At 60.0% G+C, this 57671-nt stretch carries 55 protein-coding genes and 1 tRNA gene (1 of these 56 cut by a window edge); 50 read left to right on the forward strand and 6 right to left on the reverse strand.

The window, feature by feature from the left end:
* Positions 1-33: 33 nt before the first annotated feature.
* The 15 genes from DW112_RS05170 (at position 34) to ffh (ending at position 15195) form a co-directional block, all read left to right on the forward strand.
* A tRNA-Asn gene (locus DW112_RS05170) sits at positions 34-108 on the forward strand.
* A gap of 161 nt (positions 109-269) precedes the next feature.
* On the forward strand, positions 270-659 hold the full coding sequence (locus DW112_RS05175) for an Asp23/Gls24 family envelope stress response protein (RefSeq protein ID WP_187361832.1): 390 nt from the start codon (positions 270-272) through the stop codon (positions 657-659).
* A 27-nt stretch (positions 660-686) separates the two neighbouring features.
* On the forward strand, positions 687-2348 hold the full coding sequence (locus DW112_RS05180) for a DAK2 domain-containing protein (RefSeq protein WP_118328480.1): 1662 nt from the start codon (positions 687-689) through the stop codon (positions 2346-2348).
* 10 nt (positions 2349-2358) lie between these two features.
* Positions 2359-4536 (forward strand): ATP-dependent DNA helicase RecG, encoded by a 2178-nt coding sequence (locus DW112_RS05185; RefSeq protein ID WP_118328481.1) that lies wholly within the window; start codon positions 2359-2361, stop codon positions 4534-4536.
* Positions 4533-5189 (forward strand): 16S rRNA (guanine(966)-N(2))-methyltransferase RsmD, encoded by a 657-nt coding sequence (rsmD, locus tag DW112_RS05190; RefSeq protein WP_118328482.1) that lies wholly within the window; start codon positions 4533-4535, stop codon positions 5187-5189. The genes DW112_RS05185 and rsmD overlap by 4 nt, the downstream gene beginning before the upstream one ends.
* Positions 5182-5679 carry a pantetheine-phosphate adenylyltransferase gene (gene coaD / locus DW112_RS05195; RefSeq protein WP_117842503.1) on the forward strand — a complete coding sequence of 166 codons (498 nt, stop codon included), beginning with the start codon at positions 5182-5184 and terminating at the stop codon, positions 5677-5679. The genes rsmD and coaD overlap by 8 nt, the downstream gene beginning before the upstream one ends.
* Before the next feature lie 68 nt (positions 5680-5747).
* Positions 5748-6245 carry an ATPase gene (locus DW112_RS05200; RefSeq protein ID WP_040358176.1) on the forward strand — a complete coding sequence of 166 codons (498 nt, stop codon included), beginning with the start codon at positions 5748-5750 and terminating at the stop codon, positions 6243-6245.
* Positions 6245-6799, forward strand: coding sequence for a DUF177 domain-containing protein (locus DW112_RS05205; RefSeq protein ID WP_118328483.1), 555 nt, complete (start codon positions 6245-6247; stop codon positions 6797-6799). The genes DW112_RS05200 and DW112_RS05205 overlap by 1 nt, the downstream gene beginning before the upstream one ends.
* 64 nt (positions 6800-6863) lie before the next feature.
* Positions 6864-7043 carry a 50S ribosomal protein L32 gene (rpmF, locus tag DW112_RS05210; protein WP_022094017.1) on the forward strand — a complete coding sequence of 60 codons (180 nt, stop codon included), beginning with the start codon at positions 6864-6866 and terminating at the stop codon, positions 7041-7043.
* 87 nt (positions 7044-7130) lie between these two features.
* Entirely contained in the window at positions 7131-8150 is a 1020-nt protein-coding gene (gene plsX / locus DW112_RS05215; RefSeq protein WP_118328484.1) for a phosphate acyltransferase PlsX, read from the forward strand.
* A 114-nt stretch (positions 8151-8264) separates the two neighbouring features.
* Positions 8265-8507 (forward strand): acyl carrier protein, encoded by a 243-nt coding sequence (locus tag DW112_RS05220; RefSeq protein WP_118328485.1) that lies wholly within the window; start codon positions 8265-8267, stop codon positions 8505-8507.
* A 3-nt stretch (positions 8508-8510) separates the two neighbouring features.
* Positions 8511-9236, forward strand: coding sequence for a ribonuclease III (rnc, locus tag DW112_RS05225; RefSeq protein ID WP_118328486.1), 726 nt, complete (start codon positions 8511-8513; stop codon positions 9234-9236).
* Positions 9237-9246: 10 nt separating this feature from the next.
* The gene (smc, locus tag DW112_RS05230; protein ID WP_118328487.1) at positions 9247-12783 is read left to right on the forward strand and encodes a chromosome segregation protein SMC; all 3537 of its coding nucleotides are present in this window, start codon (positions 9247-9249) and stop codon (positions 12781-12783) included.
* Positions 12783-13700 carry a signal recognition particle-docking protein FtsY gene (gene ftsY / locus DW112_RS05235; RefSeq protein ID WP_118328488.1) on the forward strand — a complete coding sequence of 306 codons (918 nt, stop codon included), beginning with the start codon at positions 12783-12785 and terminating at the stop codon, positions 13698-13700. Before smc ends, ftsY begins: the two co-directional genes overlap by 1 nt.
* Positions 13701-13710: 10 nt before the next feature.
* Entirely contained in the window at positions 13711-15195 is a 1485-nt protein-coding gene (ffh, locus tag DW112_RS05240; protein ID WP_118328489.1) for a signal recognition particle protein, read from the forward strand.
* Positions 15196-15315: 120 nt separating this feature from the next.
* Here ffh and DW112_RS05245 read toward each other — a convergent pair whose 3' ends face one another.
* On the reverse strand, positions 15316-16080 hold the full coding sequence (locus tag DW112_RS05245; protein WP_118328490.1) for a NifB/NifX family molybdenum-iron cluster-binding protein: 765 nt from the start codon (positions 16078-16080) through the stop codon (positions 15316-15318).
* Positions 16081-16246: 166 nt separating this feature from the next.
* On the opposite strand from DW112_RS05245, the gene thyA reads away from it, so the two are divergent.
* From thyA to DW112_RS05265, 4 genes are all read left to right on the forward strand, one after another.
* The gene (gene thyA, locus DW112_RS05250; protein ID WP_118328491.1) at positions 16247-17095 is read left to right on the forward strand and encodes a thymidylate synthase; all 849 of its coding nucleotides are present in this window, start codon (positions 16247-16249) and stop codon (positions 17093-17095) included.
* 9 nt (positions 17096-17104) lie between these two features.
* Positions 17105-17623 (forward strand): dihydrofolate reductase, encoded by a 519-nt coding sequence (locus DW112_RS05255; RefSeq protein ID WP_118328492.1) that lies wholly within the window; start codon positions 17105-17107, stop codon positions 17621-17623.
* A 109-nt stretch (positions 17624-17732) separates the two neighbouring features.
* Positions 17733-18647, forward strand: coding sequence for an RNA methyltransferase (locus DW112_RS05260; RefSeq protein ID WP_118328493.1), 915 nt, complete (start codon positions 17733-17735; stop codon positions 18645-18647).
* Positions 18648-18770: 123 nt separating this feature from the next.
* Positions 18771-20120, forward strand: coding sequence for an MATE family efflux transporter (locus DW112_RS05265; protein WP_118328494.1), 1350 nt, complete (start codon positions 18771-18773; stop codon positions 20118-20120).
* Between the two features lie 22 nt (positions 20121-20142).
* Here DW112_RS05265 and DW112_RS05270 read toward each other — a convergent pair whose 3' ends face one another.
* On the reverse strand, positions 20143-20628 hold the full coding sequence (locus DW112_RS05270; RefSeq protein ID WP_118328495.1) for a cob(I)yrinic acid a,c-diamide adenosyltransferase: 486 nt from the start codon (positions 20626-20628) through the stop codon (positions 20143-20145).
* A gap of 92 nt (positions 20629-20720) precedes the next feature.
* On the opposite strand from DW112_RS05270, the gene ftsH reads away from it, so the two are divergent.
* The 3 genes from ftsH (at position 20721) to DW112_RS05290 (ending at position 23588) form a co-directional block, all read left to right on the forward strand.
* Complete coding sequence (ftsH, locus tag DW112_RS05275) at positions 20721-22613, forward strand: ATP-dependent zinc metalloprotease FtsH (protein ID WP_195363938.1); 1893 nt, start codon at positions 20721-20723, stop codon at positions 22611-22613.
* A gap of 78 nt (positions 22614-22691) precedes the next feature.
* Positions 22692-23153 carry a DUF523 domain-containing protein gene (locus tag DW112_RS05280; RefSeq protein WP_118328496.1) on the forward strand — a complete coding sequence of 154 codons (462 nt, stop codon included), beginning with the start codon at positions 22692-22694 and terminating at the stop codon, positions 23151-23153.
* A gap of 246 nt (positions 23154-23399) precedes the next feature.
* Positions 23400-23588, forward strand: coding sequence for an IS3 family transposase (locus tag DW112_RS05290; RefSeq protein ID WP_099431656.1), 189 nt, complete (start codon positions 23400-23402; stop codon positions 23586-23588).
* A 115-nt stretch (positions 23589-23703) separates the two neighbouring features.
* On the opposite strand, the gene DW112_RS05295 is transcribed toward DW112_RS05290, so the two are convergent.
* Together DW112_RS05295 and DW112_RS05305 are read right to left on the reverse strand one after the other, a co-directional pair.
* Entirely contained in the window at positions 23704-24306 is a 603-nt protein-coding gene (locus DW112_RS05295; RefSeq protein WP_117776283.1) for a Type 1 glutamine amidotransferase-like domain-containing protein, read from the reverse strand.
* A 514-nt stretch (positions 24307-24820) separates the two neighbouring features.
* The gene (locus DW112_RS05305) at positions 24821-25903 is read right to left on the reverse strand and encodes an iron-containing alcohol dehydrogenase family protein (RefSeq protein WP_118328498.1); all 1083 of its coding nucleotides are present in this window, start codon (positions 25901-25903) and stop codon (positions 24821-24823) included.
* Between the two features lie 509 nt (positions 25904-26412).
* Between DW112_RS05305 and ileS the strand changes: the two genes are divergently transcribed.
* The 11 genes from ileS to DW112_RS05360 all read left to right on the forward strand — a co-directional run bounded on the left by ileS (position 26413) and on the right by DW112_RS05360 (position 38854).
* Complete coding sequence (gene ileS / locus DW112_RS05310) at positions 26413-29190, forward strand: isoleucine--tRNA ligase (protein ID WP_369831566.1); 2778 nt, start codon at positions 26413-26415, stop codon at positions 29188-29190.
* A gap of 292 nt (positions 29191-29482) precedes the next feature.
* Positions 29483-30010 (forward strand): signal peptidase II, encoded by a 528-nt coding sequence (gene lspA, locus DW112_RS05315; protein WP_233524891.1) that lies wholly within the window; start codon positions 29483-29485, stop codon positions 30008-30010.
* Positions 30010-31023, forward strand: coding sequence for an RluA family pseudouridine synthase (locus DW112_RS05320; RefSeq protein WP_118328499.1), 1014 nt, complete (start codon positions 30010-30012; stop codon positions 31021-31023). Before lspA ends, DW112_RS05320 begins: the two co-directional genes overlap by 1 nt.
* An 82-nt stretch (positions 31024-31105) precedes the next feature.
* Complete coding sequence (locus DW112_RS05325) at positions 31106-32401, forward strand: glycosyltransferase family 2 protein (protein WP_117786779.1); 1296 nt, start codon at positions 31106-31108, stop codon at positions 32399-32401.
* Between the two features lie 81 nt (positions 32402-32482).
* Positions 32483-32905, forward strand: a complete 423-nt coding sequence (locus DW112_RS05330; protein ID WP_118065349.1) for a prepilin peptidase — start codon at positions 32483-32485, stop codon at positions 32903-32905.
* A 31-nt stretch (positions 32906-32936) separates the two neighbouring features.
* Positions 32937-34184: a deoxyguanosinetriphosphate triphosphohydrolase family protein gene (locus DW112_RS05335; RefSeq protein WP_117757600.1), complete on the forward strand. Its 1248-nt coding sequence runs from the start codon at positions 32937-32939 to the stop codon at positions 34182-34184.
* A 60-nt stretch (positions 34185-34244) separates the two neighbouring features.
* Complete coding sequence (locus tag DW112_RS05340; RefSeq protein WP_199585325.1) at positions 34245-35594, forward strand: replication-associated recombination protein A; 1350 nt, start codon at positions 34245-34247, stop codon at positions 35592-35594.
* 100 nt (positions 35595-35694) lie between these two features.
* Positions 35695-36282 carry a hypothetical protein gene (locus DW112_RS05345; protein WP_117639347.1) on the forward strand — a complete coding sequence of 196 codons (588 nt, stop codon included), beginning with the start codon at positions 35695-35697 and terminating at the stop codon, positions 36280-36282.
* Positions 36275-36652, forward strand: a complete 378-nt coding sequence (locus DW112_RS05350; RefSeq protein ID WP_117736300.1) for an ATP-binding protein — start codon at positions 36275-36277, stop codon at positions 36650-36652. The genes DW112_RS05345 and DW112_RS05350 overlap by 8 nt, the downstream gene beginning before the upstream one ends.
* A 1-nt stretch (position 36653) precedes the next feature.
* Positions 36654-37445: an RNA polymerase sigma factor SigF gene (locus DW112_RS05355; protein WP_117635146.1), complete on the forward strand. Its 792-nt coding sequence runs from the start codon at positions 36654-36656 to the stop codon at positions 37443-37445.
* Positions 37442-38854, forward strand: coding sequence for an AI-2E family transporter (locus tag DW112_RS05360; protein ID WP_118065355.1), 1413 nt, complete (start codon positions 37442-37444; stop codon positions 38852-38854). The genes DW112_RS05355 and DW112_RS05360 overlap by 4 nt, the downstream gene beginning before the upstream one ends.
* A 6-nt stretch (positions 38855-38860) precedes the next feature.
* On the opposite strand, the gene DW112_RS05365 is transcribed toward DW112_RS05360, so the two are convergent.
* Positions 38861-39100 carry a hypothetical protein gene (locus DW112_RS05365; RefSeq protein ID WP_089571736.1) on the reverse strand — a complete coding sequence of 80 codons (240 nt, stop codon included), beginning with the start codon at positions 39098-39100 and terminating at the stop codon, positions 38861-38863.
* A gap of 197 nt (positions 39101-39297) precedes the next feature.
* On the opposite strand from DW112_RS05365, the gene alaS reads away from it, so the two are divergent.
* From alaS to DW112_RS05435, 14 genes are all read left to right on the forward strand, one after another.
* The gene (gene alaS, locus DW112_RS05370) at positions 39298-41955 is read left to right on the forward strand and encodes an alanine--tRNA ligase (RefSeq protein WP_118065357.1); all 2658 of its coding nucleotides are present in this window, start codon (positions 39298-39300) and stop codon (positions 41953-41955) included.
* 17 nt (positions 41956-41972) lie between these two features.
* Positions 41973-42401 carry a Holliday junction resolvase RuvX gene (gene ruvX, locus DW112_RS05375; RefSeq protein ID WP_089571740.1) on the forward strand — a complete coding sequence of 143 codons (429 nt, stop codon included), beginning with the start codon at positions 41973-41975 and terminating at the stop codon, positions 42399-42401.
* Positions 42394-43749, forward strand: coding sequence for an endolytic transglycosylase MltG (gene mltG / locus DW112_RS05380; protein WP_233539075.1), 1356 nt, complete (start codon positions 42394-42396; stop codon positions 43747-43749). The genes ruvX and mltG overlap by 8 nt, the downstream gene beginning before the upstream one ends.
* 1 nt (position 43750) lies before the next feature.
* Entirely contained in the window at positions 43751-44248 is a 498-nt protein-coding gene (locus DW112_RS05385) for a YqeG family HAD IIIA-type phosphatase (protein WP_118065361.1), read from the forward strand.
* A gap of 8 nt (positions 44249-44256) precedes the next feature.
* A complete protein-coding gene (locus DW112_RS05390; RefSeq protein ID WP_117806183.1) occupies positions 44257-44790 on the forward strand; it encodes a shikimate kinase in 534 nt (177 codons plus the stop codon).
* Entirely contained in the window at positions 44787-45896 is a 1110-nt protein-coding gene (locus tag DW112_RS05395; RefSeq protein ID WP_118065365.1) for a hypothetical protein, read from the forward strand. The genes DW112_RS05390 and DW112_RS05395 overlap by 4 nt, the downstream gene beginning before the upstream one ends.
* 132 nt (positions 45897-46028) lie before the next feature.
* On the forward strand, positions 46029-47159 hold the full coding sequence (locus DW112_RS05400) for a Xaa-Pro peptidase family protein (protein WP_118065367.1): 1131 nt from the start codon (positions 46029-46031) through the stop codon (positions 47157-47159).
* A gap of 158 nt (positions 47160-47317) precedes the next feature.
* Positions 47318-47881: an elongation factor P gene (gene efp, locus DW112_RS05405; RefSeq protein ID WP_117806186.1), complete on the forward strand. Its 564-nt coding sequence runs from the start codon at positions 47318-47320 to the stop codon at positions 47879-47881.
* A 24-nt stretch (positions 47882-47905) separates the two neighbouring features.
* Complete coding sequence (locus DW112_RS05410) at positions 47906-48268, forward strand: Asp23/Gls24 family envelope stress response protein (RefSeq protein ID WP_006233982.1); 363 nt, start codon at positions 47906-47908, stop codon at positions 48266-48268.
* A 3-nt stretch (positions 48269-48271) separates the two neighbouring features.
* Positions 48272-48859, forward strand: a complete 588-nt coding sequence (gene nusB, locus DW112_RS05415) for a transcription antitermination factor NusB (RefSeq protein WP_117806187.1) — start codon at positions 48272-48274, stop codon at positions 48857-48859.
* 2 nt (positions 48860-48861) lie between these two features.
* Positions 48862-49101: an exodeoxyribonuclease VII small subunit gene (locus DW112_RS05420; protein WP_006233978.1), complete on the forward strand. Its 240-nt coding sequence runs from the start codon at positions 48862-48864 to the stop codon at positions 49099-49101.
* A 34-nt stretch (positions 49102-49135) separates the two neighbouring features.
* A complete protein-coding gene (locus DW112_RS05425; RefSeq protein ID WP_233540790.1) occupies positions 49136-49939 on the forward strand; it encodes a TlyA family RNA methyltransferase in 804 nt (267 codons plus the stop codon).
* On the forward strand, positions 49936-50796 hold the full coding sequence (locus tag DW112_RS05430; protein WP_118065371.1) for an NAD(+)/NADH kinase: 861 nt from the start codon (positions 49936-49938) through the stop codon (positions 50794-50796). The genes DW112_RS05425 and DW112_RS05430 overlap by 4 nt, the downstream gene beginning before the upstream one ends.
* Positions 50786-52414 carry a DNA repair protein RecN gene (locus DW112_RS05435; protein ID WP_118065373.1) on the forward strand — a complete coding sequence of 543 codons (1629 nt, stop codon included), beginning with the start codon at positions 50786-50788 and terminating at the stop codon, positions 52412-52414. The genes DW112_RS05430 and DW112_RS05435 overlap by 11 nt, the downstream gene beginning before the upstream one ends.
* A gap of 221 nt (positions 52415-52635) precedes the next feature.
* Here the strand turns inward: DW112_RS05435 and DW112_RS05440 are convergent, their stop codons facing one another.
* On the reverse strand, positions 52636-53493 hold the full coding sequence (locus DW112_RS05440; RefSeq protein ID WP_117637710.1) for a MurR/RpiR family transcriptional regulator: 858 nt from the start codon (positions 53491-53493) through the stop codon (positions 52636-52638).
* A gap of 273 nt (positions 53494-53766) precedes the next feature.
* Here DW112_RS05440 and DW112_RS05445 point away from each other — a divergent pair, with 273 nt between their 5' ends.
* From DW112_RS05445 to ptsP, 3 genes are all read left to right on the forward strand, one after another.
* Entirely contained in the window at positions 53767-55770 is a 2004-nt protein-coding gene (locus tag DW112_RS05445; protein WP_118328501.1) for a fructose-specific PTS transporter subunit EIIC, read from the forward strand.
* A gap of 506 nt (positions 55771-56276) precedes the next feature.
* A complete protein-coding gene (locus DW112_RS05450) occupies positions 56277-56540 on the forward strand; it encodes an HPr family phosphocarrier protein (protein WP_022094575.1) in 264 nt (87 codons plus the stop codon).
* 133 nt (positions 56541-56673) lie between these two features.
* Positions 56674-57671, forward strand: the 5' portion of a protein-coding gene (gene ptsP, locus DW112_RS05455) for a phosphoenolpyruvate--protein phosphotransferase (RefSeq protein WP_117779183.1). The gene runs 706 nt beyond the window's last position; the window shows 998 of its 1704 coding nt (coding positions 1-998); its start codon is at positions 56674-56676; the stop codon falls past the right edge of the window.

Consider the following 57671-nt stretch of genomic DNA (forward strand, 5'->3'; position numbering starts at 1 on the left):
AATTTCTCAGCCCATTCCGCTGGGCTTTTAAATTCCTCGGTAGCTCAATGGTAGAGCACGCGGCTGTTAACCGCGCTGTTGTAGGTTCGAGTCCTACCCGGGGAGCCAGGTTGTAAAACCCGTCGCTTATGCGGCGGGTTTTTTCATGCCGCGACCACTTGACTCGAACGTTGCCATATCAACATTTCGTGTCGAGGATGTAATCCCGCGACCCACCACCTCAACATGGCGCGGTCGTTGTAGAATATTGCAATGATTGCTCCCACGACATGGTGCCGCGAGCACCAGATAAGGAGATTCTTGTGTCTGAGACCATTAACGGCAGCCTGAGCGTCTCGAACGACGTTATTGCCGATATTGCCGGTTATGCTGCGATGACGTGCTATGGCGTCGTCGGTATGGCTGAGCAGCTCCAAGGCGCCGAGAGCGTGCGCCTGCTTGCCGGTCAGCGCCTCCGCAAGGGCGTGCTTGTCTCCGCCGACGAGAACGGCCTTACGGTCGATCTTCACGTCGTGCTCGAGAACGGCGTCAACATGAAGTCCGTCTGCCACAATCTTTCGAGCTCCGTTGCCTTCACCCTGCAGGAGATCGCCCAGATCGATCCCGCCAGCCTTAAGATCGGCATCCATATCGACGCGCTCAAGAGCCGTCTGAACTAGCATCCGAAAACGGAGATTCAAATACCCATGATTGCAAAGACCATTCGCACCTGTTTTCCGATCGCTGCGGCTGCCGTTTCCGACAAGGCCGAGGAGATCAACAAGCTCAACGTCTTTCCCGTGCCCGACGGCGACACCGGCACCAACATGTCGCTCACGCTCGCCTCGGTGACCAAGGAGCTTTCTGCCCTTCCCGCCGATGCCGACATGGAGGCCATTGCCGGCGCCATCACCCACGGCTCCCTGATGGGCGCCCGCGGCAACTCCGGCGTCATCACTTCGCAGATCCTGCGCGGCGTGGCCGAGGGTCTTGTCTCTGCCGACGAGCCCATTACGTCCGCCAACATTGCCTATGCGTTCCGCCGAGCCGTCAAGGTCGCCTTCCAGGCCGTCCGTAAGCCCATCGAGGGCACGATCCTCACGGTGCTGCGCGATGTCTCGACCAAGGCCGACGAGTGCGAAAAGAAGAAGTTCTCGGCCGAGGATGCGCTCGACGCTATCGTCGTCGAGGCCTACCAGTCCGTCGCCCGCACGCCCGACCTGCTGCCCGTTCTGAAGGAGAACGGCGTGGTCGACTCCGGCGCCTTCGGCTTTGCTATTTTCCTTGAGAACTTTCTTGCCGCTGCGCTTGGCCGCAGCACCGTTGTCGAGGATTTCTCCGCCACGTTTGATTCCGCTGGCTCTGCCCGCGACGCGGCCCTTGGTCGTGTTGAGATCGAGGCCAACGACGACTGGGAGGGCTCGGAGTTCCGCTACTGCAACGAGTTCCTCTTTAAGGCCGACGCTCCTTTTGACGAGGACGAGTGCCTCAAGTTCCTGGGCTCCATGGGTGACTGTGAGTTGCTCGTGGGCGCCTACCCCGACTACAAGATCCACGTGCACTCCAACACCCCCAACCTGGTGCTCGAGCACATGCTGCAGCTTGGTCAGATCTATGAGGTCTTTATCCATAACATGGAGATGGAGGCCCACGACCGTACCGCCAAGATCCACGAGGATCAGGAGAAGGCCGCCGAGCCCGCGAAGGCCCTGGGCTTTGTCGCCGTTGCCGCCGGTTCGGGCGAGGCCGATATCCTCAAGTCCCTCGGCGTTGACGTGATCGTGTCGGGTGGTCAGACCATGAACCCCTCGACCGCCGACTTGCTGGGCGCGGTAGACCAGGTCAACGCGACCTCGGTCATCATTCTGCCCAACAACGGCAACATCCGCATGGCCGCCGAGGCCGCTGCCTCTGCCTGCACCGACAAGAAGGTCGCCGTCGTTCCCACCAAGACCGTTCCGCAGGCCTTCTCCGCGCTGTTCGCGGTCCTGCCCGATTCCGAGCTCGAGGATGCCGTCGCCGCTATGGTCGACGCCATCAGCGAGGTCCGCGATGGCGAGGTCACCCGCGCCGTGCGCGACTCCAGTGCCTCCGACGGTTCGCCAATTCACTCCGGTGACGTCATGGGCATCATTGCCGGCTCCATCGACGTGGTCGGCTCCGACGTGAAGCAGGTCACGCTCGATTGCATCAACCGTATGCAGGAGGAAGAGGAGGGCGACGCGCTGACGATTCTGGCCGGCGAGGAACTGTCCGATGAGGCCTTCCAGGAGATCGTCGACGCTATCGAGGAGGCTCAGCCCGATCTGGAGATCGACGCCCATCGTGGCGAGCAGCCGCTCTATCCCGTGATCTTCTCGATCGAGTAGGCAACTGCCCATGTCCGAACTGTGCTCCGTGCCGCGCGTCTCGGAGCGCTTTGCCCAGAGCAATGCGCTCGACGAGGATATCGCGCGACTCAAATATGTTTCGGGTAAACGTGAGGAGGCCCTTCGCCGTCTGGGAATTCGGACGGTGGGGGACCTCCTTCTCCATATCCCTCATCGATACCTGGACTTTACGCGCTCCTGGTCCATCGAGATGGCGCCCATCGGTACCGTGTGTACCATCATCGCCACGGTCGATCGTATCGTCCAAAAGCAGCCGCGTCCGCGCATGCAGGTGACCGAGGTCTCACTCGTTGACGAGACGGGCGTGCTGCAGGTCGCCTTTTTCTGCCAGCCCTGGATTGCCCAGCAGCTTAAGCAGGGCGACCGCCTAGCCGTAATGGGTAAGGTCGAGTTTGCCTACGGCTTTAAGCAGATGGCCTCGCCGCACTTTGAAAAGCTTGAGGAAGGGCGCGCCGCGGGCACTATCCTGCCGGTCCATTACGTGAGTGACGGCGTGAGTCAGGCATGGATGCGCCGTATCGTAAGTGGCGCGCTCGAGGTCGTCGGCAATCCCTTTGATCCCATTCCGGCACGCTTACGCGTTAAACGTCGCCTGATGAGCCATGCCCGTGCCCTTCGATCGATCCACTTTCCCTCGAGCATGGCTGAGCGCGATATCGCGCGCGCACGGCTTGCCTACGAGGAGTGCCTCTACCTGCAGCTGGCGCTGCGCCTGCGCAACGACGGCGGCTTGGTCGAAGTCGCTCCCTACGCCCACGCCGCGGGTGAGCACCTGGCCGCGCTCAAGCAGGCCCTGCCGTTTTCGCTGAGCGACGAGCAGGAGGCCGCGTTCCAAGACATCCTGCGCGATATGTGCGATGGCGGGCGCGTGATGAACCGCCTGCTGCTGGGCGATGTCGGTACCGGTAAGACCGCCGTTGCCGCCTGCGCGCTGGCTGTGGCTGCCGATAGCGGCACACAGGCCTGCGTTATGGCGCCCACGGGCGTGCTGGCGCGTCAATATGCCGATAAGACCGGCCCTCTGCTCTCGCAGGCCGGCATGTCTTGGGCGCTTCTGACGGGTGCCACGCCGGCCGCAGAGCGCGAGCGCATCCATGCACAGCTGGAATCGGGAGAGCTCGACGTCCTCTTTGGAACCCACGCGGTCCTTTCGGATAACGTGGCGTTTAAGTATCTGTCGCTCGTAGTCATCGATGAGCAGCACCGGTTTGGCGTCGGCCAACGCAATGCCTTGCGCGCGAAGGGCCCCGGTGCCGATCTGCTCGTTATGACGGCAACGCCCATCCCGCGTACGCTGGCGCTTTCGGTCTACGGCGATCTGGACACGAGTATCATCCGCCATCGGCCCGTCCCTGGCGCTGGCGTGACGACACGCGTGCTTACCGAGTCGAGTCGCGACCTTGCCTATGGCGCCATCCGCGAGGCGCATGAAAAGGGTCAGCAGGCCTACGTGATTTGCCCGCTCGTGGAGCCGAGTGACTCGGCCGATGATCTGGAGGACGTGCCCGGTATCGCCCGCGACGACGAGGGCCGCGTGACGGTCCCCGTGCCGCTGCACGATACGGCGACCGAGCTCGATCGCCTGCGTCTGTCGTTGCCGGGTCTTGCCATCGAGCGCCTTCACGGCCGCATGCCAGCGGGGGAGAAGTACCAGGTTATCGATGCCTTTAAGCGCGGCGAGATCGACGTGCTCGTCTCGACTACGGTGGTCGAGGTGGGCGTCGACGTGCCTAACGCCACCGTCATGGTCATCGAGAACGGGGAGCGCTTTGGTTTGGCTGCTCTGCACCAGCTGCGCGGTCGCGTGGGCCGTGGCAGTGTGTCGGGCACGTGCCTGGTCATGACGCACTCCAAGGGCAACGGCGGCGCGTCGGCGGCGCAAGACCGCCTGCAATCGCTCGAGAAGACCTCGGACGGCTTTACGCTCGCCCAGATGGACCTTCGTCTGCGCCACGAGGGCGAAATCCTGGGGTACCGCCAGCATGGCGGTGTGACTCTGCGCTTTGTCGACCTGGATGCCGACGAGGAGCTGATCGAGTGGGCCCATTTGGACGCGGTCGAGCTCTTGCGGTATGCTTGCAACCTTGACTCCGTGGCGACGCGCCCCCTGCGCGATGCGGTCGCCATGCGATATCGACACATTTTTAAGGAGGTCAGCGGAGGATGAGAATCATCGGCGGCGAATGGCGCGGTCGTAAGATCGAGGAGCCCCGTGGTCGCGATGTCACCCGCCCCACGACCGATCGCGTGCGCGAGGCATGCGCATCTATGGTCATGTCGGCATTTGACTTCGATCTGGACGAGGTCCGCGTGCTGGACGCCTTTGGCGGCTCCGGTGCCTTAGGGTTAGAGATGCTCTCACGTGGTGCCCGCTCGCTCACGACGTTCGAGATCGATCGGAATGCCGCGCGGCTCATTACCAAGAATATCGAGTCGCTCTGCCGTGACCGTGCGCGTTGGCGCGTGATAGCGGGCGACATGCTGGCGAGTGCCTCGCGCGGTCGTGTGCCGGGCGGCCCCTTTGATCTGGTCCTGCTCGACCCGCCCTATGCTTTTGGTGCCGAGCCGGTCGAGGAGCTGCTGCAGAACCTGGCTCAGCAGGGTCTGCTTGCACCTGGCGCTTATGCCCTGTTTGAGCATGCCGCCGCCGATGCGGGCGCGCATCCGGCAGGCTTTGAGATCGTGCGCGAGAAGCGCTACGGCATTACCTCGGTCGACCTGCTTCGTTGGGTTGGCGATGACGATGGTGAGGAAGATTGCGCCGGCACCGATGCTCACAACAACGATGCCACGACGGTTCAGGAGAACGCCCATGAGTGACACCATCAACCGCGTGATCGTCCCGGGCACCTTCGATCCCATCACGTTTGGCCATATCGACGTCATCCGCCGCGCCCGCCGCATCTTTCCCAGCGTGATCGTCGCTGTTGCCGAGTCGCAGGGTAAAAACGGTGTGGGTACCACGTTTATGCTCGATGAGCGCGTGGCGCTGGCCCGCGAGGCGCTCGGTGATATCGACGGCGTCGACGTCCTGCCCTTTACCGGCCTCTTGGTCGACTTCGCTCGCGAGCAGGGGGCGGGGGCCGTTGTCAAGGGCCTGCGCGCCATGACCGACTTTGAGTACGAGCTGCAGCAGGCAGATCTCAACTATCGCTTGGATAACGAGCTGGAGTCCATCTTTGTCATGAGTGCGCCGCAGTACGGCTATATCTCGAGCTCGGTCGTTCGCCAGATCGCCTCACTCGGCAGCGATGTATCGACGTTTGTCCCGCCCAACGTGGTCGAAGCGCTCAGACATCGCTTTTCGTGACGTTTTTTATTGCCTGGTGGCATGTGGTAAACTAGCACGATGATATGTTACCTATGAAAGGAGACCGGATGCCGGGCGAGAATTTTCCTGGCGATAGGATCGTCAGCTTGGTCGATGAGCTCGAAGGGCTGATCGAGGAAGCCAAGCCGCCTTTCGGCAAGAACGCTCAGTTCAAGGTCATCGACGCCGACGTGTTCTTCAACATCCTCGACGAGATCCGCATGAGCTATCCCGAGGAGTGGCAGAAGTCCCGCCGTATCCTTAAGGAGCGCGAGGAGCTTATGGCTTCCGCCGCCGCTCAGGCCGATTCCATCATCGCCGACGCTCAGCAGCAGGCCCTCACCATTGCCGGTGAGCAGGAGATCGTCCGCTTGGCACAGCAGCAGGCCGACGACATCCGCGATCGTGCCCAGCAGTACGAGCGCGAGACGCGTTATGCTGCCGAGGACTACGCAGAGCAGGTCTTTACGCACCTGGAGGAGAATCTCAAGAGCCTGACCGGCACCGTTACCCGTTGCCGTCAGCAGCTCAACGAGGGTGCCGCCCAACAGAATGGTCAGTGGTAATGGCTGAGTTCCCGAGCGTTACCGTCGATCTTTCCGAACAGCTCGAGTTTCCCGGAGATTCGTATCCGCTGACCGGCAAGGTCGATGTCGCCACCTATACGGTGGGCGAGAAGGAGTACCAGCTACAGGACGGCATCGACTACGACGTTGTCTTTACCAATGCCGGTACCGGTGTCTTGCTCACGGGCATGGTCCGCGCGCACGCCACCGGCGAGTGCGACCGTTGTCTGGAGCCCGCTTCGTTTGATATCGCCGGCGAGATCGAGGAGTTCTACCTCTTTGAGGAGCCCGAGGATCCCGAGGCCTACGAGGACGGCTACGAGCTCCTGGGTGAGGACCGCATCGTCGATCTGGGTGAGCCCATCAACGATGCCGTTGTCATGGACACGCCGTTTGTGGTGCTCTGCAAGCCCGATTGCCGCGGTCTGTGTCCCACTTGCGGTTGCAATCTCAACGTCGAGCAATGCGATTGCGCCACCCAGGCAGAGGCAGAATGGGCCGCTGACACGGAAAATCCATTTGCAGCATTGAAGAATCTCAAGCTCGATGAGTAAAACTGTGGTAGTATCGCTACTTGCGCGTAATCGCCACACTGGATAGTTCATAAGGAAGGTCACTATGCCCGTACCTAAACAAAAGCAGGGTCGTATCCGCACTCACACCCGTCGTTCCGCCAACATGAAGATCTCGGCTGCGGCTCAGTCCACGTGCCCCCGTTGCGGCGCTGTCAAGCTTCCGCACCACGTGTGCCCCAGCTGCGGTTTCTACAAGGACCGCGAGGTTATCGTTACCGAGTAACGGTATACTCTGGATGCGATGCCGTTCCAAATGGAACCACAATGGCCGGCTCAATGAGTCGGCCATTTTTGTATAAGGAGCATGTATATGAGTAACGTTCGCGTTTGTGTAGACGTTGTGGGCGGAGACGAGAAACCTCAGGTTGTTCTCGATGGTATCGAGGCTGCGCTTGCCGCCGATCCCGATATCGAGGTCTTGGCAGCTGGCCCCGCTGAAATCGTCAATCCCTTTGCTGCTTCCCATGCACGTGTTGAGGCCCTTGAGGCACCCGACGTTATCGCCATGGATGACGATCCCATTCGCGCCGTGATGACCAAGCGTAAATCGTCGATCGTGCTGTCGTGCCGCGCCATCAAGAAGGGAAATGCGGACGCATTCTTCTCCGCCGGCTCGACCGGTGCCATGACTGCTGCCGCCACCGCCTATGTGACGCCGTTTAGATATATGGCCGAAGGCAAGAAGCAGCCGGTACGTCCCTGTCTGACCAATGCGCTACCCAATCGCGCCGGCGGTCTGACGGTGCTGTGCGATATGGGCGCCAACCCCGATGTTGATGTGGACGATATGGTGCGCTTTGCGCAGATGGGCAGCGCCTATGCCCGCGTCGTCCTGGGCATCGAGCATCCTCGCGTAGGTCTGCTCGCCAATGGCACCGAGGACGAGAAGGGCTCCAACTTTACCAAGGCCTGCTTCCCGGTCATGAAAGCCGCCGTTCCCGGCTTTGTTGGCAACTGCGAGGGAACGGACATCACTTCAGGTAACTTCGATGTCGTCGTTGCCGACGGCATGTCGGGCAACATCGCGCTCAAGGCCACCGAGGGCGCTGCCAAGTTTTTGCTGCAGGAGCTCAAGGGTGCCTTTATGACTTCTCTTGGCACTAAGATCGCTGCGCTGCTCATAAAGAAGCAGATGCGCCAGATTAAGGCCAAGCTTTCGGGCGACGCCAAGGGTGGGGCGATTCTGCTGGGCCTGCGCGGCGTCGTTTTGATCGGCCACGGTGCCACGTCGGTCGAGGCCGTCAAGAACGGTACGCTTGCCGCGGCCCAGGCCGTACGTGCCGGGCTCGTCCAGGACGTTGCCGACTCCATGGACGGTATCGTTTTATAAGAGCCCCGTGTCGTGGCTCAATCGGTACCGCGTGGGGTAGAATCGGAGCCGTATTGCAATGCGGCTCCGACTGCCGCGTTGTGTTGTGTTCCATGAACTACGAGAGGAAGCGCTATGGACCGCTCCGAAATCTTCGATAAGATCGCCGAAGTCGCCGCTGACGTTTTGGGTGTCGATGTTGCTGATATTAGTGACGAGACCACCTTTGACGACCTCGATGCCGACTCGCTCGAGCGCCTGCAGCTGGTGACGGCCATTGAGGATGAGTTCAACCTCGAGATCGATGACGAGACTCTGCTGTCGCTCAACTCTGTCGCCGACGCCGTCGACGCAATCGAAAACGCCAAGGAGGCCTAAGTCTTGGCTTTGTCTCAACGACTTGCGCGCGCCCAGGAAATCCTGGGCCATGAGTTCAATAACAAGGTGCTGCTGCGCGCAGCCCTCACGCATCCCTCGGCCGTCGAGGGCCAGCCGGTCTCTGCCAGCTATGAGCGCCTTGAGTTTTTGGGAGATTCCATTTTGGGCGCCGTGGTGGCTCGTTCGCTCTTTGAGTCCTATCCCGAGTTTGACGAGGGCAAGCTCACGCGTCTGAAGGTCTCCCTTGTCTCGGGCGCCACGCTGTCCGAGGTGTCGCACGAGCTGGGTATCGACGACATCATCATCTTTGGCGCCTCCGAGACCGGCACGGGCGCGCGCGGCCTGCATTCGGCGCTCGAGAACGTCTACGAGTCGCTCGTGGGCGCCCTGTACCTGGATGCCGGCTGGGACGTTGCGGCGGAGTTCATCCACCGCACGCTCAAGCCGCACCTGGCTTCCGAGCGTGCCGAGCACCCCGCGAACCCCAAGTCGTTTTTGCAGGAGTGCGTGCAGGCCGACGGCCATGAGCCTCCGGCATATAAGCTGGTTGGTTCCGAGGGCCCGGCGCATGCGCCTACCTTTACCGCCGTGGTGCTCGTCGACGGCATCCGCCAGGGCCGCGGCACTGGTGCTTCCAAGAAGGAGGCCGAGGGGGCCGCTGCGCTCGAGGCGCTCGACCGCATGGGCTACACCACCAACGGCGTGATCCTCAACAAGAAGCTCGTTTAAGCGAGGAACCGTGTATCTCAAGTCCCTCACGCTCAAAGGGTTCAAGTCGTTTGCCGACCGCGCCCATATGTCATTTGAGCCGGGCCTGACCGTTATCGTCGGTCCCAACGGCTCGGGAAAATCGAATATCTCCGACTCGATTCTATGGGTCCTGGGCGAGCAGAGTGCCAAGCAGCTGCGTGGCCAGGCCATGGAGGACGTTATCTTCTCGGGCTCGTCGGCGCGCAAGCCGGTGGGTGTTGCCGAGGTCACGCTGGTGCTCGATAACTCTGATCATATGCTGCCCGTCGACTTTGACGAGGTCGCCATCACCCGTCGCATGTATCGCTCGGGCGAAAGCGAGTACCTTATCAACTCGAGCCCGTGTCGTCTGATGGACATTCAGGACATCCTGCACGATTCGGGCTTGGGCAAGGATACACATTCCATCATCAGTCAGGGCAAGCTCGATGCCATTTTGCAGAGCCGCCCCGAGGAGCGCCGTGCCCTGATCGAGGAGGCCGCCGGCATCTCCAAGCACAAGCGCCGCAAGGAGCGTGCGCTCAAAAAGATCAAATCGATGGACGAGCACCTGACCCGTGCCCGCGATATCAATAAAGAGATCGCCCGTCAGCTGCGGCCGCTGGAGCGTCAGGTCGATCGCGCGCGCAAGTACAAAGAGCTGTCCTCGCGCGCGAACGAGCTTACGCAGATGCTGGCCGTCGACGAACTGCGTTCGCTGCAGTCGCAGTGGAACGACCTGGAGAGCCGCTCCAAGGAGGGCGCGGCCGAGCTTGAGCTTGCGCAGTACCGCTTGGGCGAAAAGGAGCGCGAACTCGAGAAGCTCCAGGTCATGCTCGAGGAAAAGGGCCTGTTTGTGGGCGATCTGGGCGAGCAGCGCCGCCATATGCAAGATGTGGTCGGCCGCATTAACTCCGATATGCGCCTGCTTGAGGAAAAGGGTCACAACATGGTGTCGCGCCTGTCCGACATGCGCGGCCAGATCTCGAGCTCCGAGCATCAGCGTCGTCGCGTGGTCGAGGAGCTCGAGGATGCGCGTGCCCAGCTTGAGGAAGTGACCGGTGCGCACGGGCAGGCCCAGGACGACGTTGACGCCGCCGGACCTGCCGCCGCCCAGCTCCACGAGCGTCGCGTTGCGCTCGACAATCAGGTTTCGCAGCTTACGCGCGAGCAGCGCGAAGTGCAGCGTGTGGCCGATAACGCCGCGTTCGAGCTCGCCAAGGTGAAGGACTCGCTGAGCAACGCCGAGGTTGAGGACAACATGTACGCCTCGCGCCTGGAGCAGATCGACGAGCAGCTCGAGGAGGTCACGGCCTCGCTCGAGAGCCGTCGCGACCGCGCTGAGGAGCTTGACGGTGCGCTTGAGGCGGCTCGCCAGGCCCAGGTCGATGCGCGCGAGGCCACCGAGGTCGCCCGTGCGGCGTTGAAGGACCTGCGTAATCGCGAGAGCGAGGCGCGCAACAAACTGTCCGAGGTTCGCTCTGAGCTCGCGAGCCAAAAGAAGCTCGATGCCCGCATGGCTGACAGCTCGCCGCTGGTGAGCCGTCTGATGGGCGCGTTGGGCGATGATGTCTCAGGCCGTCTGGGCGATGTGCTCGAGGCCCCTCGTGAGCTCGAGGGCCTGGTCGAGCAGCTGCTTGCTGGCGATATCGATGCCTTGCTGTTTGATGACGCCGCCACGCTTGAGCGTGCCGGTCGTGCAGCCCTTGACCAGAAGAAGGCCTCGGGCGAGGCGCTGCTGGTGGCACGCGGTGTGAGCGGGTCTGCCGCTGCCGAGGGCGCTGCCGGTTCCCGTCTGGTCGACCGCCTGTCCGTGCGCGCCGGATATGGACCGGTTGTTGAGGCGCTGCTCGGTGGGTATTACGTGGTTGATGACCTTGCCGCTGCCTTGGCCGCTCCGATCGTTGAGGGCGTGACCTACGTGACGCCCGATGGTGCCCGCGTGAGCTGTGGCGGTCTGGTGCGCGTGGGGCTCGATGCCGGCGAGGCTTCGGGTGCCTTGGAGCGCAAGCGTCGTATTCGCGAGCTGGAGGGCCTGGAGCCCGATCTGGCCGCAGTGTTTGAGCATGTGTCGGATCAGGTCGTCGAGGCCAATGCGGCCGTCGAGGAGGCGCGTGCCGCCGAGGGCGATGCCGCCGGCGAGATTGCCCGTCTTGAGGGCGAACGTCGCTCGCTGCTTTCCGAAATCGGCCGCCTTGAGCAAAGCGCCAACAATGCCGAGGTCGAGCGCGTGCGAATCTCCAAGCGCCGCGAGCAGGCTGCCGAGGCGGTTCGCGCCGCTCGCCCGCGCGTTGACGAGCTCACTCGTTTGCGTGACGAGGCTCGTGCGCAGGCAAGCGACCTGGGTCTTCAGATTGCCGAAGCCAACGACGAGCTCGATCGCGTGCGCCGTGACGATTCCGAGGCTGCCGGCAAGCTCGCCGACGCTAAGGTCCGTTTGGCCCAGACGAGCGAGCGTCTGCGTTCGCTGAAGGGCCGCGTGCCCGATCTGGAGCATCGCCTTGAGGGCATCGACCGTCGCATTCGCGGAACACGCCAGGCTTCGCGCTCACTCGAGCTGCTGCGCCTGCGCGTCGACCCCATGCACGAGCGCTATTCGGCCCTGCTGGAGCGCGCGTCGGATTGGGCCGCGCGTCTGCGTGACCAGGCAACGCTTGAGGAGGCGGATTCGGCCTCGCTCAAGAAGACCATTGAAGACGCCAAGGCCGAGGTCTCCCGCGCCAAGGAACGGGTCGATGCCGCCACGGCGACGCAAAACGAGTTCAAGGTCGCACGCGGCAAGCTCGAGGTGCAGGTAGAGGCGGCCATCAAGGCCATTACCGCCGATGGCACCACGGTGCTCGAGGAAGCGCTCATGCTTCCTGCTCCCACCGACCGCGATGCCGCCGAGCGTGAGCTTAACCAGCTCGTGCGCCAGATCAACAACCTGGGCCCTGTGAACCAGGTTGCCATGGAGGAGTACGAGCAGCTCAAGCGCCGCGCCGATTATATCGAGGAGCAGCTGGCCGATCTGGAGAGCGCGCGCAAGGCGCTCACCAAGATCACCGTGGCCATCGACCGCAAGATGCGTAAGGCCTTCCTGGTGACCTTCGAGAAGGTCGATGCGAACTTCCGCGAGATCTTTGCCATGCTGTTCCCGGGTGGCCAGGCACATCTGGAGATGACCGATCCCGAGCATCCGGCCGAGACAGGCATCGAGGTCGTGGCGCAGCCGCGTGGCAAGCGCATCACCAAGATGATGCTCATGTCGGGCGGCGAGAAGAGCCTGACGGCGCTTGCCCTGCTCTTTGCCGTGTATCGCACGCGTACGGTGCCGTTCTATGTGCTGGACGAGGTCGAGGCGGCACTCGACGACGCCAACCTGTCCAAGCTCATCGGCGCGCTCGACGTGTTGCGTTCCGATACGCAGCTCTTGGTTATCTCGCATCAGCGCCGTACTATGGAGGACGCTGACGTCCTCTACGGCGTCTCGATGCAAGCCGACGGCGTCAGTCGCGTCGTCTCGCAAAAACTCGATCGCGAAACCGGAAAGGTCGTGAATGCATAATGGGATTCTTCGATGCTCTCTCGCGCGGACTTGAGCGCAGCCGCGAGGCCCTCAACGAGGTCTTTTATTTTGGCGGCGAGGTCGACGAGGATTTTTGGGAGGACCTAGAGGACACTCTCGTCATGGGTGACATGGGTGCCGAGGTCGCGATCAAGGTGTCCGATGACCTGCGCGAGACGGCCGCCAAGAAAAACCTCAAGACCGCCCCGCAACTCCGTCGCGCCCTGGCCGAGCAGCTCGAGCAGCATTTTGTTCCCGTTGAGCGCGATCCGTTCGCCGACACGCCGAGCTGCGTGCTGTTTGTGGGCATTAACGGTGCCGGCAAGACCACGACGGTCGGCAAGATCGCGAGTGCCATGGCTGCCCGCGGTAAAAATGTCGTGATCGGCTCGGCCGATACCTTTCGCGCCGCCGCCATCGAGCAGCTCGATGTGTGGGGCCAGCGCGCCGGTGTTCCCGTCATCAAGCGCGACCGCGGCTCCGACCCGGCAAGCGTTTGCTACGACGTGCTCGACGAGGCCGATAAGCGCGGCAGCGACCTGGTGCTTATCGATACCGCCGGCCGCCTGCACACGAGCCCCGAGCTCATGCGCGAGCTTGCCAAGGTGGTCAACGTGACGCGCAAGCGCGCCGCCAATATGGCCGCCGGTCCCATGCCCGTCTCGGTCGTCCTCGTGATCGATGCCGCGACAGGCCAAAACGGCCTGAACCAGGCGCTCGAGTTTAATGAGGCGCTGGGTCTGGACGGTATTATCATGACAAAGCTTGACGGCACGGCAAAGGGCGGTATCGCCATGGCCGTGGCCGAGAAGCTCAAGCTTCCGATCCTGCGCGTGGGCGTGGGCGAGCAGGTCGATGACCTGCAGGAGTTCAATGCCAAAGATTTCTGCCGCGCCCTGGTGGGCGAGTCCAACTAAGGAGTAACCAGTGTTTGATTCCCTGAGCGATCGCCTCAACGACACATTTGACCGCCTGCGCGGCAAGGGTAAGCTGACCGAGGCCGATATCACCTCGGCCATGCGCGACATTCGCATGGCGCTGCTCGAGGCCGACGTCAACTTTAAGGTCGTCAAGGAGTTTGTCGCCAAGACCAAGGAGCGCTGCATGACCGCCGAGGTCATGGAGTCGCTGTCGCCGGCACAAAACGTCGTCAAGATCGTGCTCGACGAGCTCACCGAGATGCTCGGCTCCACCGAGAGCAAGCTCGTCTTTAGCAACCGCATTCCCAATGTCATCATGCTCGTGGGCCTGCAGGGCTCCGGTAAGACCACGGCGGCCGTAAAGCTGGCCTACCTGCTCAAGAAACAGGGCCGCTCGCCGCTGCTCGCCGCGTGCGACGTCTACCGTCCCGCCGCTGCCGACCAGCTGGCCACGCTCGGTGGAGAGATCGGCGTTCCGGTCTTCCGCGGTGACGGCGAGCACCCGGTCGATATCGCCAAGGGCGCCATTCAGGAGGCCGTCGACCACCTGCGTGACGTGGTCATCGTCGATACCGCCGGTCGTCTGCAGATCGACGAGCAGATGATGCAGGAGGCCGTCGACATCAAGAAGGCCGTCAAGCCCGACCAGGTGCTGATGGTCGTCGATGCCATGACCGGCCAGGATATCGTCAACGTGGTTTCGACGTTTGCCGAGCGCACCGACTTTGATGGCGTGATTATCTCCAAGCTCGACGGCGATGCCCGTGGCGGCGGCGCGCTTTCCGTGCGTCAGGTGACCGGCAAGCCCATCAAGTTTGTGAGCATGGGCGAGAAGCCCGATTCGCTAGAACCGTTCTATCCCGACCGCATGGCCAAGCGAATCTTGGGCATGGGCGACGTTGTCGGCATCATCGAGAAGGCCCAGGAGGCCGCCGATGCCGAGCAGCTCGAGGCCGCCGAGCGCATGCTGCGCGAGGGCTTTACCATGAACGACATGCTCGACCAGATGAAGGCCGTCAAGAAGATGGGCGGCATGAAGGGCATTCTGGGTATGCTTCCCGGTGGCCAGCGCGCACTCAACCAGATGGGCGGCAACCTGGACGAGGGCATCTTCGACAAGAACGAGGCCATCATCATGTCGATGACCAAGGAGGAGCGCCTGCGTCCCTCTATCATTAACGGCCAGCGTCGCGCCCGTATCGCCAAGGGCGCCGGCGTGACTCCCACCGAGGTCAATAGCCTTATGAAGCAGTGGGGCGAGATGAACAAGATGATGGGCCGCATGCGCTCGATGGCCAATCAGGCACAGGCTGGTGGCAAGAAGGGCAAGAAGGGTAAGAAGGGCAAAAAGATGCGCATGCCCAATATTCCCGGTCTGGATGCCATGGGCCTGGGCGGCATGGGCGGCCTGGGCGGCCTTGGGACGGGCGGTCCTAAGTCCGATATGGACCTGCTGCGCCAGATGGAAGCTCAGATGCGCAATAAGAAATAGTGCTGTAATTCCAGCTTGATACGGCAAAGGCCACTCGGAAGCTACCGGGTGGCCTTTGTTGTTGGCTTTGATTGTTGGGTTGCGTTCAGCGTTGCGCCCCGAGCTCGCGGTGCCGTGCCGTTAGTGGCGGTCGCAGCCCTCGTGCCCGTCGTGGTCGTGATGGCCGTGGCAGCCACAGGCCTCGCCGTGCTCATGGGTGTGCTCGCGGTCGTGGCCATGGCAGCCGCAGGTGGCCTCGCCGGTCTGAGCGAGCGTGCCGGCAATGAGAGCCTTGACGCAGGCGTCACAGCTGCCCTGGGCGCCCGCATAGACCGTGATGCCGGCCTGGGTGAGCGCGTTGATGGCGCCGCCGCCGATACCGCCGCAGATGAGCGTGTCGACGCCACCGTTGGCAAGCAGACCCGCCAATGCGCCGTGACCAGTGCCGCCGGTGCCTACGACCTGCTCGTTGAGCACCTTGCCATTCTGGATGTCGTAGATCTTGAACTGCTCGCTGCGACCAAAGTGCATAAAGATGTTGCCGTTGTCGTACGTCGTTGCCACCCTCATGGTGCCGACCTCCTTTGCTGGCCATACGGCCGTCGTCGTGGTGATGGGGGAGTATGCGATATTGCCGCCTGCGATGATGAGCGCGCGCCCGTTGACCAGCGCGTTTGCCACCTTGCGATGCGCTCGGCTGCAGATGGCCGCCACCGTGGCGCGCGCGATGCCCATCTGCTGTGCCACTGCCTCTTGATTAAGGCCTTCCAGGTCGCACAGCCGTAGGACTTCGAGCTCATCGACCGTCATGTCGATGGCGTCTCCGCTGGCAAGGCCGTCGGGGGTAAAGCCGCGATATTCGGGGATAATCCCAACGCGGCGTATTTTTTCGCGTCTTCCTGCCATACACTCTCCAAATCTGACATATGTCAGTAATAGAATAGCGCGCATGCGGATGCGCACAAGTTATTTTTGGCATATGTCGGAAAATGAGGGCTTATGTTTGGGCTGTGGGGCCGCGTGCGCCTGGGCTACAATGAATCTCGCTTATAGCCGACTGACAGGAGGGTCAATGAGCAAAGCTGATCAACAGTTTGTAGCCATGTGCCGCGATATTCTGGACCATGGCACCACTACCGAGGGCCAAAAGGTCCGTCCGGTGTGGGAGGACGGCACCCCTGCCTATACCATTAAAAACTTTGGCGTTACGGCACGCTACGACCTGCGCGAGGAGTTCCCCGCGCTCACTTTACGCCGTACGGCGCTTAAGTCTGCCATGGACGAGATCCTGTGGATCTATCAAAAGAAGTCCAATAATGTCCATGACCTCAACAGCCATATTTGGGATGAGTGGGCTGACGAGACCGGCTCTATCGGTAAGGCCTACGGCTACCAGATTGGCCAGAAGAGTCATTACTCCGAGGGCGACTTCGATCAGATGGACCGTGTGCTGTACGATCTTAAGCACACGCCGTACAGCCGCCGCATTATGACGAACACCTATGTGTTTAGCGACCTGTCCGAGATGCACCTGTATCCGTGCGCCTACAGCGTGACCTATAACGTCACGCAGCGTCCGCAGGACGACAAGCCGACGCTCAATATGATTCTCAACCAGCGTAGTCAGGATATCTTGGCCGCGAACAACTGGAACGTGTGCCAGTACGCCATTTTGTTGATGATGGTCGCACAGTCCGTCGATATGATTCCCGGTGAGCTGCTGCATGTGATTGCCGATGCCCACATTTACGATCGTCATGTCGATATCGTCCGCGAACTTATCGAGCGTCCGCAGTTTGCGGCGCCCAAGGTATCGCTTAACCCCGATGTGCATGATTTCTACGCGTTTACGACCGATGACTTGATTGTCGAGGGTTATGAGCACGGCCCGCAGGTCAAGAACATTCCCATTGCGGTGTAGGTGGCGCTTATGACGTGTAAGCTTTCTGCCATCGTCGCCGTGTGCGACGACTGGGGCATTGGCTGCGAGGGCGACATGGTGGTGTCCAATCGCGCCGACATGCGCCATTTTGTGGCGTGCACCAAAGGCCATCCGGTCATTATGGGGCGCAAGACGCTGCTGAGTTTTCCCGGTGGGCGCCCGCTCAAGAACCGCCGCAATATCGTGCTCACGCGCGACGAGGGCTTTGCCCCTGAGGGCGTCGATGTGGTGCATAGTATCGATGAGGCGCTCGCTGCGGTTGCCGATGAGCCTGTTGCGTGGGTGATTGGCGGCGGCGATGTCTATCGACAGTTTTTGCCGTATTGCGCAGAGGCCGAGGTCACGCACAATCACTGCATTCATGCCGTGGATACGTATTTTCCCAATTTGGATACCGATCCTGCGTGGGAAGTCGCGCGGCGCGACGGGGTTGCCACGATTGCTGAGGGCGAGGGCGATGAAGGCGTCGATTATGAGTTCGTGACGTATCGTCGCGTCGATGCCTAAAGCTCCTTTTGCCTGCGATTTAATCGGGTTGGAATGATTGAGGGGGCGGCGCCTGGCGTCGCCTCGTTTGATATAGATGCTGCTATAAGAAGGGTATGGGCTAGCTGCTATGACTGATGCCGTTGAGGTGCTGCGAATCGATTCGCTCGAGGACGAGCGGCTCGATGCCTACGTGCGACTGACGGAGCGTGAGCTACGTTGCGTACTGGAGCCGCAAAAGGGCATCTTTATCGCGGAGAGTGCCAAGGTCATCGAGCGTGCGGTGCGCGCCGGATACGAGCCGGTGAGTTTTCTTTTGGGCGAGCGCTGGCTCGAGCAGATGATGCCGCTGTTTGAGTGCCTGTCCTCACGTGACGGTGAGGGCCCGGTTCCCGTGTTTGTGGCCTCGATGGAGCTCATGGAGCAGCTGACGGGCTTTAACGTGACGCGCGGTGCGCTCGCGGCATTCCGTCGTCCACGCCAGATTCCGGTAGCCGAGTTCTTGGGCGGCGTCGTCGAGGCGGCGGGGGAGCGCCCGGTGCGCCTGTGCGTGCTCGAAGGCATTGTCGACCATACCAATGTGGGCGCGATTTTCCGCTCGGCTGCCGCATTGAATGTTGACGGTATTTTGGTCAGCCCTACGTGCTGCGATCCGCTGTATCGTCGTTCCGCCCGTGTGAGCATGGGCACGGTGTTTCAGGTGCCGTGGACTCGTATTGGCAGCGAGGCGCGCGTGTGGCCGCATGATGGCCTGGCGGCGCTGCACGATGCCGGATTTACCTGTGCCGCCATGGCGTTGACGGACGACTCCGTTTCGCTGGACGATTCTGCGCTGCGCGAGATTGACCGTCTGGCGATCTTTATGGGCACCGAGGGTGCCGGCCTGGGCGCCAAGACCATCGCGGGCTGCGACCGTGCCGTGCGTATTCCGATGGCGCACGGGGTCGATTCGCTCAACGTGGCCGCTGCGAGTGCCGTCGCCTTTTGGCAGCTGTGCCCGCATGTGAGCAACGAGTATCACTACCAGCCGGGACTGTATCACTAGTCGCCTGTTGCGGGGCTTTGTCTTCGGCGGTGTTTCTAGAACTCTTGGTCGGTGCTAAGCTGGTATTGGCTTTGGTCTTAAATTGCCGTTTTGTTGTTTGACGTACGCTGGTGGGGAGGGCGTGTGGCTAAAAAATCTACGGCTATCGATGTGACGCAGGGTGTTATTTGGCAGCAGCTGCTGTCTCTGTGCGTTCCCATCTTTTTTAGTTCGTTTTTTCAGCAGGCCTACACGCTTATCGGTACCTATATTGTCGGTCAGTTTGGCGGCAAGCTCGCGCTTGGTGGCATTCAGGCAACAATGGTGCTCACGGAGCTCTGCATCGGATTTTGCGTCGGCGTCGGTGCCGGCTGCGCTGTCATTACGGGCCAGTTTTTTGGCCAGCACGATGACGAGCGCTTGAGTCGTTCAGTCCATACGGCCATGGCGCTTGCGCTCGTGGGCGGTATCGTCGTTTCCATTCTTGGCGTGGTGCTTGTCGAGCCCATGCTCGTTTTGATGAATACGCCGCACGAGCTTCTTGCCGAGGGCGTAGCCTATGCTCGCTGCTATTTTGCCGCCATGTTTGCGGCGCTGCTGCTCAATATGGGTACCGCGCTGCTGCGTGCTGTGGGCGACACGCGTGGCCCTGCCGTGATTATTGCTTCCGGCTGCCTCGTGAACGTGGTGCTGGATATCATTTTTGTCGCCGTGCTGCATCTGGAGGCCCTGGGTTGCGGTATCGCGGTGGCACTGACCATTTGCTCTAATGCTACGATGATTGTGATTCGCATGATGCGTGCTCCGGGCGCGTGGCGTTTGTCGATATCCAAGCTCGGCATCGATCGCGGTATTTGTAAGAGCATGCTTTCGTGCGGTTTGCCGCTGGGTTTTCAATCGGCGGCGTATTCGATTTCCAACGTCTTGATTCAGGTTTCGGTCAACTCGTTTGGCGCCGATGTTACGACGGCGTGGGGCCTTTCGGGCCGTCTCGATGGCATCATCTGGATGGTGACCGAGGCGCTCGGCGTGTCCATCACCACGTTCTCGGCGCAGAACTTTGGCGCGCGTAATTACGATCGCATGCGCAAGGGCTATCACACGTCGCTCGTGCTGTCGTTTTTGCTCATCGGTGGCCTGTCCTGTGTACTGTTGGTGTTCTCGGGTCCCCTGTCGCGTCTGTTTGTCGATGATGCTTCGATTTCGGGCTACACCACGACCATCATCCATTTCATTGCGCCGTTCTACGCGATCTTCTCGATTATCGAGAACGCGTCGGGTTCCATCCGCGGCGCCGGCGTGAGCTTCCAGCCCATGGTCCTCACCATCTTTGGCACCGTTGTCCTAAGGGTAATCTGGGTGTTTGCGATCATGCCCTTTGATCCGTCGCTCGAGCACCTGCTGCTGGTCTATCCCGTAACCTGGCTCATCACGGCCACGATGTTCACCGTCTACCATCACAGCGGCAACTGGCTAGGCCGCGCCACTGCCTAGCCATTGGGGACGTCCGCAATGGCTAGTATTCGATGCCTTGGCGGGCTAGGAGGCCTTCGTCGAAGTAGTGTTTGACGGGGCGCATTTCGGTTACTAGGTCGGCAAGGTCGGCGAGGGGCAGCAAGCCGCGGCCGGTGAGCACGAGCTCCGTGGTGGTCGGTTTCATCGCGATCAACGCTTCGACATCTTCGCGCGTCACAAAGCCCCGTCGCATGGCTTCTCCCAGTTCATCCAAGATCAGCACGTTGACTTGGCTAATCTGCTCGCGCGCCAGCTCCATGATCTGTGCGGCACAGGCTTCGGGCGTGTCGCGGTCGGCTTGTACGATGCGTAGCCCCAATCGAGGTGCTGCGTCATGTTCGGCGCAGTGCAGCTTCTTGGCAAACTGAAGCATGAGCACGTTAAGCCCATAGCCCGTGGCGCGCAGCGCGAGCCCCAGCGCAGCCGTCGTCTTGCCCTTGCCGTCGCCCGTGTAGATCTGAACCTTGCCGACTTCCAGTGATGCCATCTCTGTCCTTTCGTGCCCGGCGTCGGTTTATCGCCGTTCGGGTTGGGTATTCTAGAAAACATTATCAACCCCAGTAGATGGAGTTCAAGCAGATGGAGATGGATGACAACAAACGTAGACGGAATATGATCCTCTACGTGCTCATCGCCTTCGTCGTCTACCTCGTGCTCTCGACCGTTCTGTTCCCCAACATCGGTCACACGCAGCAGATTACGAAGACCGATTACTCGACGTTTGTCAAAGCGCTCGATAAGAAGAGTGTCGACAAGGTCGAGTACAACACGGACGATTACACGATTTACTACACCAAGAAGGGCGAGGACGAGAACATCGCCTACAAGACGACCGGTGTGCCGAACGATGCGGGCTTTACCGATCGCGTGCTTGAATCCGGTGCGTCCCTGGAATCGGTCGTTCCCGATAAAAACTCGGGTCTGATGACCTACTACCTGCTCACCCTCATTCTTCCCATGGCGATTTTCTTCCTGATTGGCTGGTGGCTCAACCGCCGCATGAAGAAGGCCATGGGTGATGACGGTCCCTCGATGAACTTTGGCGGCGGTGGTTTTGGCGGCGGTGGACTGGGCAAGTCCGGTGCTCGCGTGATCGCCTCCAAGGATGTGGGCGTGACCTTTAAGGATGTCGCCGGCCAGGAAGAGGCCAAGGAGTCCCTCAAGGAGGTCGTCGACTTTCTGGAGAAGCCGCAGCGCTACGAGGAGATCGGCGCCAAGCTGCCGCGCGGTGCCCTCCTTGTCGGCCCTCCGGGTACGGGTAAGACCCTGCTTGCCAAGGCCGTTGCCGGCGAGGCGGGCGTTCCGTTCTTTAGTATTTCTGGTTCTGAGTTCGTCGAGATGTTCGTCGGCCGTGGCGCCGCTAAGGTTCGCGATCTGTTTAAGCAGGCCAAGGAAAAGGCCCCGTGCATCGTCTTTATCGATGAGATCGATACCATCGGCAAGAAGCGCGATGGCGGCGGCTTTAGTGGCAACGACGAGCGCGAGCAGACGCTCAACCAGCTGCTGACCGAGATGGACGGCTTTGATAACCACAAGGGTATTGTCGTTCTCGCTGCCACCAACCGTCCCGATAGCCTTGACCCGGCCCTGCTGCGCCCCGGCCGCTTTGACCGCCGTATTCCCGTTGAGCTGCCCGACCTGACCGGACGTAAGAACATTCTTGAGCTCCATGCCAAGAGCGTGAAGACGCAGCCGCCGATCGACCTGACCGCGATTGCCCGCGCCACGCCCGGTGCCTCGGGCGCCGACCTTGCCAACATCATCAACGAGGGCGCCCTGCGTGCCGTCCGCGAGGGTCGCAAGCGCGCCACTCAGGACGATTTTGAGGAGTCGGTGGAGGTTGTCATCGCCGGTCAGCAGCGCAAGTCCACGGTGCTGTCCGATCACGAGAAGCAGGTTGTTTCTTACCACGAGATCGGCCATGCCATCGTTGCCGCCCGCCAGAAGGGCTCTGCGCCGGTTACCAAGATCACCATCGTGCCGCGCACGAGCGGCGCTCTGGGCTACACCATGCAGGTCGAGGAGGACGAGCGCTTCCTGACCACGCGCCAGGAGGTTCTGGACAAGCTCGCCGTCTACTGCGGCGGACGTGCTGCCGAGGAGCTCATCTTTGGCGAGATGACGACCGGTGCGGCCAACGACATCGAGCAGGCCACTAAGCTCGCCCGTAACATGGTGACGCGCTTTGGTATGTCCGAAGAGTTTGGCATGATGGCGCTCGGTACCGTGCAGAACGCGTATCTCAATCAGGACACGTCGCTCACCTGCGCCCCCGGTACGGCCGAGCGCGTGGACGCGATTGTCGCCAAGCTGATTGAGGATGCGCACGATCGTGCCCTGCAGATCCTCAAGGAGAACAAGTTTAAGCTCCACGAGCTGGCTCGTTATCTGTACAAGAAGGAGACGATTACGGGCGAGGAGTTCATGAATCTCCTTACGCGCGAGAATCCGCTGATGCCAAAGCAGCAGTAACACTAGTTGCGCTGTGTCAATCGCCCCATTTGAGTGTCCATCTCAAATGGGGCGATTTTGCGTGAGGAGAGTTGTTATATGAAGATCGTGGTGAGTGCCTGCTTGATGGGCGAGAGCTGCAAGTATAACGGGCTCGATAACTACCATCGCGAGCTGGTCGAGGCGTGCGAGCGCACGGGGACCGAGGTCCTGTTGGTATGCCCCGAGGTCTTTGGCGGCCTTCCCACACCGCGCAAGCCGTCCGAGATTGTGAGCGGCGAGGTCCGTACCTGCGAGGGCGTCTCAGTCGATCGCGAGTTTCGCCTGGGTGCCCAACGTGCGCTCGATATGTGCGAGCAGGCGGGCGGCCCGTCCGAGATCGCTGCGTGCGTCTTGCAGGACCGTAGCCCGTCGTGCGGCGTGGGCCATATCTACGACGGATCCTTCAGCGGCACGCTCACAACGGGTAACGGTGTCTTCGTTGACCTGCTCCTGCGCCACGGCTACCGCGTGATCCCGGCAAGCGAATTCGATCCCAGCATGCTGGAACATTGTCCATAGCACTCGAACCCAACACTTCCTCACGGGTGACCGTTTTGGCATCATCCGTGAAGTTGATATTGAGTACGACCCGGTCATCAAAGACGTAGACCGAGTTGACAGGCGCTGTACCCAGGCAGCCCCTCCCCGCGGCCCTCGCGCAGGAACGCGCACACGGCCTTCCCGTCTCTTGCGCCCCTCCTGGAACTGTCCACATCAGTGTAGCCAATTCAGTCCGCCAAGGGCTGAAGCCCGGACAACGCGGCGATGGAGGGCTTCTTCGGCCTGCTCAAGAAGGAGTTCTGGCACGGCAGGGACTGGTCGGACTGGACCCCCGCCCGCTTCATCGAGGAGCTCGGGGGCTGGATCGGTCGATACAATACGGAGAGGCGCAGCGATGCGCTCGGTGGCCGCACGCCGGCCGAGTTCCGCTCCGCGCTGGGAAGGGCCGCGTAACGGTCCAAGAAATCGTCCGCAGTCCCCATTCTTGCCCCTTTGGGACAGCTTCTTGTTGGGGCGTGCCTGCCCCTAGCCCTGCTAGGAACGAGCACAGCAAACTGGAATTTTCAAATTAGTCTTTGCAAATTACCTTTGAACCTTCACCATCAATTACAATTCCCTGACGGTTGTTAATTGGGCATAGATTCAAATCCGAAAACTCAGTCATTATTTTCTCGGTAACTTTCTTAAATGGTGCTGTAAGAAAATGCGGAAGAACATAGAAATCAATCAAATTAAGCCCTGAATCATCTTCTTGTGAGTAGTCCTCCGGCTTTTCATCCATTTGCTCGATATATTGGATGCTTGGAGCGCATACAATCGCACCTGCCGATTCACCAATCATCAGTTTTCCCTTTTCCAATTCTTTCTTCAACAGCTCATCCGTTCCCGTTTTACGGAGCTGGTCTATAAGGAAAAAAGAATTTCCGCCGGTAAAATAGATCACATCTGCATCTTCAAAAAGAGACTGTATCGTTGAATAAGCCTCCGTTGAAATATCAATTTCAGTTACGATTGCTCCCAACTTTTTGAATAATTTTCGAGCCGAGCCGACATAACCGGTGTAGCCTTCACGCAGCGAAGCTGTTGGAATAAATGCGACTTTTTTATTTTCAATTTCTTCCTTTATCAGACTTCCTACACTTGAAAAGTGAGAACATAAAAACAGTTTCATCAATATTCTCCTTTATATATAAATTCTTATTTGTTGAACTAAGCCGTGTATACCATACTCTCCAATGATAGAACGCCCTGATATAGCGAAATTTTGCCGTTTTCCAGCGTACGTGCGTACACACTCCACAGGAATTCTAAGGGGCCTGCCCCCTTAGCACACGGACTTTGGAATAAAGTCTAGTGTTTTACGCCTTGCCAGAGGTGTACAGGCTCTCGGTATGCACGTACGAAGCAATTGCCATCAATGCCCCATATAAGTGGCGATCAAGTTCGCATAAAGCGACCTTGATCCCGCAAAACAAAAGGCAGGATACCATCACCACGATGATACCCTGCCTCTGTTCGTTCCTGTTTGCCGTTCCGAGTAGTCCTTCCGCAGAATTTCCGATAAACAAAAAACGTACCCGAACCCTTTCTCGTAAAGAATCGGGTTCGAGTACGAACTGAATGCTGGAGCAATAAACAACCACCAGAAAGGTGCCTGTCTCCTTTGTGGTTGTTTTGGGCCAGTCCTAGAGCGTGTGGCCGTAAGCGTCGGCGGCCTTGATGGCGGCGGCGAATTTCTCGTCGGTGAAGGGCTCCGGGTTGCCTTGCTTCCATTCGTTGGTGGCGTGCGCGTACTCGCACAGGGCAGGGATATCAGCCTCGGAAAGCCCGACCTGCTCAAGCGTCACGGGCAGGCCCATCTGATTGTTAAAGGCGGCGTAGCGCTCAAGGTTCTCGGTATCGCCCGTATAGGCGAACAGTACCAGCACACCCAGGCTTACGACCTCGCCGTGCAGGTAGGAGCCCTCGCGCGGAATGCTGCAGGAAGCGTTGTAGAACGCGTGCGCCACGCTCGAGTTGTAGTAGTAATCGTTTTGGTTGGTCAGGTTGGAGACGTAGCCCGTGTTGACCACGATGTCGAGCGCGATCTGCTTGACGGCTTCGGTCGACTGGTCCTGGCGCACGTCCTCAAGACCCTGGACGCCAAAGGTAAACAGCGGCTCGGAGCAGGTGTGGGCGAGTGCTAGGCCAAGGCCTGCCGTGTGCTCCAGGTTGCCGGCGCTCGTGGCGTACTCGACCTCGGGCTGCTTGGACAGGGCATCACCCACGCCGGCCCAGAAGTACTCCGCCGGAGCCTCGGCGATGATCTTGGGGTTGATAAAGATATGCGCAGGTCGGTTAGGGTACGAATAGCCCTCGAGCGAGCCGTCGTCGTTGTAGACAACGGCAATGGCGGTCGCGGCGGAGCAGTTGGAACAGATCGTCGGGACGGTGAAGACGATCTTCTTGAGCTCAATGGCAGCGGTCTTCACGGTGTCGAGCGCCTTGCCGCCGCCGCATGCGATGAGCACGTCGGCTTCCTGGCAGGCAGGGGAGTTTACGACCTTGGCGATATTTGCGCGCGTACTGTTGGTGCCGTAGACGCGCGTCTCCAGAATCTCGACGTCGGTACCTGCCAGCGCAGCTTCGATACCGGGAAGTGCTGCGGCCAGTGCCCGCTTGCCACCGATGATCGCGACCTTGGTCGCTCCGTACTCGGCCAGCGCGCCGGGTAGCTCGTCAAAGCAGTCTTCGCCGACGGTATAGTCGCTCATTCCAATTGTGCGCATAGGTACCTTCTTTCCTTCGATAAAGTGCTTTCAGGTATTTTGCTCCAAGTGAGTGCTTGCGACCGTGAGAAATTTCTAAAGTATGAAACCGATGTTGAGGGTTTTTCGCCGGCGTTGACCATGCTAACATACAGCACATAAGCGTTGATGGGGACGAGTAGTCGGCCGTCCGTGTGCTACAGAGAACGGGGAGCGCTGAGAGCCCGTGCATGCGACCGATGAAAATCACCCCGGAGCTGCGGTCCCAACGGGCGCGCCGCACAGGCACGTCTTAGTAGACATCGCCGAGATGGTCGTCGATACAGACCAGCCGAGTAACGGATGCGAGCGCGCGAATACGCGGGCGAGGGCATCTAAGCTGGGTGGTTAAACGAAGAGCTTTTGCGGGCGTGCAGCCCGTTTGTGGCGCTTCGTCCCAGCTTGTAGGGACGGGCGCTTTTTTGGTGCCCAGAGGGCGTGCGCGCCCATGACAAGAAAGGGGTACCGTGGCAAACGAGTACAAGCAGACGATGAATCTGCCCAAGACCGGTTTTCCCATGCGTGCCGGTCTTTCCAAGTCCGAGCCCAAGCGGCTCAAGGACTGGCAGGACAACAAGGTCTACGAGCAGGTTCTGAAGAAGAACGAGGGTCACAAGAAGTTCGTGCTGCACGACGGTCCTCCGTACGCCAACGGCCCGATCCACATCGGCCATGCCATGAACAAGATCTCCAAGGACATGATCAACCGTTACTGGATGATGCAGGGCTATGAGGTTCCCTATGTCCCCGGTTGGGACTGCCACGGCCAGCCGATTGAGCACAAGGTCGAGGAGAAGCTCGGCACCGAGAAGTTCAACCAGACCTCCACGGCTAAGATCCGTGAGCTCTGCAACAAGTTCGCTGTCGAGAACATCGAGCTGCAGAAGGCCGGCTTCCGTCGTCTGGGTGTGCTCGGCGACTGGGACAATCCCTACCTGACGCTCTATCACCAGCACGATGCCGCCGACATCGAGGTCTTTAAGGCCATGTTCGATAAGGGTATGATCTATCGCGGCCACAAGCCGGTTCACTGGTGCAAGCACTGCCATACCGCGCTGGCCGAGGCCGAGATTGAGTACTCCGACGAGACGAGCCCGTCCATCTTCGTGCGCTTTGAGATGACTTCCAAGCCCGCCGGCCTCGAGGACTTCGACGGCCCGGTCGACTTTATCATCTGGACGACCACGCCGTGGACCATCCCCTCCGACCAGGCCGTTTCCCTCAAGCCCGGCGCCGCCTATGTCGCCGTTGAGCACGAGGGCCGTGCCGAGGTCATGCTCGAGGACCTGGCTCCCAAGTGCTGCGAGGAGTTTGGCTGGGAGTACACCCCGGTTATGGTCGACGGCAAGCCCTATGTGGTTCCCGCCGAGACCTTCCACCACATCCACTACAAGCAGCCGATCTTTGACGGCGTTGAGGGCGTGGCGCTGCTGGCCGATTACGTCGGTGTCGATGACGGTACCGGTATCGTCCACAACTCGCCCGGCCACGGCGTCGACGACTACTTTGCCTGCCTCAAGGAGGGCATCACCGACATCTGCATGCCGGTCGACGACGACGGCAAGTTCTACACCGGTGAGGAGTTTGGCACCGGTGGCCCCTTCAGCGGTATGGATACCGACGAGGCCAACCCTCACATTATCGAGTTCCTGCGTGAGCGCGGCACCCTGGTCCTCGAGAAGAAGATCACGCACAGCTATCCGCACTGCTGGCGCTGCAAGCACCCGGTGCTCTTCCGTGCTACCGACCAGTGGTTTGTCTCGATGGACAAGACTGGCTTGCGCGAGCAGGCTGGCAAGGAGGTCCGCGAGAACGTTAAATGGTATCCGGCGCATGCCGCCAACCGCATTGGCGCCATGGTCGAGCAGCGTCCCGACTGGTGCATCAGCCGTCAGCGCAACTGGGGCGTGCCTATCCCCAGCTACACCTGCGCCGACTGCGGCGAGAAGGTCATGAACGACGCCACGCTCGACGCCGTCATCAAGCTCTTCCACGATAAGGGCTCCGACGCCTGGTTCACCGACGCTCCCGAGAGCTACCTGGGCGAGGCCTGCGTCTGCCCCAAGTGCGGCGGCCATCACCTCAAGGCCGATAAGGACATCCTCGACGTGTGGTGGGATTCCGGCGTTTCCTGGAAGGCCGTCTGCGAGTACCGTCCCGAGCTGGAGTATCCGGCGGATGTGTACCTCGAGGGCTCCGACCAGCACCGCGGTTGGTTCCAGAGCTCGCTGCTTACCTCGGTGGGCGCCAACGGCCACGCTCCGTACAAGGCGGTCGTCTCGCAGGGCTTCACCCTCGACGGCCAGGGCCGTAAGATGTCCAAGTCGCTTGGCAACGTCATCGACCCCAATAAGGTCTGTGACGAGATGGGCGCCGACATCATCCGCCTGTGGGTCGCCTCGGTCGACACCAGCTCCGACGTTTCCATCGACCACGAGATTCTCGCTCGTACGTCCGATGCCTACCGTCGTTTCCGCAACACGCTGCGCTTCCTGCTCTCCGAGCTTGAGGGCCAGTTTGAGCCCGAGACCGACGGCGTCGCTTTTGCCGACCTGCTGCCGCTCGACAAGCTCATGGTTGCCCGTCTGACCCAGGTCCAGGCCGAGGTCGACGATGCTTACTCTTGCTACGAGTTCCCGCGCGCTTACCGTGCGCTTTACGACTTCGTGGTTACCGAGCTTTCCAACGTGTACCTCGACGCCCTGAAGGACCGTCTGTACTGTGAGAAGCCCGGCTCGCTCGAGCGTCGCAGCGCCCAGACCGTGCTCGCCGAGCTCTTCTCGATGCTCATGCGCGACCTGCAGCCGATCTTGTCCTATACGGTCGACGAGGCCATGGCCTATGCGCCCGCCGGCTGCGTCGATCACCAGAAGTACGCCGCGCTGCTCGATTGGTACAAGTCGCCCATCACGGTCGACGAGGCCAACGAGTTTGAGGGCGTGCTCGAGGCTTCACTCGAGCTCCGTAGCGTCGTGACCAAGGCCCTTGAGGATGCCCGCTCCGCCGGCACCTTCACCAAGAGCCAGCAGGTCCGCGTCAAGGCGGTCGTTCCCGCCGAAATGTATGCGCTGCTGACCGGCGACAAGGCCGTCGACCTGGCCGAGTTCTACATCGTCTCCGATGTTGAGCTTACCCAGGGCGAGGAGCTTTCTGTTGCCATCGATGCTGCCGAGGGCGAGTGCTGCGACCGTTGCTGGAACTACCGCACCACCGTCGGCGAGTACAACGGCCACGCTCACATTTGCAAGCGCTGCGCGAATGCCCTTTAAGGCACGGTAACTCGGCATTTTATTTATAGGGAGAATTTAGGCGCCTTCGGTCCATTTGCTCCGCTGAAGAAAAGCGACATTCCGTTATCCGGAATGCCGCTTTCTTTTATGCTGGTTATTTATCTGACGTTAGCGAATGTGTCGTGCGCTCTGCGTGTGGCAATATAAGATGGTTATTTGCGTTAAACGGAATTTGATTATCTGAGGGTAGGGGATTTCTTTGGGTCGTGGTGCGGATATGACGCCGCCTTTGCGTTGGCGGTTGGGTGTTGCTGGTGGGGTGGCGTTGGTTGTGCTGCTTGTTGACCAGCTGACCAAGCTTGCGGTTCGTGCCGTGGGCGACGCCTTGCATGTGACCGTCATCCCCGGTGTTTTCGACTTTATGTTTGTCCGCAATATCGGTGCTGCCTTTAGCATGGGCGAGGGGCATGGCATCGCGTTTGCCGTGCTGGCGTTGGCGGTCATTATCGCTATTGCCGTGTACCTCGTTCGTGCACCTCAGCTCGCCCATCTTGAGGTTGTGGGCATGGCGATTGTTGCGGGTGGTGCTATCGGCAACGCTATCGATCGTTTGGCCTTTGGCTTCGTGACCGATTTTATTGCCACCACCTTCATCGACTTCCCCGTCTTCAATGTGGCCGATATCGGCATTACGGTCGGTGTGGTGCTGGCGCTCTTCGGTTACATGTTCTTGAGCCCCGCGGCTCGTGAGGTCGATGCGACCGCCGAGCTTAACGCCCGTGACGAGGCCCGCGCCAAGCGCAAGGCTAAACAACGTGGGGAGCGTGCCCGCAAGATTCGCGAAAGGACTGAGCGCTAATGGCCGACATCCATATCCTTGTTGCCGACGATGCCGCTGGTCAGCGTCTTGACGCCTATCTGGGCGCCAATGACGGCTGCCCTACGCGCTCTGCCTGCGCACATCTGATTGAGGGTGGGGTCGTAGTGGTCAATGGCGAGACCTGCCTGTCCAAAAAGTACGCCGTGCGAGCCGGTGACCGTATTTCGGTTGATTTGCCCGAACCGCACGATCCCACCGACGTGATTCCCGAGGCCATCCCGCTCGACATTCGCTATGAGGACGACTACCTCATCGTGCTCTCCAAGCAGCGCGGCCTGGTGTGCCATCCTGCGCATGGTCATGAGAGCGGTACGCTCGCGAATGCGCTGGTCTATCACTGCGGTATCGACCATCTGGGCACCGTGCAGGGCGAGGACCGCCCCGGTATCGTACATCGTTTGGATCGCGATACCTCGGGTCTTATGCTTGCGGCAAAGGACGACGATACCCAGCGCGCGCTCCAAAATCTTATCCGTACGCGCACGCTCGACCGCCGCTACATTACGCTCGTTCACGGTCATATCGCCATGGATGAGGGCACCATTAACACCGGCATTGCCCGTTCTACACGTGACCGTGTCAAGATGGCGGTTTCCGATGATCCTTTTGCGCGCCAGGCCATCACGACCTTTAAGGTCCTTGAGCGCTTTGATTCCACGCGCTTTGATGACGGCTATACGCTCGTTGAGTGTCACCTGTTTACCGGTCGCACGCATCAGATTCGCGTGCACATGCGCCATATCAACCACGCCTGCGTGGGCGATCCGCTCTACGGTAAGTGCGATGCGCGTGCCGATCAGGGTCTGACCAGGCAATTCCTCCATTCCTGGCGCGTGGCGTTCGATCATCCCGTGACGGGAGAGCGCATTGAGTGCCGCGACGAGCTGCCGTGGGATCTCGCCGCCGTCCTCGACGACTTAGCCCCGCGTTCGCTTGGTCGCACTACTGCCGGCGACGAAATCGTACCGCAGCTCGGTCTGCTCGAAGCCTAGCCAGTATTAGGTGGTTTCTTGAACTCGGTAAGCCTGCGGTAAGATATACGGTTGTTTACGTAACGCGTTCCTGGGAGCCTGCATGCTCGCCTTTTTACAAACCAACACACCCATCGTGATCTTCAACCAGATTGTCGTCACGCTGCTCACGGTCTGCTTCTTGTACCAGGTGGTCTTCTTTGTCATCGGTGCTCTCCGCGGCGAGGTCGCGCCTCCCAAGGCCAAAAAACTCCACCGGTATGCCTTCTTTATTGCAGCACACAACGAGGAGGCCGTTATCGCCAACCTCGTTCGCTCCATCAAGGACCAGGATTATCCGTCCGAGCTCATCGAGGTCTTCGTGGTCGCCGATGCGTGCACCGATAACACCGCGCAGCTCGCGCGCGAGGCGGGCGCTGTCGTGTACGAGCGAAACGACCTGGCCCGTAAAGGCAAGAGCTGGGTCATGGACTTTGGTTTTGACCGCATTCTTAACGAGTATCCCGATACCTTTGAGGGCTACTTTATCTTCGATGCCGACAACGTTATCTCCCGCGATTACGTCTCCAAGATGAATGACGCCTTTGACCAGGGCTTCCATGTGGTCACAAGCTACCGCAACTCCAAGAACTTTGGCAGCTCGTGGATCTCGGCTGCCAACGCCACTTGGTACCTGCGCGAGGCGCGTTTCCTTAACAACGCGCGTAATATCTGCAAGACGTCCTGCGCCGTATCGGGTTCGGGCTACCTTATCTCGGCTAGCGTTATTGAGGGCATGCACGGCTGGCAGTTCCATACGCTGACCGAGGATATTCAGTTCACCACGTTCTGCGCTATTCACGGCATTCGTATTGGCTATGCGCCGGCGGAGTTCTTTGACGAGCAGCCTGTGACGTTTAAGGCGTCCTGGAAGCAGCGTATGCGCTGGACCAAGGGCTTCTACCAGGTGTTCTTTACCTACGGTAAGCATCTGGTCAAGTCGACCTTCCGCTATCATCGTTTTGCCGCCTACGACATGTTTATGACGATTGCCCCTGGTATGCTGTTATCGCTGATTTCGATGCTCGCCAACGCCACGTTCCTGATCGTCGGTGGTCTTTCGCATGGCTTTTTGGCTACCGAGGTTGAGATGCAGGCTTGTGCCGCCTCGCTCATTATGACCTTCGCGATGATGTATCAGACCTTCTTTATCCTGGCGCTACTTACGACCATCTTCGAGTACAAGCACATTCATTGTGCGCAAAAGTGGCGCCTGGTGACCAACCTGTTTACCTTCCCGATCTTTATGTTCAGCTATATCCCCATCACGGTGGCTGCGTTGTTCCTGAAGGTCGACTGGGTCCCGACGCAACACGCTGTCAACGTTACCCTCGACGAGGTCATGCAGGGCGCTAAATAACCACCACCAAAACCACCACGAAGGGGACAGGCACCTTTGTGGTGGTTTTTGCTTTTGAGTGACTGCCACGGGAGGTGTTCAATGGTCTATATTCCCTTTTGGATCTGCGCCTTTGCCGGTGCGGTGATTGATGTCCGTGAACGGCGGTTTCCCAACGCGCTTGCCGCCGCATGCGCCGTGGCGGCGTTTGCAGGCGTTTGGCTGGACAGGGGCTTGAACACGGCGCTTGACCACGCCGGTCCTGCCGTTATCGTGTGCCTTTCCCTTGTGCTGACCGAGTCGCTTTGGCGGCGTTTCCGCCAGGCCCCCGGCATCGGCATGGGGGATGCCAAGGCGCTTTTCGCGCTTTGCACGCTCGACCCTCTGGGCGGCATCGTGGCATTTGCCGTCGCGCTCCTGGTCCTGGCCCTCTCCTGCCTCTTTACAAAATCGCGCTCCCTGCCTTTGCTCCCGTTTTTGGTGCCGATATTTGCCATAATCGAGGTCGTGGGCTGGACATTGTAACCGATTGCGCATCCTTTTTAAGGAGCATGCCATGGCAACTAATCAAGAAACGGCCGTCATTAAGGCGCGCATGGACCGCATTCCCGCGGCGTTGTTGCCCGAGCTGGTCGAGCGTATCGCCGCCGACCGCGCCTCGGGTGTCGTTAATCCTTATCGATGCTGCGACGACCAGGTCATTCGTCGTATAGATCGCGCTGCCGACAAAGGCACGCTTATGCGTCCGGCGTTTATGCGCGATACCGAAAAGATTCTTCATCTTCCTGCGTACACGCGTTATGCAGGCAAAACGCAGGTCTTTAGCTTTCGCAGCAACGACGACCTGTCGCGGCGCGGCCTTCATGTGCAGCTCGTCTCGCGCATTGCCCGCGATATCGGCCGTGCCCTGGGCCTCAACTGCGATTTGATCGAGGCGATTGGCCTGGGCCACGATTTGGGCCACACGCCCTTTGGCCATGCCGGCGAGCGTTTCCTCAACGATATCTATCACGAGCGTACGGGTCGTTATTTTTTCCATAACGTGCAGTCCGTCCGCGTGCTCGACGCGCTGTACGGCCGCAACGTGTCGCTCCAGACGCTCGACGGCGTGCTGTGCCATAACGGCGAGTACGAGCAGCGTGTCTTTGAACTCTCGGACATGGCGTCGTTTGACCAGTTCGACCGTACCGTCGAGGACTGCATTGCCACGGGCTATGGCGCGATCGAGCACCTGCGCCCCATGACCCTCGAGGGCTGTGTGGTGCGTATCTCGGATATCCTCGCCTACGTTGGGCGCGATCGCCAAGACGCCATCGCGGCGGGCCTGTTGTCACCCGACGCTTTTGACGATGGCCTGGGCGGGGCTTACAACAGCTGGATCCTCACGCACGCTTCTATCGATATCGTTGAGCATAGCTACGGCAAACCGCGTATCGAGATGAGCGAGGACCTGTTTGAGGAGATCCGCCGGGCGAAGCGCGAGAACTACGAGAAGATCTATAGCAAGGGCGGTATCGAAGGCGATTCTGAGGCAGAGTTGCGTGAGGCCTTCGAAAAGCTCTACGACCGTTGCCTGCAGGATCTAAATAAAGGCGACGAGTTCTCTTACATCTTTAAGCATCATGTTTCGCGCATTGAGCAGCAGCTTTCCTACTACGATCGCACGTATGCCTGGCAGGACGACAAGGATCAGGCCGTCGTCGATTACATCGCAAGCATGACGGATGGTTATTTCTGCGAGCTGACGAGCAAATTGTTCCCAGGTCTAAAGTTTCCGCACCGCACCTATATTAACGAACGGTAGTTCGTATCCTTTCGGTATACTGTTGGTCAACAACGATTTTGATTAATGCACGGGATGGCTATGGACGACCTTTTTTCTGCTTCGACGCGCGAGCGCTCCTTTAAAAATGCGCCGCTTGCGGTGCGTATGCGCCCCAATTCGCTCGACGAGTATGTGGGCCAGCAAAAGGCCGTCGGTAAGGGCTCGTGGCTGCGCGCCGCGATTGAGCATGACGTGCTGTCGAGCGTGATTCTGTACGGCCCGGCTGGCACGGGCAAGACGACGCTGGCCCACATTATCGCCAACCATACCAAGAGCGAGGTTGTCGAGGTCAGCGCCGTGACGGGCACTGTGAAGGACCTGCGCCGCGTAATCGATGAGGCTAAGACCCGTCTGAACACCTACGACCGCCGCACCATTCTATTCATCGATGAGATTCACCGCTTCTCTAAGTCGCAGCAGGATGCCCTGCTGCATGCAGTTGAGAACCGTACCGTCATTATGATTGGCGCTACGACGGAGAACCCGTACTTCGAGGTCAATTCGGCACTGTTGTCGCGCGGACGCGTGGTGGAGCTTGAACATCTGAAGGATGAGGATATCGCCACGCTTATTGAGCGTGCGCTCGAGGCACCACAGGGCTTGAACGGAAAGTTTTCTGCCGATGATGATACGGTCAAGACCATCTGCACGCTGGCCGCGGGTGATGCGCGCTCTGCCCTGACGACGCTCGAGCTGGCGAGCGAGATTGCCGTCACGCGTCCCGATACCGAAGGGACGCCAGCGCCGGCGGCGGGGGAGCGTTATCCCATCACCGTCGATGACGTGAAGATTGCCAACCCGCGCCGCGGTTTTTCGTATGACAAAAACGGCGACATGCACTATGACATTACCAGTGCGTTCATCAAGTCCATGCGCGGCAGCGACCCCGATGCCACGATCTATTGGCTCGCGCGCATGATTGACGCGGGGGAGGATCCTAAGTTTATCGCCCGTCGCATTATGATTCAGGCTTCTGAGGATGTTGGCAATGCCGATCCGCAGGCACTTTTGGTGGCACATGCCGCGTTTAAGTCTGCCGAGGTCATTGGCTATCCCGAGTGCCGCATTAACCTGGCTCAGGCTGCACTCTATGTGTGCTTGGCGCCTAAATCCAACGCGTGCGAGGCTTCGATCGATGCGGCGCTGGCCGATATCCACTCTAGTGGGCTTCGCGAGGTGCCGAGTTATCTACGCGATCGCCATCGCCCGGGCAGCGATGAATACGGTGTGTATAAGTATCCGCACGATTATCCCGAAGGCTGGGTCGACCAGCGCTATTTGCCCGAAGGCTTAGAACGCGGTGCATTTTGGCAGCCTGCCGGCCGCGGTTGGGAAGAATGGCGCGTAGAGCAAAGCGAACGCGACCGCAGCGGGAATGCACCGAAGTAGCTGCTGATAATTTTGTCCCACGTTGCTGCTCTTGGCATGTTCGGTCCCCTTTGGGGTACCATGGAAAGCGTTTGTATTTCGATTCCTTTGGGAGGCTTGTATGAGTCCCATTCAAATCGCCTTGCTGCTGCTTGCCGTTGCCGGCGTGTGGGCTATCGTTGAGCTTGCGCTCACCCTGCGCAAAACCCGCACCGTTGTCGACTCGCTCGACAAGACGGTAACCGACCTCAACAATACGATTGCCGAGGCGCAGCCCGTGGTGGCAAAGCTTGATGGCGCCGTTGACGAGCTTACGCCGGCACTTGCCCAGATGGAGCCGCTCCTCAAGTCGAGCAAGACTGCCGTTGATGCTCTGACGTCTAACCTCGTTGAGGTTGAGGCGGTCGTTCGCGACATTTCCGAGGTCACGGGCAGCGTGGCCGAGGCCAGCAATGCCGTATCGAGCGTGACTGATTCTGCTGCTGGCGCCGTGCAGAAGCTCTTCAATAAGGTGAAGGCTCCTGCAGCCGACGCCGATCGCAAGCTCGCCGCTGCCGCTGCCGAGGCCGAGCAGCCCACTGAGCGCGTTCTGATTGGCGACGACGATGCCGCTGCTGACGACGATGATGTTCAGAAGCCCGCTGCTAAGCCTGCTCAGTATTACACCTATACGCCTGCCGAGACCTCCGAGGAGTCCTGCGATGAGTAGCGAAGCAACCTGCCCCATTACGCTGAGCGTTGCTGGTGATCCGCGTCTCGCGCGCTTGGTGCGCATGACGGCCGCCAACGTCGGCGCCCTGTGCTCTATGTCCGTCGATCGCATCGAGGACATTCGTATGGCTGCCGAAGAAGCCTTCATCTTTGGCTGCACGGCTGTTGATTCCGACGATATCTCGATCAAATTCGATGTCGACGAATCGCATGTGGGCATGACCTTTACCTTTGGCGACCAGGCGACTGTCGATGAGGATGACCAGGCTGCCGTGTATGCCGAGCTCATTTTGGCGAGTGTGTGCGACTCCTACGAAAAGACTACAGCGCCCCTAACGCTTTCCCTCGACCTCAAGGCGGATATCTAATATGACCGAACGCTCCCGGAGCGGCAAGACCGCTTGGGACAAGGAGAAAACCCGCGAGCTGTTTCGTCGTTATAAGGAGACCGGTGATCCGGATGCTCGCGAGCAGCTCGTCATGTCCCATATGAACCTGGTAAGGTTTCTTGCCAACAAATTCAAGAATCGCGGCGAGCCGCTCGATGACCTTTTGCAGGTCGGGTACTTGGGCTTGCTCAAGGCAATCGACCGCTTTGATCCCGAGCGCGGACTCGAGTTCACGACGTTTGCCACGCCCACCATCTTGGGCGAGATTAAGCGCCACTTCCGCGACAAGGGCTGGAGTGTGCGCGTGCCGCGTCGTCTGCAGGAGCTCTCTGCCAAGGTTAACCAGGCCACCGACAAGCTCACCAACGAGCTTCAGCGTTCGCCCAAGGTTGAGGAAATCGCCGATTACCTTGGCGTAACCGTCGACGAGGTGCTCGAAGCCATGGAATCGTCCTCGGCCTACACCTCGGTGCCCATCGAGGCTCCCGGTGCGTCCGATTCCGATGATGCGCCTTCGATTCTCGATCGCTATGCCGACGACGACAACGAGCTCGACTTTACCGATGACCGCCTGGTAATCGAGGAAGCTATCCGCGATTTCTCGCCGCGCGAGCGCGAGGTTATCGAGCTGCGCTTCGTTAAGGGCATGACCCAGATCGAGATTGCCAAGAAGCTTGGCATCTCGCAGGTGCAGGTCTCGCGCCTGCTGCGCCGCACGCTTAAGAAGATTCAAGATAAGATTGATCCCGACGGAGTGATGGTTCGTTCATGAGTGAGCACCCCCAACAAATCGACCGCACGCTTCGCGATACCCGCATTCTGACGCTGCGCATTTGGGGCGTCGTCGGCTGCATTGTCATCGCTGCCGTCATCTTTAACCTTATGGGCATCCTGGCACCGGTCATCGAGTTTCTCGCTGTCGGTTCCATCATCGCTTTTGTGATGTCTCCGATCACCAACTGGCTCGAGCATCACGGTGTCGGACGTGGCCTCGGTTCGCTCATCGCACTCATTGTGGTTGTTGCCGTGCTCGTTGGCGTCGTCTGCATCCTATCGCCTATTTTGCTCGGTCAAATCATGGAAGTCCTGAGCCGCCTGCCCGAGCAGCTTCGTGTTGCGGGTGGCGATCTCAACGAGATGCTCTCGCACGCTAAGACGCTCAACAACACGCCGCTCAAGGAGTATCTGGACGACAATCTTTCTTCGTTGGTTACCGTAGCGTCTAAGTACGTCTCGCAAATCGCTGCTGAGCTCGGCCGCGGTGTGTTTCCGCTCATTACCAACACGGCCTCGCAGCTGTTCGTCATCTTCCTGGGTCTGGTGCTTGCCTACTGGCTTGCCTGCGATTATCCCCGCATGCACCACGAGGTCTGCACCATCATCGGGCAGGAAAAGGAGACCTCGTACCGCTTTATGGTGGCCATCCTTTCGCGTTCGGTCGGCGGCTACATGCGTGGCATGGTCATCACATCGATCTGTGGCGGTTTTCTTGCCTTTATTGGTTTTACGATCATCGGCCATCCGTATGCAGCACTCATGGCTATCTTTACCGGCATTATGCACCTGGTTCCGGTTGTCGGTCCCTGGGTGAGTGCGGCGATCGCCACGGTGCTCGGCTTTATGTTCAGCCCCATGCTGGCGTTGTGGACGCTTGTCGTGACCATGGTGGCTCAAAACGTCACCGATAATGTCATTTCGCCTAAGGTCATGCAGAGCTCGGTGCAGGTGCATCCCGTTATGAGCCTGACGGCTCTCGTTATCGGTTCGGCACTCATGGGTCCCATCGGCATGGTTATCGCCATTCCGCTGTGCGCGGCCCTCAAGGGCATTTTCGTCTACTACTTTGAGAACGAGACCGGGCGTCAGCTCGTGGCATACGATGGTGCCGTGTTTAAGGGCACTCCGTATCGCGATACCGAGGGTAACCCAGTTGCCGCCTACGACGCGCTTGGCGACGATACGTTCATCTATGAGTCCGAGCTCATCGGCAACGAGACCGCGCCCGAGGCCCAGGCCATGCCCAAGCCCGAGCTCGATAATCCCTGGATTAAGCTCTCAGGCCTGCAGCCCGACGCGACGGGTTTCTTAAAGAACCCCTTTGCCAAGGACGACGACACAAGCTCTGACGACGACACCAAAACCGGCATCGACGGCTCCATGGACGATTCGGATTCCAAATAGGCCCTGTTAGCGTTTCTTGATGTTGTAAATAACAATAAACGCGATCAAAGCGATTGATAAGGGGCCAGCCACATAGAAAAAGATGGCGTCAATTGCGCTTAGGGTGTAATACGCTTTATCGCCAGATGTTACTGCGTACAATGCGTAGCCAAATCTCGGCTGGTTCACATACCAGCTCGAGTAAGCGAAGATTGCTAAAAGGGCTACCGAGGTTAGTGCATTCACGACAAACCGTTTGCTATTCATCGATCGCTCCTTCCGGACGATTCTTATATGCAATTATACCGAAATCATTTTTTTTCAAAGTATTTGACAGACCTAAATAACGTGCACTTTCGCTGGAGGGTCGCTGTTTGGCGGCCCTCTTTTTTGCACAGGCGCGGTGGGATGGTAATATCGTTACGTTTGAACTGTTTCGATGTGAAACCGAGGAGATTCCCTCTATGAGTGCTGACTACCCGTCAATGACTACGGCCGAGATTCGCTCTAAGTTCCTCAACTTCTTTGAGGAGCGCGGTCTTAAGCTCTATCCTTCTTCGTCCCTCGTCCCCGACGATCCTTCGCTGCTGCTTGCCAACGCCGGCATGAACCAGTTTAAGGAGTATTACCAGGGCAAGAAGACCATGAAGGAGATCGGCGCAATCTCCTGCCAGAAGTGCGTCCGCACCAACGACATCGATTGCATCGGCGAGGACGGCCGTCACCTGTCCTTCTTTGAGATGCTCGGCGACTTCTCCTTTGGTGGCGTCTCCAAGCAGCAGGCCTGCGCTTGGGCCTTTGAGCTCATTACCAAGGAGTTCAAGCTGCCGCTCGATCGCCTGTACTTCACCGTCTTTACCGAGGACGACGAGACCCATGACGTGTGGCGCTCCCTGGGCGTTGCCGAGGATCACATCTCCCGCCTGGGCGAGGACGACAACTTCTGGGCCGCTGGCCCCACCGGCCCCTGCGGTCCGTGCTCCGAGATCTACTTTGACATGGGCGAGGAGGTCGGCTGCGGCAGCCCCGACTGCAAGCCCGGCTGCGACTGCGACCGCTTCCTGGAGTTCTGGAATCTCGTCTTTACCCAGTACGACCGCCAGGAGGATGGCTCCATGCCGGAGCTGCCGCACCGCAACCTCGATACGGGCATGGGTCTGGAGCGCATGGCCGCCATCATGCAGCACAAGACCGCTAACTACGACGGCGATCTGATGCAGCACCTCATCAAGCTGGGCGAGAAAATCAGCGGCAAGACCTATGACGCCGACGATTACTCCGGTGCTAGCCGCTCCCTGCGCATCATCGCAGATCACTCTCGTGCCGTCGACTTTATGATCTCGGACGGCATTCTCCCCGGTAACGAGGGTCGCGAGTACGTCCTTCGCCGCCTGCTCCGCCGCGCCGTGTTCCACGGTCGCCTGCTGGGCATCGAGGGCGCCTTCCTGACCAAGTTCATTGACGAGGTCAACGCCCAGATGGGCGAGGCCTATCCCGAGCTGCTCAAGAACGTCGCGCTCGTTAAGGGTATCGTCGCTTCCGAGGAGGAGCGTTTCTCCACGACGCTCGACAACGGCCGCGTCTACCTGGACGAGGCCCTGGCCGCGCTTGCCGAGGGTACTGTCCTTCCGGGCGACGTTGCCTTTAAGCTGCACGACACCTTTGGTTTCCCCATCGACCTGACCGTCGAGATCGCCGGCACCGCCGGTCACAACGTCGATATGGACGGCTTCACCGCTTGCATGGAGGACCAGAAGGCCCGCGCTCGCGCCAACGCCAAGGGCGATGCTTGGGGCAGCTTCAACGACGTGTGGGTCGAGCTTTCCGACAAGGTTGCCGCGACCGAGTTCGACGGCTATGACAACGATGTGATCGAGGGTGCCAAGGTTGTCGCCATCGTTCGCAACGGCGAGTCCGTCGAGTCTGCTTCCGCCGGTGAGGACGTCGAGGTCGTGCTCGACCGCACCCCGTTCTACGCCGAGATGGGTGGCCAGCAGGGCGATGCCGGTGAGCTTTCCGCCGAGGGCGTTGCGCTGACTGTTGCCGACACCAAGAACCACAATGGCCTGTATGCTCACGTCGCGCACGTTGCCGAGGGCACACTGACCGTCGGTGCTACCGTGACAGCCGCGCTCGACGCCGAGCGCCGTGGCTTCCTGCGCCGCAACCACACTGCCACGCACCTGCTCGACGCCGCGCTTAAGCAGGTCCTGGGCGAGCATGTCTCCCAGGCTGGCTCGCTGGTGACGCCCGAGCACCTGCGCTTTGACTTCACGCACTTCGAGGCCCTGTCCTCCGAGCAGCTCAAGGCTGTCGAGGACCTGGTCAACCAGCAGATCTTCGCTTCCAAACCGGTCGTGACCCGCGTCATGGGCATCGACGAGGCCAAGGCCGCCGGTGCTGTCGCCCTCTTTGGCGAGAAGTACGGCGACGTCGTCCGCGTCGTCTCCGTGGGCGCCGAGGATCAGCCGTTCTCCCGTGAGCTCTGCGGCGGTACGCATGCCGCCAATACTGCCGAGATCGGCCTGTTCAAGATCATTTCCGAGTCCTCTACGGGCTCCAACGTCCGCCGTATCGAGGCCGTGACCTCCAAGGGCGCTCTCGACTACATGGCCGACCGCCTGGCGCTCGTTGACGCCGCTGCCGCTGCGCTCAAGTGCCGTGTTGACGAGGTTCCCGCCCGCGTGGAGAACCTGCAGGCCGAGCTGCGCGAGACGTCCAACAAGCTCAAGAAGGCACTCACCGGTGGCTCCTCCGACGCTATCTCTGGCGCCATCGAGGGCGCTGTCGAGCTGAACGGCTACAAGCTCGTCGTCGCTGAGCTTCAGGGTCTTGAGGCTGCTGACCTGCGCAATGTGTGGGATACCGTGCACCAGAAGGTTGCCGGCCCCGTCGCCTGCGTCGTTGCCAGCGTTACCGAGAAGGGCACCCCGGCCCTGCTCGCCGCCGGCTCCGATGACGCCGTGAAGGCCGGTTTCCACGCCGGCAACGTGATCAAGCAGATCGCGGGCCTGGTCGATGGTCGCGGTGGCGGTCGTCCCAACATGGCCCAGGCCGGTGGCAAGAATGCTGCCGGTATCGCCGATGCCCTCGCGGCCGCCAAGACCGCGCTCGGCGCCTAAGAACCTAAGTAGTCGCTGTGGTCGCGCTCGCACTGGACATAGGGGAGACCAGGATTGGCATTGCCGTCTCGAGCCGTGATGGCAAGATGGCGATGCCTGTCAAGGTGCTTCCGGCTGCCGAGGTCACTGGTATGGCAAAGACGTTTCGCTACCTGGTCGAGGACTATGAGCCCGATATCCTGGTAAGTGGACGTCCCTTGACCATGGCAGGTGAGCCCGGCCCCCAGGCCGAGCGCGTCGCCGCAGTGGCCCAAAAGATTGCCGACGAGCTCGAACTTCCGCTGGAGTTTGAGGACGAGCGTCTGTCCTCGCAGGAGGCCAAGCGAATCCTGCGAGAGCAGGGACTCAACGAAAAGCAGATGAGGGGCAAGATTGACATGATCGCCGCCAGCCTGTTCTTGCAGACATGGCTCGATCGTAAAAACGAGGAGGTTTCGCATGCCTAGCGCTTCCGATCCGCGCCAGCAGAATCGTACACGGCAGCCTGCGCCGCGCCCTGCTCAGCCTGGCCAGCGCCCGGCGCAGCCGACGCAGCGTTCGGCTCAACCTGCTCAGCGTGCCGCTCAACAGCCCGCAGCTCGTCCCGCGCAGCCCGCTGGCGGCGCTCGTTTTAAGCAGCAGGCTCCTGCCCAGCGCACGCAGGGGCAGGCCCGGCAATCACGCCCCCACGCACATCATGCTCATGGCTCGCACGGCGTTGCTCCGGCCACGCGCTCGAGCTATAACACGCATGCCCGCCGTGGCGTCCAAAAGAAAAGCTCTCCGGTGCCTATGATTATCGGTGGCGTCATCGCCGTGCTTGCGCTTGTCGCGATCGTTTTCTTTGTTGTGCCGGCCGTCAAGGGCTTCTTTGCCGGCGAGGATGCGAAAGTCGCTGCTGGCCAGCAAGTTACTATTACGATTCCCGATGGCGCCTCGGGTGATGCCATCGCTTCGATTCTCTCCGAGAACCATATCGTCGAAGACCCCAAGGATTATTACGCGGCGGTCAAAAAGCTCAATGCCGATATGTCGCTTAAGCCTGGCACCTACTCGTTTACCACGCTCATGGACGCGACCAAGGTTGTTCAGCAGCTCATGGAAGGCCCCAATGCGGGCTCCGATGCACTGACTATCCCTGAGGGCCTGACGGTCGACCAGGTCGCCGATCGTGTGGCCGCGGCATACGACAGCATTTCTAAGGAAGATTTCCTTAACCAGGCCAAGGCGAGCAATTATGTGAATGATTACGCTTTCCTTAAAGACGCTGCAAACGATTCACTCGAGGGCTTCCTATTCCCCAAGACCTATTCGTTGGGTAAGGACCCTTCTGCCGATGATGTGATTCGCGCCATGCTTGACCAGTTCAACACCGAGTACAAGTCGCTTGACTTTGCGAGCTGCGAGGCCAAGATCAAGGAGCGCTATGGCGTGGAGATGTCCGATTACGACATCGTTAACCTTGCCTCGATCGTCGAGCGCGAGGGCCTCAACGCCGATCAGCGCGCGCATGTGGCATCGGTTTTCTATAACCGTCTGGCGGGCAAGCTCGATGGCCTGCGTTACCTCAATAGCGATGCGACCATGATGTATGTCACCGGCGGAGAGGTTACCGCCGACGACCTGCAGAGCGATAGCCCGTATAACACCTATAAGCACGAGGGCCTGCCGCCCACGCCCATCTGCTCTCCGTCGCTCGAGGCGCTCAAGGCCACCCTTGAGCCGACCGACTCCGATGACCTGTATTTCTACATTACACAGGACGAGGAGTACTTCTCGCAAACCTACGAAGAGCATCAACAGTCTTGGAATTAGCATGAGGATTTTTAGCCCCAAACGATACGTTGCCTCGGTCGATCGCATCGACCTTGATACCCTGTGGGCCGACGGCAAACGCGCCATTCTGCTCGATCGCGATAACACCCTGGTGCCGCGCGACACCGAGCAGGTTCCCGCCGCGGTTTCCGCTTGGCTTGACGCCGCCCGCGCCAAAGGCTTTAAGCTGTGCATGGTGTCCAACAACTGGCATCGCGACCAGGTCATGAGCTCTGCACGCGAGCTGGGACTCGAGGCCATTAGCCACGCCATGAAGCCGGCGCCGTTTGCCCTTAAGGCGGGTCTTAAGCGCCTCGGCGCCACGGCCGACGAGGCGGTACTGATCGGTGATCAGCTCTACACTGACGTGTGGAGTGGCAATTTAGCCGGCGTCGATACCATCCTGGTAAAGCCGCAGGCGACGCAGGACCTGTGGTATACGCAGATCTTCCGTATTTTTGAGCGCCGGGCCCTGCGCGACCTTCCCTGCGAGGAATAGGTTTCGCCATGTCTCAGCACATCAAACACGGCTGCGACCATATCTTCTTTATCGGCTTTTTGGGCGCGGGCAAGTCGACGCTCGCGCGCAACGTCGGCACCATGTTCAAGCGGCGTTTTATCGATACCGACCGCCTGGTCGTGCGCCGTTGCGGCAAGTCGGTAACCGAGATTTTTGAGACCGAGGGCGAGGATCGTTTTCGCGAGCTCGAGACCTCGGCGCTCCGTTCGCTCCAAAGCGAGCGCAGCCTGTTGGTTTCGTGCGGTGGCGGTATCGTCGAGACACCGGTGAATATTGAGCTGATGCACGATATGGGTACGTGCGTGTACCTCGAGGGCGACTTCGAGGATTCGATTCGCCAGATTCGTCGGTCCGACACGCGCCCCGATTTCCGCTCGCCCGAGCATGCCGCGCGCCTGTTTGAGCATCGCCGTCCGCTGTATCGCCAGGCCGCAGATATTACCCTTGATATTCGCAACAAGTCCTTCGAGGACGTTTCCTACCTTTGTGCCGAGATGCTTTTGGAGCGTGGACTGCTATGATTCGCCGTCAACTGATCAATTTCCAAAATCGCAGTGTCGATGTTCGCGTCGGCTTTAACGCTTTTAGTGAGCTGTCGCGTATGTTTGCCTCGGCCGTGGGCAAGCCCAAGCGTGCGATGGTTGTCTGGAACAGCGCTGTTTCCGACTGCTTTGGCGAGATCGTTGAGCACGCTCTGGTCGATGCCGGCTTTGCCGTGTCGCCGCTCGTCTTCGAGGTTTCGCCTGCCGGTGCTACGCTGGCCGATGCCGATGCTATCTTTGGCGCCCTGTCTGCCAACGGCGTTACCTGCGACGATCTGGTTGTCGCCGTTGGCGATGCCGCAACCTGCTCGGTTGTTAGCTGGTGCGCCAACCAGTGGTGCGGCCGAACTGAGTGCGCGCTGTTGCCGACGACCTTCGACGCCATGCTCACGGTCGCGACGACCATGAAGCCGCTCGTCGCATCGTCGGCGAATGCGCATCCCGCCATCGCGTTCCGTCCCGAACCGGGCTTGGTCGTGTGCGACCTCGACCTTGTTCGCGAGGCGGACCCCGAGGACCTCAAACTCGGCTATGCGGTACTTGTTGGCACCATGCTTTCGAGCAGCAAATCCCGCTGGAATCAGTTTGCTGAGACCGTCCCCGAGATTCTCGCGGGCGAGGAGGTCGCGCTCGTCAATGCCGTCCAATGGTCTCAGACTGCCCGCAAGGACGTACTGATGGCCACGAACCCGAGCGCTCGCCATGCGCTCGATTTTGGCAAGACGGGGGAGCGTACCCTGCGCGCTTGCTTGGGCGATGCCGCTTCGCAGGTCCCTGCCTACCAGCTGTTGTCCGAGGGCATGCGCTTTGAGGCGCGCCTAGCACATGATGCCTGCGACTTCGATATCGATTACGTCTTTGAGGTCGATGACTGCCTGGAGGACTTTGGTATCGAGGAGCTTGCCTTCGATCTGGAGCCTGCCGCATATATCGAGGAGTTCCGCAGGCAGCAGTTTGTCCGTTCGAACCGCAGTATGTTGCCGCTGCCCGCGGCACTCGGCGCCATTCGTCTCACGAGCGTTGAGGACGAGGTTCTTGAGCGCCATGCTCACGCCTACTTGGCTTCTCGCAAAGAACTTCTCTAAGATTTATTGACATCCATTGTCTTTCGTATCATGTTGAGGGGCGGGTTTTCAGTCGGTTGCGGATCGCATGCGATTCTGTCGTTCGGTTGAGACCCGTCCCGTCTTTATAGAGGCAACAAGAAAGGAATCTGCATGTCTGAGTTTGCTGCCGGTCCTGCCGGTCGTATCGAGCGTGTCCGTGCCCTGATGGTCGAGCGCGGCTACGATGCCATCGTGGTGCGCGACGAGGCCAACCTTCGTTGGCTCACGGGCGTGAAGGGCGTCTTCGATTACACCTTCGAGTTCCCGCACGCGGCGTTTATTACGGCTGACCAGTGCCTGTTCCATACCGACTCGCGCTACCTCAACAGCTTTGAGGAGAACACGCCCGCCGGCAGCCCTTGGGTCTACGACATGGACGAGGGTACCATCCCCGGTTGGGTCGCCGGCAAGATCGCGGCCAACAAGTGCCGCGTCTGCGCTGTCGAGGACGACATGCAGATCAACTTCTACCAGGGCATTCAGCGTGGTCTGGAGGATCGTTCCGTCGCCTGCATGCTGCCGCTGATGCATGACGACATTCGCAAGATGCGCGCCATCAAGGACGCCGAGGAGATCGAGCTCATGCGCCATGCGCAGTCGATCACCGATGCCGCCTTCCAGCATATGCTCGGCTTTATTAAGCCCGGCATGACCGAGAAGCAGGTTCGCAACGAGCTCGAGAACTTTATGTTCGCCAACGGCGCCGATAGCCTTGCCTTCGGCTCCATCGTGGCGAGTGGTCCCAACACCGCCAACCCGCATGCCGTGCCGAGCGACCGCGTGATCGAGAAGGGCGATTTCGTTCTTATGGATTACGGCGCGGGCTACTGTGATTACCGCTCCGACATGACACGCACCGTCGTGATGGGCGAGCCTACCCAGGAGCAGCTCGACCTGTACGCGCTCGTGCGCCGTACACACGAGGAGTGCGTCGCCGCCATCCATCCGGGCGTGGAGGGCAACGACATTTTCAAGCTTTCCAAGAAGATCATCGGCGATGCCGGCTATGGCGATTACTACAACCATGGTCTGGGTCACGGCGTGGGCATCGACATCCATGAGCTGCCCAACTTCAACCGCAGCAAGAACACCATCGAGGTCGGCTCGGTTATCACCATGGAGCCTGGCGTGTATCTGCCCGGCGTGGGCGGCGTGCGCCTGGAGGACTACGGCGTGGTCACCGAGAACGGCTATGAGCCCTTCACCAAGACCCCGCACGACCTGCACATTATCGATTGCTAGCTCATTTCGATAGATTTTTGGGCGGGGTGTCCGGAGCAATTCGGGCGCCCCGCGTTCTCTTTTTATGCGCTCGCTGCAGGCGCCGTCTGCAAGTGTATAATTTCGGTCGTATGTAAATTGGACGCTTGTGCGTTCTGCCCATAACAAGAAAGGTCGCTATGCCTACCATTTCTACCGCCGACTTCAAGAACGGCCTCGGTCTCCGCATTAAGGACAAGGTCTACACCATTGTCGAGTTCCAGCATGTCAAGCCGGGCAAGGGCGGCGCGTTTGTGCGCTACAAGACCCGCGACATCAAGAGCGGCCGCGTCGTCGAGAACACCTGCAACGCCGGCACCAAGTTCGAGAGCGTCATGCTCACCACCCGTGAGTTCCAGTACCTCTACAACGATGGCGCCGACTACATCTTCATGGACAATGAGACCTATGAGCAGGTTCCTGTTCCCGAGGACATGGTGGGCGAGAACTCCAAGTGGCTGCGCGAGAACGACATTTGCCAGCTGCTCTTCGCCGACGATGAGCTCATGGGCGTGACCCCGCCGATGTTCATCGAGACCACCATCGTCCAGACCGACCCGGGCTTTAAGGGCGACACCGTCCAGGGCTCCACCAAGCCGGCCACGATCGACACCGGCGCTGTCATCCAGGTCCCCATGTACCTCAACGAGGGCGAGGTCATCAAGGTTGACACCCGCGACGGCAAGTTCGTCTCCCGCGTCTAGCAACCAACTCTTCTAGGAGGACTCATGCCCCAGGAAATCAAGATTGACGGCATCGGCATTTCGCCCGATGTTCTGACCGCCATCGTCTCGCGCGCCGTGTCCGATGTCGAGGGCATCGCCTCCGTTGGCGTCAAGGACCTTGCCACCAACCTTGTCTCCATGATGCTCTCGTCTAAGGCCCCGGCTTCCGAGCCGGCGGTCGAAGCCGAGGTCGTCGGCGACAAGCTCGCACTCACCGTGCGCGTCGTGGTGTTCTTTGGCTATCCGTTCAAGAAACTCGCCGAGGCCGTTCGCGCCGCTGTAGTCGCCGCCATCGATGCCCAGGTGGGTGTCGAGGTCGAGCGCGTTGACGTTTGCATCGACGGCCTCGTTTTCCCCAAGGAGTAACCTTTGAGCCTTAAGGTTTATCGCGGGCGCACGCTTGCCCGCAGTCAGGCGCTGCAGCTGCTGTTCCAGGCCGAGGCCACGGACAGCCCGCTCGAGCGCGTCCTCGAGGGCGATTTCCTGATCTCGAAGGGCCCCCTCGACCCCTATGCTCTGGAGCTGTGCCGCGGTGCCTACGAGCATATCGATCGCATCGACTGTGCCCTGCGCGCCGTCGCCAAGAACTGGGATCTTATGCGCATGCCCGGCGCCGACCGCAATCTGCTGCGTATCGCCGTCTACGAGATGCGCTTCCTCACCGACGAAGAGGTCTCGGACGCTATCGTGATCAACGAGGCCGTCGAACTTGCCAAGGCCTATGGCACCGACCAGTCCGCCTCGTTTGTCAACGGCGTGCTGGGCAAGATCGCTCGCAGCGAGGAGCTGCCGGGCGAGGACCTGTACCAGGAACTGCTGGCCGAGGATCGCGCTCGCGAGGAGGCCCAGGCTGCTGAGGCTGCCGCCAAGGTCGCTGCCGCTCAGGCTACCGCCGGTGTACTTGCCGAGGATGTGGACGCTGCTGAGGCCGTCGAGGCCGACTCCGTCGAGGAGTAGCCATGCCAGAGGGTTCTGTCCGCAACTTTGACGAGATCTCGGACCGTCTGGACCAGATCATTGCTACCGTTCGCTCCAAGGATACGTCCTTGGAGCGTTCACTCGATCTGTTTGACGAAGCGATTGAGCTGGGCTCCCGCGCGGTCGATATGGTCGACAAGTTTGAGCTGACGCCGCGTGAGGCCGATAAGCTCGAGCAGGAATACGATGAGGATGCGGCAAACGAATCCCAGGATAGCTAGCCGCATCTCCGGATACGAATGGTTGATGGCATTCATGAAACGCGTGCGTCTTGATGACGAACTGATTTCACAGGGCATCTGCGCCGATCGCGCGGATGCCCTTCGCACTCTTATGGCCGGCTTGGTTTCGAGCGGCGGTGAGCGTTTGGCCTCTCCGGGGCTCAAGGTGACGCCGGGCCTGCCGCTGCACGTTAAGGGGCGCATTCCGTACGTTGGGCGCGGCGGCCTTAAGCTTGAGGGTGCGCTCGATGCGTTTTGTATCGACCCCACGGGCCTTGCCTGCCTGGACGTAGGCTGCTCTACCGGCGGCTTTACCGATTGCCTGCTCAAGCGCGGAGCTGCGACCGTTGTCTCGGTGGACGTGGGTCGCGCACAGTTCGATTGGTCGTTGCGTCAGGACGATCGCGTGACGCTGCATGAGCGCACCAACGTGACGCAGTTGCCTGAGCTTGGCTATGCCGGCGCCATCGACCTGGCTGTTTGTGATGTCTCGTTTACCGGCATCGCGAATATCATCGACGCCGTGCTGGCGTGTCTGAATCCTTCGGGTTCGTTCTGCACGCTCGTAAAGCCCCAGTTTGAGGCGCCGGCTGCGCTGGTGGGCGAGGGCGGTATCGTGACCGACCTCGCCGTCCGCCGCGATACGCTCGTGGCGGCGATTGAGCTTTTTGCAGCCAAGGGCCTGTTCCCGCTTGACGTGTGCGTGTCGCCCATCCATGGCGCTAAGGGCAACGTTGAGTTTTTCCTGTACGGCACAAGGTTTGCCCCTGGCGAACGCACCGACGATGAGCTGCAATCCCAGGTATCGGTTTTGAGCGAGAAAGCTGCAACGCTATGAAAGTCTTTCTGGTTCCCAATTACTACAAGCAAGAGGCGGTCGAGAGCGGCCTGATGCTCGAGCTTTGGCTTTCGCGCCAGGGCTACGAGGTCGCATGGGCTGCCGATCAGCGCTCCAAGATCCAAAGCGCGCCCGATGTTGACGATGCCGACCTGGTCATTACGCTCGGCGGCGACGGAACGCTGCTGCGCGCGGCTCGTATCCTCAACTACCGCGAGATTCCCATTTTGGGTCTTTCCTATGGTCATCTGGGCTTTTTGACGGCAGCGAGCCCCGAGGAGCGCGACATTTTAAAGGTTGTGAGCGATGCTCTGTCCGGCGAGCTCCACGTGAGCCGCCGCGCCACCATCGCCGCCGATATCGTTTCGGTGCGCGAAGACGGCACGAAGGATGTCGTGCGCACGTTTGCCCTCAACGACATGGCACTTACGCGCGGCCCCCTTTCCGATATGGTTGAGTTTGACATTACGGTGTCCGGCCATCATATCGATCGCCTGCGCGGTGACGGTGTCGTCGTGTCGACGGCGACTGGCTCTACCGGCTATGCGCTGAGCGCCGGCGGCCCTATCGTGAGCCCCGATTATACGGGCATGGTTTGCGTGCCCATCGCGCCGCACACCATTCAGGCTCGCGCTTTCTTGACATCGCCAAGCGATGTCGTTGAGATCTTTATGTCCGACGACCGCCCGAGTGTGCCTGCCATCGCTATCGACGGACAGTTTATTACCTGCGACGGCACGGTCGAGAGCGTGGCTGTGCGTCGCGGTCCCGGCGATGTGCTGCTGCTGGATTACGGTCCCGAGAGCTTCTATAACTCGGTGAGTCGCGTGTTCTATGGAGTGCGTCATGATCGATGAGCTGCAGGTTTCCAACATTGCACTCATTCGCGAGGCGACGTTGGTTCCGAGTGCGGGTCTAACGGTTCTGACCGGCGAGACCGGTGCTGGTAAGACCGCACTGCTCTCGGCACTCAAGCTCATTTTGGGCGAGCGCGCCGATTCGTCGACGGTTCGCGAGGGCGAGGCGCTTGCCAGCGTCGAGGCGCGTCTGTTTGACGGTCCGCACGACACGGAGGGCTTCACCGTGCAGCGCAGCCTTTCTGCCGAGGGCCGCAGCCGCGTAAAAATTGACGGCCGTATCGCCAGCGTGCGCGAGCTTTCGGAGCGCGTTGGCGTGATGATGGATCTGTGCGGCCAGCATGAACATCAGCGCCTGCTCGACCCGGCGCACCATGTTGCCATGGTCGATGCTTGGGCTGGGCGCGCGGCGCTTGAGGCGCTCGAGAAGTATCGTGCCTGCTTTAAGGCTTCGCGTGCTGCCGCCAAGGAGCTTCGCCGTGTGGAGGAAGCCTCACGTGCGCAGGGGAGTCGCGTCGAGGAAGCGCGTTTTGCCCTCGAGCGTATCGCCGAGGTCGACCCCAAGCCAGGCGAGTACGAGGAACTCGAGGAGCTGCTGCCGCGCTCGGAGCACGCTGAGGTCTTGGTGGCGACGGCCAACGAGGCCCATGCATCGCTTGCTGCCGAGGGGGGAGCGCTCGATGCCGTGAATGGCGCCGTGGCCGAGCTTTCACGCATGACGACCGTTGACCGCAAGCTCGGTGACATTGCCGATGCGCTTTCGGATGCCTGCATCTCGCTTGAGGATTGCGCCAACGAGCTGCGTGCCTATCGCGATGGCGTTGCGTTTGACCCTCGTGAGCTCGCTCGCATGCGCGAGCGGTATTCCGACCTCAAGGGCCTGCTGCGTCAGTGGGGTCCCACCATGGACGATGTCTTTGCCATGCGCGACCGCTCACGAGAGCTGCTGTCTCTAGTCGATGATGGTGATGAGCAGATCAAGAAGGCTCGCGAGGCACTCGGGTGCGCTGAACGCGATCTTTTTGCTGCTGCTAAGGCGCTTAAGCGCGCGCGGAACACCGCTGCCCCGCGCTTTTGTCACGAGGTTGGCCGTCAGATGGCGCGCCTGGAGATGGGCGGTGCCGAGCTGGTCTGGGAGTCGCGCGATCTTCCGCGTGCCGAATGGACGCCGGCGGGCCCTTCAAGCTACGAGCTGCTATATCGCAGCGGCGCTGGCTTGACACCTCGTCCCTTGCGCCGCATTGCGTCGGGCGGCGAGCTCAGCCGCGTCATGCTGGCAAGCAAGGTTGTCCTCGGTAACGCGGACGGTGTTGATACGTTGGTGTTTGACGAGGTCGATGCTGGTGTCGGTGGCTCCACGGCGCGTGCACTTGCGGGCGTGCTGACAGATCTCGCCGCTACGCATCAGGTGATTGTCGTAACCCACTTGGCGCAGGTCGCCGTCATGGCCGACAAGCATTACGTGGTCAGTAAAGAGCCCGGCGACTTTCCCCAAACGCATCTGGACGAGGTGACCGGCGATGCCCGTACCGCAGAGATCGCCCGTATGCTGAGCGGCGATCAATCGGAGGCAAGCCTAGCGCACGCCAGGCAGATGCTGGAAGAAGCGCGTGCTTAGGCCGTGCCGCCACATGCATGTCCGACCTGTCCGCCACGAAACCGGCCCATCTACTACGTTTAATAGGCCATCGGGAACCATGTCAAGAATTGCAAAAAGAAAACCGCAGGTAGAGCGCCTGCGGTTTTCTCTATTTTCGGTATGTGGTTGGGCCATACGGATAAAACGTAGTAGATAGGCCGGTTTCGTGGCGAGTGGCGTTTATCGGCTCCCTAAAATGTCTACTCTACGACCTTATCCGGCTGGATGAGCTCTTCGTAGTAGCTGATGTGCTCGCGCGCGTCCTCGATTTCGGGCAGCAGGAAGTTGTAGATGACCTCTATGATCATCGTGGCGCTCATCTTGGAGAACGCGAAGTCGCCCGTTGTCAGCAGTGCCTCGTGATTGACGGTATTAAAGGTGTAGTCGGCTAGGCGCGCAAGTGGAGACTTGCTGTCGCTGCTGATGACGACTACAGTGGCGCCGCAATCGCGAGCTGCTTTTGCCATGCGGTTCAGTCGACGCGACTTGCCAGAGTTCGAGATCAACACGATAACATCACCAGGGCGCAACGTGAGCGCGAAACCAATCGAGGTCTCGCTGATGGTGCTTGCCATGCAGCGAAGGCCCAGCTGCGAAAACTTAAATGTCGCATCGAGCGCGACCGCGTTCGTATTGCCCACGGCGGCGAACTCAATAACGCCGGCATTCTTAAGCGCGTGCACAACTGCGGCCAACGTGTCGTGATCAATGCCGTCGATGGTCGCATTAAGCTCACTCACCTTGGCGGCGAGGATATTTTTAAGGCTCTGCTCCATGTTGTCGAGCGAGACCTCGTCGGTCAGGCCCTCGTTGCGCTGACTCTCCAAGTCGCGAGCCAACGAAAACTGAAAGCTGCGGAAGCTGCCAAAGCCCAGCTTGCGGCAGAAGCGCGAAACCGTCGCCTCGGACGTGGCAGCGGCTCGTGAGAGCTGGGCGGCCGTCAGGCGCGGCGCCTCGGACTGGTGCTCCAATATATAGTCGACAATGCGCTGCTCGGAATCGCTGTACCCTTTGTGTGTGCTAATAAGGGAGAGCGCGCTCTTGCTGCTATCGGTCATGGATGGCTCCTGGTTGGCATTGAAAATCGGACTCGTTTTTCAATGCCATAGTATACGTGCATTTTCAATTACAAGATACACCTTGCCGTTTCAAGTGTTGATGGTAAACTTTCACTTACCGTTTACGGTTATGAAAGAACCTTTCACCGGAGAATTGCGCCATATCTCTTCTCACGCGGACGGTAGGTTGGTATCTTTCAAGTGTGGAAAAACGCGCATTGAAGCGCGTTTAGGGGAGCGCCTGCGGGCGCAGTACTCAAGAAGGAGGGACACATGGCTAAGTTTGACATCATCGCCGCGACCGGTTGCCCGACCGGCATTGCGCACACCTTCATGGCGAAGGAGGCGCTGGAGAAGGCAGCTGCCGAGCGAGGTCTGACCATTAAGGTCGAGACTCATGGCCAGGTCGGTGTCGAGAACGAGCTCACCAAGAGCGAGATCGCCGGTGCCAAGGCCGTCGTCGTCGCAGCCGATAAGGATGTCCAGGCTGAGCGTTTCGCCGGTAAGCCCATGGTTTCCGTCGGTGTTTCCAAGGCCCTGTCCGTCGAGGCCGCCGGAAAGCTGATCGACCGCGCGCTCGCCGCCAAGGGCGACGACACGGTTGCCGCTGCCGCCGATGTCGAGGACGAGGTCGAGGAGAAGGAGTCCATCGGTCACGTCATCTACAAGCACCTCATGAACGGCGTCAGCCACATGCTGGTCTTCGTCGTTGCCGGTGGTGTTCTGACCGCCATTTCGTTCCTGTGGGGCATCACGTCCTTTGATTCGACGGCTGCCGACTACAACAGCTTTGCCGCGATGCTCAAGATTATCGGCGGTATCGCCATGAACCTCATGGTTCCGGTGCTCTCCGCCTACATCGCCGAGTCTATCGGCAAGCGCCCGGCGCTCGTCCCCGGTTTCGTCGCCGGTATGATTGCCATCCAGGGTCTGCCCGTTAACGCCGATACTGGCATGATCGACGCTGGAGGCTCGGGTGTGGGCTTTGGCTTCCTGGGCGGCATCGTCGGCGGCTTCCTCGCTGGCTATGTCATCCTGCTGCTCGAGAAGGTTTTCTCTATAATTCCCGCGAGCCTTAATGGCCTGAAGGCAATCTTCCTTTATCCGCTGTGCTCTACCGCCATCGTCGGCCTAGTCATGCTCGGTATTTCCGGCCCCATGGCTGCCATTAACCAGGGCATGATGGATTTCCTGCAGAGCCTCGGTAACTCCGGTCCGGTGATCCTTGGCCTGGCCATCGGCTGCATGTGCGCATTTGACATGGGCGGCCCGGTCAACAAGGCTGCTTACGCTACTGGCACCTTCCTGCTCGGTACCGCTCTCGAAGCTGGCGTCGGCACCGAGACCTACAACTTCGGCACCAACTTCATGGCTGCCGTCTCCGCCGCTTGCATCGTTCCGCCGCTGATCACCACCTTCGCCGTCGTTGTCGGCAAGAAGTACTTCAGCCAGGAGGATCATGACGCCGGTATCGTCAACCTTATCCTTGGTTGCACCCACATCACCGAGGGCGCCATTCCGTTCATGACCAAGAACATCTGGCCCGTCATGCCCATCATGATGGTCGGTTCTTCCATCGCTTCCATCTTGACCATCTTCTTCAATGTTCACGATCCGGCGCCTCACGGCGGCTTCCTGGTCCTGCCCGTTGTCGAGAACGGCCCGCAGTGGGTCCTCGCGATCCTCATCGGCGCCGTGGTCGGTGGCATCCTGTTCGTGGCCTTCAAGAAGTACGACTTCGAGAAGAATCAGAAGGCCGCTCCTGTAGCCAAGCCGGTTGAGGCTTCCAAGGCCGCTGCCGTTGAGGCCCCTAAGGCCGAGGCTGCCGACTTCGTGAAGGTTGAGAATGTCTTTGTCGCCGAGGACTTCGCTTCTCGTGACGAGGCTCTGAGCTTCGTTTCCAACCAGGCTGTCAAGGCCGGTATCGCCGGCGACGCCGACGCCGTGATGAACGCCTTCCTGGCCCGCGAGGCCGAGGGCACCACGGGCATGATGGAGGGCTTCGCCATCCCGCATGCCAAGTCCGACGCCATTACCGAGGCTGCCGTCATCGTCGTCAAGGACGAGTCTGGCGTGACCGGTTGGGACACCATGGACGGCGCTCCCGTCAACGTGGCCATCGCTCTGCTCATCCCGGGTGCCCAGGCTGGCACCACGCACCTCAAGATCCTGTCCAAGGTCGCCGAGGCGCTCATGGACGAGGACTTCCGTGGCACCGTCAAGGGTTCCACCGACGCCGCCGAGATCGCCAAGACGATCAACGCCCGCCTGGTCTAATTCCACGGTACGCGAATAACATCGCCCCCTGTAACAAAGGCGAGGACTCCCTACGGGTCCTCGCCTTTTTTCATGCCACCCGGCACTTAGGGACGTTCCTTTCCTGCCGGCACCCCGGGACACTCCTTAGTCCCCAACAGGGCATTAATAGCCCTCATCGACTGAATCACCCACGCGAACAATAATTCAGCCAGAATTCCTTTTGCACGATATTTCTTGGACGGAAGCATTTTCCCGCAGCTCGCCTGCCGGGCGGGGCGGTTAAGTTTGTCGCGAGTTCCGCACGCAAAGGAAAGCACTTAATGTGCTTTCCGTCTTGCGCAGGACTGTAGAGCAGCAAACTTAACCGCCCCGCCCGGCAGGCGAGCGGACAGAACAGACAACTGTCCAACAATTCGTGCGAAACACAATGAAAAACCGTTTGATGTGAGTTAATATAAACAACGTCGTGAATCTGACTCCTGCCGCATGCACGACAGGGGTTAAACACAAAAAAGGAGTCAATTATGGTTTCTGAGAAGGCTACCCTCGTCAATCCGCAGGGTCTTCACATGCGTCCGGCTGGCCTCTTCGCCTCCACCATGGGCAAGTACGCCTGCGACGTGACGGTCGTCACTCCCGAGAAGGAGGTCAACGGCAAGTCCCCGATGGCCCTCATGGCTGCTGGTATCCCCTGCGGTACCGAGGTCGAGGTCAAGTGCGACGGCGCCGACGAGGCCGAGGCTCTGGCTGCTGCCATCGAGCTCATCAAGAGCGGTCTTGGCGAGTAGAACTCAAACGGGTCGCATGTTGAACAATTAAGTTCATACTTGGGGGCGCAGTGACCTGCATCAAGGTAGCTGCGCTCTTTTGTCATGGATATGGCAAAACGCTTTATCACATGGCACGGAGAGAGGAATGGGAATGTATCAGGGAGTCAACGCATCCGAGGGCATCGGAATCGGCACCGTCATGGTCGCCGTCGATCCCGACTTGACGTTTGAACCGCACGAGGTCGCTGATTCGGCAGCAGAGAAGGAGCGCTATCAGACCGCTCTTTCGGTCTTCTGCGAGAAGACCCAGGCTCAGGCCGACCACATGAAGGAGACGGTGGGCGAGGCCGAGGCCGAGATCATGAGCGGACACATTGTCCTGGCTCAGGACCCGGGCATGACCGACGCCATCAACGCCGCCATCGACGGCGGCACCTGCGCCGAGCAGGCGCTCATGGACACCTCGACCATGTTCGAGAACATGTTCCTGTCCATGGACGACGAGATGTTCCGTCTGCGCGCGGCCGACATCGCCGACATCCGCACCGGTATTCTGGCCGAGTTGCTGGGCAAGGAGGTCGTCGACCTCTCCGTCCTGCCCGAGAACACCGTCGTTGTCGTGCACGACCTTACGCCGTCCATGACTGCCACGATCGATAAGGCCCACGTTGCCGGTATCGTCACCGAGACCGGTGGCCGCACGTCGCACTCCGCGATCATCGCGCGCGCCCTCGAGATTCCGGCCGTCCTTTCGGTCTCTAACAGCTGCACCGCCCTTCGCAACGGTATGACCGTCGTCGTCGACGGTGGCAAGGGTGTTGTCGAGGCCGATCCCGACGAGGAGACGCTCGCTGCCTACACCGCCAAGGCCGAGGCCTTTGCTGCCGAGAAGGCAGCCCTCGAGGCCTTCCGCGGCAAGCCTTCTGTGACTGCCGACGGCATCAAGAAGATCATCGCCTGCAACATCGGTAACCCCGATGACGTGCCCAACGCGCTCGATCACGATGCCGAGGCCATCGGTCTGTTCCGCTCCGAGTTCCTGTTCATGGACTCCGCTGAGCTTCCTTCCGAGGAGGAGCAGTTCAACGCCTACCGCAAGGTCGCCAGCGCGCTCAAGGGCGCTCCGGTCATCATCCGCACGCTCGATGT

The organism is Collinsella sp. AM09-41, assembly GCF_003473245.1.
In the GTDB taxonomy this organism is placed as follows: domain Bacteria; phylum Actinomycetota; class Coriobacteriia; order Coriobacteriales; family Coriobacteriaceae; genus Collinsella.

Coding starts and splice junctions, on each gene's coding strand:
- DW112_RS05175 (WP_187361832.1), top strand. CDS start 270: ATGGTGCCGCGAGCACCAGATAAGGAGATTCTTGTGTCTGAGACCATT.
- DW112_RS05180 (WP_118328480.1), top strand. CDS start 687: ATGATTGCAAAGACCATTCGCACCTGTTTTCCGATCGCTGCGGCTGCC.
- DW112_RS05185 (WP_118328481.1), top strand. CDS start 2,359: ATGTCCGAACTGTGCTCCGTGCCGCGCGTCTCGGAGCGCTTTGCCCAG.
- rsmD (WP_118328482.1), top strand. CDS start 4,533: ATGAGAATCATCGGCGGCGAATGGCGCGGTCGTAAGATCGAGGAGCCC.
- coaD (WP_117842503.1), top strand. CDS start 5,182: ATGAGTGACACCATCAACCGCGTGATCGTCCCGGGCACCTTCGATCCC.
- DW112_RS05200 (WP_040358176.1), top strand. CDS start 5,748: ATGCCGGGCGAGAATTTTCCTGGCGATAGGATCGTCAGCTTGGTCGAT.
- DW112_RS05205 (WP_118328483.1), top strand. CDS start 6,245: ATGGCTGAGTTCCCGAGCGTTACCGTCGATCTTTCCGAACAGCTCGAG.
- rpmF (WP_022094017.1), top strand. CDS start 6,864: ATGCCCGTACCTAAACAAAAGCAGGGTCGTATCCGCACTCACACCCGT.
- plsX (WP_118328484.1), top strand. CDS start 7,131: ATGAGTAACGTTCGCGTTTGTGTAGACGTTGTGGGCGGAGACGAGAAA.
- DW112_RS05220 (WP_118328485.1), top strand. CDS start 8,265: ATGGACCGCTCCGAAATCTTCGATAAGATCGCCGAAGTCGCCGCTGAC.
- ftsY (WP_118328488.1), top strand. CDS start 12,783: ATGGGATTCTTCGATGCTCTCTCGCGCGGACTTGAGCGCAGCCGCGAG.
- DW112_RS05245 (WP_118328490.1), bottom strand. CDS start 16,080: ATGGCAGGAAGACGCGAAAAAATACGCCGCGTTGGGATTATCCCCGAA.
- thyA (WP_118328491.1), top strand. CDS start 16,247: ATGAGCAAAGCTGATCAACAGTTTGTAGCCATGTGCCGCGATATTCTG.
- DW112_RS05255 (WP_118328492.1), top strand. CDS start 17,105: ATGACGTGTAAGCTTTCTGCCATCGTCGCCGTGTGCGACGACTGGGGC.
- DW112_RS05260 (WP_118328493.1), top strand. CDS start 17,733: ATGACTGATGCCGTTGAGGTGCTGCGAATCGATTCGCTCGAGGACGAG.
- DW112_RS05270 (WP_118328495.1), bottom strand. CDS start 20,628: ATGGCATCACTGGAAGTCGGCAAGGTTCAGATCTACACGGGCGACGGC.
- ftsH (WP_195363938.1), top strand. CDS start 20,721: ATGGAGATGGATGACAACAAACGTAGACGGAATATGATCCTCTACGTG.
- DW112_RS05280 (WP_118328496.1), top strand. CDS start 22,692: ATGAAGATCGTGGTGAGTGCCTGCTTGATGGGCGAGAGCTGCAAGTAT.
- DW112_RS05290 (WP_099431656.1), top strand. CDS start 23,400: ATGGAGGGCTTCTTCGGCCTGCTCAAGAAGGAGTTCTGGCACGGCAGG.
- DW112_RS05295 (WP_117776283.1), bottom strand. CDS start 24,306: ATGAAACTGTTTTTATGTTCTCACTTTTCAAGTGTAGGAAGTCTGATA.
- DW112_RS05305 (WP_118328498.1), bottom strand. CDS start 25,903: ATGCGCACAATTGGAATGAGCGACTATACCGTCGGCGAAGACTGCTTT.
- ileS (WP_369831566.1), top strand. CDS start 26,413: ATGAATCTGCCCAAGACCGGTTTTCCCATGCGTGCCGGTCTTTCCAAG.
- DW112_RS05320 (WP_118328499.1), top strand. CDS start 30,010: ATGGCCGACATCCATATCCTTGTTGCCGACGATGCCGCTGGTCAGCGT.
- DW112_RS05325 (WP_117786779.1), top strand. CDS start 31,106: ATGCTCGCCTTTTTACAAACCAACACACCCATCGTGATCTTCAACCAG.
- DW112_RS05330 (WP_118065349.1), top strand. CDS start 32,483: ATGGTCTATATTCCCTTTTGGATCTGCGCCTTTGCCGGTGCGGTGATT.
- DW112_RS05335 (WP_117757600.1), top strand. CDS start 32,937: ATGGCAACTAATCAAGAAACGGCCGTCATTAAGGCGCGCATGGACCGC.
- DW112_RS05340 (WP_199585325.1), top strand. CDS start 34,245: ATGGACGACCTTTTTTCTGCTTCGACGCGCGAGCGCTCCTTTAAAAAT.
- DW112_RS05345 (WP_117639347.1), top strand. CDS start 35,695: ATGAGTCCCATTCAAATCGCCTTGCTGCTGCTTGCCGTTGCCGGCGTG.
- DW112_RS05350 (WP_117736300.1), top strand. CDS start 36,275: ATGAGTAGCGAAGCAACCTGCCCCATTACGCTGAGCGTTGCTGGTGAT.
- DW112_RS05355 (WP_117635146.1), top strand. CDS start 36,654: ATGACCGAACGCTCCCGGAGCGGCAAGACCGCTTGGGACAAGGAGAAA.
- DW112_RS05360 (WP_118065355.1), top strand. CDS start 37,442: ATGAGTGAGCACCCCCAACAAATCGACCGCACGCTTCGCGATACCCGC.
- DW112_RS05365 (WP_089571736.1), bottom strand. CDS start 39,100: ATGAATAGCAAACGGTTTGTCGTGAATGCACTAACCTCGGTAGCCCTT.
- alaS (WP_118065357.1), top strand. CDS start 39,298: ATGAGTGCTGACTACCCGTCAATGACTACGGCCGAGATTCGCTCTAAG.
- mltG (WP_233539075.1), top strand. CDS start 42,394: ATGCCTAGCGCTTCCGATCCGCGCCAGCAGAATCGTACACGGCAGCCT.
- DW112_RS05385 (WP_118065361.1), top strand. CDS start 43,751: ATGAGGATTTTTAGCCCCAAACGATACGTTGCCTCGGTCGATCGCATC.
- DW112_RS05390 (WP_117806183.1), top strand. CDS start 44,257: ATGTCTCAGCACATCAAACACGGCTGCGACCATATCTTCTTTATCGGC.
- DW112_RS05395 (WP_118065365.1), top strand. CDS start 44,787: ATGATTCGCCGTCAACTGATCAATTTCCAAAATCGCAGTGTCGATGTT.
- DW112_RS05400 (WP_118065367.1), top strand. CDS start 46,029: ATGTCTGAGTTTGCTGCCGGTCCTGCCGGTCGTATCGAGCGTGTCCGT.
- efp (WP_117806186.1), top strand. CDS start 47,318: ATGCCTACCATTTCTACCGCCGACTTCAAGAACGGCCTCGGTCTCCGC.
- DW112_RS05410 (WP_006233982.1), top strand. CDS start 47,906: ATGCCCCAGGAAATCAAGATTGACGGCATCGGCATTTCGCCCGATGTT.
- DW112_RS05420 (WP_006233978.1), top strand. CDS start 48,862: ATGCCAGAGGGTTCTGTCCGCAACTTTGACGAGATCTCGGACCGTCTG.
- DW112_RS05425 (WP_233540790.1), top strand. CDS start 49,136: ATGAAACGCGTGCGTCTTGATGACGAACTGATTTCACAGGGCATCTGC.
- DW112_RS05430 (WP_118065371.1), top strand. CDS start 49,936: ATGAAAGTCTTTCTGGTTCCCAATTACTACAAGCAAGAGGCGGTCGAG.
- DW112_RS05435 (WP_118065373.1), top strand. CDS start 50,786: ATGATCGATGAGCTGCAGGTTTCCAACATTGCACTCATTCGCGAGGCG.
- DW112_RS05440 (WP_117637710.1), bottom strand. CDS start 53,493: ATGACCGATAGCAGCAAGAGCGCGCTCTCCCTTATTAGCACACACAAA.
- DW112_RS05445 (WP_118328501.1), top strand. CDS start 53,767: ATGGCTAAGTTTGACATCATCGCCGCGACCGGTTGCCCGACCGGCATT.
- DW112_RS05450 (WP_022094575.1), top strand. CDS start 56,277: ATGGTTTCTGAGAAGGCTACCCTCGTCAATCCGCAGGGTCTTCACATG.